46 protein-coding genes and 1 tRNA gene (2 of these 47 cut by a window edge) are annotated in these 57,322 nt (G+C 64.7%); 19 read left to right on the top strand and 28 right to left on the bottom strand.

Annotated elements, in window-relative coordinates:
- Positions 1-21 carry the 5' portion of a DUF6933 domain-containing protein gene (locus tag O9Y01_RS15610; RefSeq protein WP_269632533.1) on the bottom strand. 516 nt of this gene lie to the left of the window's left edge, so the window shows 21 of its 537 coding nt (coding positions 1-21); its start codon is at positions 19-21; its stop codon lies beyond the left edge, outside the window.
- A gap of 844 nt (positions 22-865) precedes the next feature.
- Here O9Y01_RS15610 and O9Y01_RS15605 point away from each other — a divergent pair.
- Together O9Y01_RS15605 and O9Y01_RS15600 are read left to right on the top strand one after the other, a co-directional pair.
- Positions 866-2,638, top strand: a complete 1,773-nt coding sequence (locus O9Y01_RS15605) for an AAA family ATPase (RefSeq protein ID WP_269632532.1) — start codon at positions 866-868, stop codon at positions 2,636-2,638.
- A gap of 18 nt (positions 2,639-2,656) precedes the next feature.
- The gene (locus O9Y01_RS15600) at positions 2,657-3,883 is read left to right on the top strand and encodes a TniQ family protein (protein ID WP_269632531.1); all 1,227 of its coding nucleotides are present in this window, start codon (positions 2,657-2,659) and stop codon (positions 3,881-3,883) included.
- Between the two features lie 546 nt (positions 3,884-4,429).
- Here the strand turns inward: O9Y01_RS15600 and O9Y01_RS15595 are convergent.
- Positions 4,430-4,915, bottom strand: coding sequence for a hypothetical protein (locus O9Y01_RS15595; protein ID WP_269632530.1), 486 nt, complete (start codon positions 4,913-4,915; stop codon positions 4,430-4,432).
- Between the two features lie 38 nt (positions 4,916-4,953).
- Here O9Y01_RS15595 and O9Y01_RS15590 point away from each other — a divergent pair, with 38 nt between their 5' ends.
- The 3 genes from O9Y01_RS15590 (at position 4,954) to O9Y01_RS15580 (ending at position 11,702) form a co-directional block, all read left to right on the top strand.
- Positions 4,954-5,415 (top strand): hypothetical protein, encoded by a 462-nt coding sequence (locus O9Y01_RS15590; protein WP_269632529.1) that lies wholly within the window; start codon positions 4,954-4,956, stop codon positions 5,413-5,415.
- A 1,068-nt stretch (positions 5,416-6,483) separates the two neighbouring features.
- Positions 6,484-11,310, top strand: coding sequence for an RHS repeat-associated core domain-containing protein (locus O9Y01_RS15585; RefSeq protein WP_269632528.1), 4,827 nt, complete (start codon positions 6,484-6,486; stop codon positions 11,308-11,310).
- Complete coding sequence (locus O9Y01_RS15580) at positions 11,310-11,702, top strand: hypothetical protein (protein ID WP_269632527.1); 393 nt, start codon at positions 11,310-11,312, stop codon at positions 11,700-11,702. Before O9Y01_RS15585 ends, O9Y01_RS15580 begins: the two co-directional genes overlap by 1 nt.
- Before the next feature lie 83 nt (positions 11,703-11,785).
- On the opposite strand, the gene O9Y01_RS15575 is transcribed toward O9Y01_RS15580, so the two are convergent.
- Positions 11,786-12,316: a hypothetical protein gene (locus tag O9Y01_RS15575; RefSeq protein ID WP_269632526.1), complete on the bottom strand. Its 531-nt coding sequence runs from the start codon at positions 12,314-12,316 to the stop codon at positions 11,786-11,788.
- A 109-nt stretch (positions 12,317-12,425) separates the two neighbouring features.
- Here O9Y01_RS15575 and O9Y01_RS15570 point away from each other — a divergent pair, with 109 nt between their 5' ends.
- Positions 12,426-12,680 (top strand): hypothetical protein, encoded by a 255-nt coding sequence (locus O9Y01_RS15570; protein ID WP_269632525.1) that lies wholly within the window; start codon positions 12,426-12,428, stop codon positions 12,678-12,680.
- Positions 12,681-12,823: 143 nt separating this feature from the next.
- Here the strand turns inward: O9Y01_RS15570 and O9Y01_RS15565 are convergent, their stop codons facing one another.
- Both O9Y01_RS15565 and O9Y01_RS15560 read right to left on the bottom strand, forming a co-directional pair.
- The gene (locus O9Y01_RS15565) at positions 12,824-13,066 is read right to left on the bottom strand and encodes a hypothetical protein (RefSeq protein ID WP_269632524.1); all 243 of its coding nucleotides are present in this window, start codon (positions 13,064-13,066) and stop codon (positions 12,824-12,826) included.
- 17 nt (positions 13,067-13,083) lie between these two features.
- Complete coding sequence (locus O9Y01_RS15560) at positions 13,084-13,443, bottom strand: hypothetical protein (RefSeq protein WP_269632523.1); 360 nt, start codon at positions 13,441-13,443, stop codon at positions 13,084-13,086.
- A 463-nt stretch (positions 13,444-13,906) separates the two neighbouring features.
- Between O9Y01_RS15560 and O9Y01_RS15555 the strand changes: the two genes are divergently transcribed.
- Positions 13,907-14,125 (top strand): helix-turn-helix domain-containing protein, encoded by a 219-nt coding sequence (locus O9Y01_RS15555; protein WP_269632522.1) that lies wholly within the window; start codon positions 13,907-13,909, stop codon positions 14,123-14,125.
- A 97-nt stretch (positions 14,126-14,222) separates the two neighbouring features.
- On the opposite strand, the gene O9Y01_RS23180 is transcribed toward O9Y01_RS15555, so the two are convergent.
- From O9Y01_RS23180 to O9Y01_RS15540, 4 genes are all read right to left on the bottom strand, one after another.
- The gene (locus O9Y01_RS23180) at positions 14,223-15,854 is read right to left on the bottom strand and encodes a GIY-YIG nuclease family protein (RefSeq protein WP_442952761.1); all 1,632 of its coding nucleotides are present in this window, start codon (positions 15,852-15,854) and stop codon (positions 14,223-14,225) included.
- A gap of 60 nt (positions 15,855-15,914) precedes the next feature.
- Entirely contained in the window at positions 15,915-16,550 is a 636-nt protein-coding gene (locus O9Y01_RS15550; protein WP_269632521.1) for a hypothetical protein, read from the bottom strand.
- 245 nt (positions 16,551-16,795) lie between these two features.
- Positions 16,796-19,582, bottom strand: coding sequence for a P-loop NTPase fold protein (locus O9Y01_RS15545; RefSeq protein ID WP_269632520.1), 2,787 nt, complete (start codon positions 19,580-19,582; stop codon positions 16,796-16,798).
- Between the two features lie 256 nt (positions 19,583-19,838).
- The gene (locus O9Y01_RS15540) at positions 19,839-20,315 is read right to left on the bottom strand and encodes a hypothetical protein (protein ID WP_269632519.1); all 477 of its coding nucleotides are present in this window, start codon (positions 20,313-20,315) and stop codon (positions 19,839-19,841) included.
- 288 nt (positions 20,316-20,603) lie between these two features.
- Here O9Y01_RS15540 and O9Y01_RS15535 point away from each other — a divergent pair, with 288 nt between their 5' ends.
- From O9Y01_RS15535 to O9Y01_RS15510, 6 genes are all read left to right on the top strand, one after another.
- Positions 20,604-20,906, top strand: a complete 303-nt coding sequence (locus tag O9Y01_RS15535; RefSeq protein ID WP_269632518.1) for a hypothetical protein — start codon at positions 20,604-20,606, stop codon at positions 20,904-20,906.
- A gap of 322 nt (positions 20,907-21,228) precedes the next feature.
- Positions 21,229-23,973 carry a Mu transposase C-terminal domain-containing protein gene (locus O9Y01_RS15530; RefSeq protein WP_269632517.1) on the top strand — a complete coding sequence of 915 codons (2,745 nt, stop codon included), beginning with the start codon at positions 21,229-21,231 and terminating at the stop codon, positions 23,971-23,973.
- The gene (locus tag O9Y01_RS15525; protein WP_269632516.1) at positions 23,973-25,124 is read left to right on the top strand and encodes an AAA family ATPase; all 1,152 of its coding nucleotides are present in this window, start codon (positions 23,973-23,975) and stop codon (positions 25,122-25,124) included. Before O9Y01_RS15530 ends, O9Y01_RS15525 begins: the two co-directional genes overlap by 1 nt.
- Positions 25,117-26,052, top strand: coding sequence for a TniQ family protein (locus tag O9Y01_RS15520; RefSeq protein ID WP_269632515.1), 936 nt, complete (start codon positions 25,117-25,119; stop codon positions 26,050-26,052). The genes O9Y01_RS15525 and O9Y01_RS15520 overlap by 8 nt, the downstream gene beginning before the upstream one ends.
- A gap of 403 nt (positions 26,053-26,455) precedes the next feature.
- A complete protein-coding gene (locus O9Y01_RS15515) occupies positions 26,456-28,234 on the top strand; it encodes an ATP-dependent nuclease (protein ID WP_269632514.1) in 1,779 nt (592 codons plus the stop codon).
- A 5-nt stretch (positions 28,235-28,239) separates the two neighbouring features.
- Positions 28,240-29,949: an ATP-dependent helicase gene (locus O9Y01_RS15510; RefSeq protein ID WP_269632513.1), complete on the top strand. Its 1,710-nt coding sequence runs from the start codon at positions 28,240-28,242 to the stop codon at positions 29,947-29,949.
- Positions 29,950-30,001: 52 nt separating this feature from the next.
- Here the strand turns inward: O9Y01_RS15510 and O9Y01_RS15505 are convergent, their stop codons facing one another.
- The 5 genes from O9Y01_RS15505 to O9Y01_RS15485 form a co-directional block, all read right to left on the bottom strand.
- A complete protein-coding gene (locus tag O9Y01_RS15505) occupies positions 30,002-31,420 on the bottom strand; it encodes a hypothetical protein (RefSeq protein WP_269632512.1) in 1,419 nt (472 codons plus the stop codon).
- A gap of 34 nt (positions 31,421-31,454) precedes the next feature.
- Positions 31,455-34,859, bottom strand: coding sequence for a serine/threonine-protein kinase (locus tag O9Y01_RS15500; protein ID WP_269632511.1), 3,405 nt, complete (start codon positions 34,857-34,859; stop codon positions 31,455-31,457).
- A gap of 535 nt (positions 34,860-35,394) precedes the next feature.
- A tRNA-Arg gene (locus O9Y01_RS15495) sits at positions 35,395-35,469 on the bottom strand.
- 56 nt (positions 35,470-35,525) lie between these two features.
- Positions 35,526-36,839 carry a DUF1501 domain-containing protein gene (locus tag O9Y01_RS15490; protein WP_269632510.1) on the bottom strand — a complete coding sequence of 438 codons (1,314 nt, stop codon included), beginning with the start codon at positions 36,837-36,839 and terminating at the stop codon, positions 35,526-35,528.
- A gap of 9 nt (positions 36,840-36,848) precedes the next feature.
- Positions 36,849-38,426, bottom strand: a complete 1,578-nt coding sequence (locus O9Y01_RS15485) for a DUF1800 domain-containing protein (protein ID WP_269632509.1) — start codon at positions 38,424-38,426, stop codon at positions 36,849-36,851.
- Between the two features lie 185 nt (positions 38,427-38,611).
- Here O9Y01_RS15485 and O9Y01_RS15480 point away from each other — a divergent pair, with 185 nt between their 5' ends.
- Complete coding sequence (locus O9Y01_RS15480) at positions 38,612-39,157, top strand: c-type cytochrome (protein ID WP_269632508.1); 546 nt, start codon at positions 38,612-38,614, stop codon at positions 39,155-39,157.
- Positions 39,158-39,206: 49 nt separating this feature from the next.
- Here O9Y01_RS15480 and O9Y01_RS15475 read toward each other — a convergent pair whose 3' ends face one another.
- The 8 genes from O9Y01_RS15475 to O9Y01_RS15440 form a co-directional block, all read right to left on the bottom strand.
- Positions 39,207-39,989 (bottom strand): hypothetical protein, encoded by a 783-nt coding sequence (locus tag O9Y01_RS15475; RefSeq protein WP_269632507.1) that lies wholly within the window; start codon positions 39,987-39,989, stop codon positions 39,207-39,209.
- A 68-nt stretch (positions 39,990-40,057) separates the two neighbouring features.
- Positions 40,058-40,606 (bottom strand): DUF2946 family protein, encoded by a 549-nt coding sequence (locus O9Y01_RS15470; protein ID WP_269632506.1) that lies wholly within the window; start codon positions 40,604-40,606, stop codon positions 40,058-40,060.
- A 790-nt stretch (positions 40,607-41,396) separates the two neighbouring features.
- On the bottom strand, positions 41,397-42,386 hold the full coding sequence (locus O9Y01_RS15465; protein ID WP_269632505.1) for an ATP-binding cassette domain-containing protein: 990 nt from the start codon (positions 42,384-42,386) through the stop codon (positions 41,397-41,399).
- A gap of 140 nt (positions 42,387-42,526) precedes the next feature.
- Positions 42,527-43,540: a YheT family hydrolase gene (locus tag O9Y01_RS15460; RefSeq protein ID WP_269632504.1), complete on the bottom strand. Its 1,014-nt coding sequence runs from the start codon at positions 43,538-43,540 to the stop codon at positions 42,527-42,529.
- The gene (locus O9Y01_RS15455) at positions 43,540-43,989 is read right to left on the bottom strand and encodes a YybH family protein (RefSeq protein ID WP_269632503.1); all 450 of its coding nucleotides are present in this window, start codon (positions 43,987-43,989) and stop codon (positions 43,540-43,542) included. The genes O9Y01_RS15460 and O9Y01_RS15455 overlap by 1 nt, the downstream gene beginning before the upstream one ends.
- A 10-nt stretch (positions 43,990-43,999) precedes the next feature.
- Entirely contained in the window at positions 44,000-44,221 is a 222-nt protein-coding gene (locus O9Y01_RS15450; RefSeq protein ID WP_269632502.1) for a zinc-finger domain-containing protein, read from the bottom strand.
- Positions 44,222-44,263: 42 nt separating this feature from the next.
- Entirely contained in the window at positions 44,264-45,187 is a 924-nt protein-coding gene (locus O9Y01_RS15445; protein WP_269632501.1) for a branched-chain amino acid transaminase, read from the bottom strand.
- Positions 45,188-45,231: 44 nt separating this feature from the next.
- On the bottom strand, positions 45,232-45,648 hold the full coding sequence (locus O9Y01_RS15440; protein WP_269632500.1) for a hypothetical protein: 417 nt from the start codon (positions 45,646-45,648) through the stop codon (positions 45,232-45,234).
- A gap of 153 nt (positions 45,649-45,801) precedes the next feature.
- Between O9Y01_RS15440 and O9Y01_RS15435 the strand changes: the two genes are divergently transcribed.
- Entirely contained in the window at positions 45,802-46,344 is a 543-nt protein-coding gene (locus tag O9Y01_RS15435) for a hypothetical protein (protein ID WP_269632499.1), read from the top strand.
- Complete coding sequence (locus tag O9Y01_RS15430; protein WP_269632498.1) at positions 46,331-46,948, top strand: hypothetical protein; 618 nt, start codon at positions 46,331-46,333, stop codon at positions 46,946-46,948. Before O9Y01_RS15435 ends, O9Y01_RS15430 begins: the two co-directional genes overlap by 14 nt.
- Before the next feature lie 98 nt (positions 46,949-47,046).
- Here O9Y01_RS15430 and O9Y01_RS15425 read toward each other — a convergent pair whose 3' ends face one another.
- Entirely contained in the window at positions 47,047-47,451 is a 405-nt protein-coding gene (locus O9Y01_RS15425) for an antibiotic biosynthesis monooxygenase family protein (RefSeq protein ID WP_269632497.1), read from the bottom strand.
- Positions 47,452-47,661: 210 nt separating this feature from the next.
- Between O9Y01_RS15425 and O9Y01_RS15420 the strand changes: the two genes are divergently transcribed.
- A complete protein-coding gene (locus tag O9Y01_RS15420) occupies positions 47,662-49,563 on the top strand; it encodes a diguanylate cyclase domain-containing protein (RefSeq protein WP_269632496.1) in 1,902 nt (633 codons plus the stop codon).
- 12 nt (positions 49,564-49,575) lie between these two features.
- On the opposite strand, the gene O9Y01_RS15415 is transcribed toward O9Y01_RS15420, so the two are convergent.
- Together O9Y01_RS15415 and radA are read right to left on the bottom strand one after the other, a co-directional pair.
- Positions 49,576-50,016, bottom strand: coding sequence for a hypothetical protein (locus O9Y01_RS15415; protein ID WP_269632495.1), 441 nt, complete (start codon positions 50,014-50,016; stop codon positions 49,576-49,578).
- 73 nt (positions 50,017-50,089) lie between these two features.
- Positions 50,090-51,451, bottom strand: a complete 1,362-nt coding sequence (gene radA, locus O9Y01_RS15410) for a DNA repair protein RadA (RefSeq protein WP_269632494.1) — start codon at positions 51,449-51,451, stop codon at positions 50,090-50,092.
- A gap of 164 nt (positions 51,452-51,615) precedes the next feature.
- On the opposite strand from radA, the gene O9Y01_RS15405 reads away from it, so the two are divergent.
- Together O9Y01_RS15405 and O9Y01_RS15400 are read left to right on the top strand one after the other, a co-directional pair.
- Positions 51,616-52,251 carry a LysE family transporter gene (locus tag O9Y01_RS15405; protein ID WP_183102612.1) on the top strand — a complete coding sequence of 212 codons (636 nt, stop codon included), beginning with the start codon at positions 51,616-51,618 and terminating at the stop codon, positions 52,249-52,251.
- 102 nt (positions 52,252-52,353) lie between these two features.
- Complete coding sequence (locus tag O9Y01_RS15400) at positions 52,354-53,265, top strand: DMT family transporter (protein WP_269632493.1); 912 nt, start codon at positions 52,354-52,356, stop codon at positions 53,263-53,265.
- Between the two features lie 46 nt (positions 53,266-53,311).
- Here O9Y01_RS15400 and O9Y01_RS15395 read toward each other — a convergent pair whose 3' ends face one another.
- The 3 genes from O9Y01_RS15395 to alr all read right to left on the bottom strand — a co-directional run.
- Complete coding sequence (locus tag O9Y01_RS15395) at positions 53,312-53,698, bottom strand: PspC domain-containing protein (RefSeq protein WP_269632492.1); 387 nt, start codon at positions 53,696-53,698, stop codon at positions 53,312-53,314.
- 208 nt (positions 53,699-53,906) lie between these two features.
- Complete coding sequence (locus tag O9Y01_RS15390; protein ID WP_269632491.1) at positions 53,907-56,957, bottom strand: TonB-dependent receptor; 3,051 nt, start codon at positions 56,955-56,957, stop codon at positions 53,907-53,909.
- A 326-nt stretch (positions 56,958-57,283) separates the two neighbouring features.
- Positions 57,284-57,322: the 3' end of an alanine racemase gene (alr, locus tag O9Y01_RS15385; protein WP_269632490.1), read on the bottom strand. The gene runs 1,080 nt beyond the window's last position; the window shows 39 of its 1,119 coding nt (coding positions 1,081-1,119); its start codon lies beyond the right edge, outside the window; its stop codon occupies positions 57,284-57,286.

The raw sequence follows: 57,322 nt of genomic DNA, 5'->3' as shown, positions 1-57,322 counted from the left end.
AATGCTGGGAGAGGCAAGCAAATGCCAAGTATCTAGCCTGGCCAATGCTCCCTATCAGCAGCAATGCGGTCGCACGTCTCCCTGAGCATCGACTGTTCTGTGACGGCCACTGCCGCCGTTCAGGACATCAACATCGAGTGACTCAGTTCAGCCTGAAGCCAACAGCGCTGTAGCGATTGGCACGGCCGCGCCGCGATTGCTGTCGGGCTACCCACTTTGACCGATCGCGTCTTGGCCAAGACCTGACGCTGGCCAGCATTGGCTTTGGCGTGCAGGCATAGCCTTGCCAGGCCGGCAGCCATGCTTGCGGACACTCAGGGTGACAACTAGCGATCCGTCAGCGCCCGCAACAGAGGCCTGACCGCTCCAGCTCCGCAGTTAAGCAAAGCCTGGCCCAGAGTGGAATCAACTTAACCTTGGCCATCCCGGCCAACCTATGGGTTAAGTCACAACAACAGCTGTTCCTTAACCCATAAGTTGGCCAAGGGTGTAACCCATAGGTTGGCCGATTTCGGCATGGGCGCAACGGGTCAGAATTTTTGCTGAGCTGAGAACGGCTGAGCTGTCGCGAGACGGGCGATCTCCGATGTTTGGCCGAGAGTCGGCAATGCGCCTTAACCGTGGCCGGGAGTTCGTCAACCCCATCAAGGGCTTGCTGCGGCACCTCTTGGATGACCCCCAAAGCTTGGCCGAGAGTTTCCCAAAGTCAGCAGCTCACCTGGCATCAAAACACCCCTCAAATCGCGGCCCGGCGAGCGCGTTGACGCGGCAACTCCCAGCTTCCTATCCTGACCTTCCGGTAACTGCCCGCTGCTGATGGCGGATCCAGCGCTGACCGGCACGAGAGCCATCAGAAAGGGCAGGCATGGATACGGAAGTCTTGGGCGAGGCTGCGCCGACAGTGAGGTCCCCGCGGCCTCCCCGTAGTTCAACGGGAAGAACGGACCGTGGCCGGCTGGAGAAGCTGCTCAAGGAGCTTCGCGGTCGCCACTGGGGCTTCGGGTCGGCAGCAGCCGGTCTCGCGTTCCTTGAACTTGTCGCGACGCACAGCAGCCCACCGGCGCCGCTCAATCACTCTCGTGACGCCTTGATGATGGCGCTGGCGCCGCGGCTGACTGCCAGGCACCGTGCCGATCAATTCCGACGGGCAGCCACCTTGCTCGCGCGAGGGGCCAGCCGCGACTCCTGGGCCCAGGCAGCCGCACTGATCCTGCGCGCGCATGCTGTGAGCCTGGACGCCCGGCCTGAAGCACGCCTGGAGCTCATTCAGTTCTGCGAGCGGGCCATGGGTCTGGAGCCGACTTCCGTCGACACAGCGATCCCACGGGTGGCGCTTCTTCTCAAGCCATCTGGGCTGACAGTGGCGGGGTTCAAAGATCTGGCCGTCGTCCAGATCCACGCCTTGTGCATGGCCGCTCTGCAGGAAGTCTGTGCACGCCGGCCCTATGCCGGGTGGTCGATGCTCGACATTGACGCCGCGCTCTTTGCATTGCGCCATCACTACGCCAACGCCGAGACGACGCTCTGCGGGGAGGCCGCGACGGTCTCGCAGCGGCAGGAGGACTTTCGAACGTTGGGGCTGCCGCTGTGGGAAGCCCTTCGCCAGGCCGCCATCCGCTTGGCGGCGAAGCCGGGTTGTGCCCCCTGCCGGGACGACGCCTGGCATCAGCGAACCCAGGCGGCAGTGTTCCTGGCGATCGGTACCGCCAAGTCCGCGACCAAGGCAGACGCTATGGCGGTACCGGTCCAGACAGAAGGTCCGACACGCATCATCTGCCGCAGGCCCATCGCGCCATGCGCTGAACGAATCGACAGAGAAGAGCTCGAGCGACACCGCGTACTTGAATGCCCGCTGCCGGTGGCCACCATGCCGCGGCGTGCGGCGCTTGAGGCTGCTCATCGTCGATTGCTGCTGGAGTTCCCGTGGGCTGAGGATGTCCTGGACGCCGTGTTCGATGATTTGCTCGGACGAGCGGCCGTCGGATCCGCCTTCTTGGCCATGCCACCGACCTTGCTGGTCGGCCGTCCTGGTTGTGGCAAATCACGCCTGGCGCGCCGCCTTGCCGATGAGCTGGGGCTGCCGCGCCTGGATCTGTGCCTGGGCGGCAGCGCGGACGCCAAGATGCTGTGCGGAACCAGCCGTGGATGGAGCAGTGGCAGGCCTGGTGACTTGGCGACCTTGCTGGCCACGCAGCTGTCGGCCTCGGCGATCGTCATCCTGGATGAGCTCGACAAGGCGCAGGGGCCCTTGCGCAACGACCCGGGCATCCAGGCCTACTTGCTTGGTCTGGTGGAGCCGGAGACAGCGGCGCGGCATCACGACGTCTTCCTGAAGACGGAATGCGATTTCACGGGAGTGCTGTGGCTGGCGACGGCGAATGCCTTGAGCGGCATCGCGCCGGCACTGCTGACCCGATTCAGGGTGCTGATGGTGCGGCAGCCCAGGCCACAAGACCTGGTCGTGGTCGCCCGCAACGTCATCGAAGACATGGCGGAGCGCTGGGGTGTTGATCGGCAGGTGCTCCCCGGCGTGGAGGAGCTGGACCTGCCGCTGGACCGTTTGACCAGTACCAGGCAAGTGCGTCAGGCCACCGAGGGGGCCATCGCCCACTGGGCGCGAGAGCTGCAGCGACATTGATGACTCCCTGACACGATCATGACAACGAACCTGCGCCGGCCAAGGCTGTGGCACTTGCCGCCCATTGGGGTGGGCACGCCTGACGTGGAATCGGCAGACAGCTACCTCGGGCGCCTGGCGCAGGCGCATGGCGTGCCCAGGCAGACATTGCACAAGTTCATCAACGGGCATGGCCCGGCGATCTACCAGAACCTACGTGGGCAGCCACCGAGGCTTGACGTGCCCTCGCAGCAAGCGGCTGCGTACATGCGCCGTGTGGCAGACCTGGTCGGACACCCCGAGGTCGAAACGTTGGGGCTGAGCTGGCTGGCTGACCGGCTGCGGGCTCAGCATGTGTTCCGTTCAGATCGCGCGTGGTGCCCTGCATGCCTGGCTGAGATGCCGGCGGGCCCAGGGCTGCATATGCCGCTGATCTGGGGCCTGGCCAGCGTCACGCACTGTGCGCGCCATGGCGTGCGATTGAGAACCGCCTGCCCGGCTTGCGGTGCCAAGGGATCCATACGGAGGGTTGGGGCTATCGACGGGGCCAGTTGCGCTTCATGCGGCGGCACGTTGGTGGCCGGGGACGGTGAAGCTGCAGAGCCGATGTCAGAGGTAGAGGCGGCGGTGCTTGCGCAGATGGGCTTGCTGGTCTCAGTCGTCGCCAGCCAGGCCGTCGGCAGCGAGTCCCCCAGCTTCGGGGAAATCGTCACCACGCTGCACAGGCGAGGGCATCACGTCAAAGCGTGCGAGATGGCCCGGCGCATGGGGATCTCAAAGGGGACGGTCAGCACCTTGATGAGCGGGCGCACACAGCCTGGCATTGATCTGCTTTTGCGGCTGAGCACAGCGTATGCAGTTCAGCTGCCCGACCTGCTCTTGAGGCGCCCTGGCGACCGGGAATGGCTGAAGCGGGCGGCTCGGCACCATCCCGTCGTCTGGCCTGCGCGAGCCAGGCCCAGGGTCGATTGGGCGGCATCGCAGCGGGTGTTGGAACTGGAGATGGTGTCTGAAGCCGCTCTACCGGTGGCGCAGGTCGCGAAGCGGCTGCAGATCGATCCGAGGCATTTGATGACGCAACGGCCTGAGTGCGCGGCTGTGTTGAGTGAGCGGTATCAGATGCGCATCAAGCAGGAGCGCAAGCGGGAAGGCGAGCGCGTGCTGGCTATGGTCCAGGCGCTGGACGAGTGGCCTTCGCAACGGGCGGTTGCGCGTGACATTGGGGTCGCGCGGACTTCGAGGGGGTTTAGGGGAGCCTGGCAATAGCGGGGAAGGTGCTTGAGCCGGTGCAGCGGGCCCGGAGTCGCTTCAAGCCAAGCAAGGGGGCTGCGCGCAGTGTCCCAAGCTTGGATTGGTGTTCGCGAGCCTGAGTGCCGTCCAGGCTGTGGGTGGCCGCAAAGCGCGGGCGCCCTCTGAGCGTAGGTGCTTGTCGCATCAAGGTAGATGCTTTGCAGGCGTCCTACTTCTTCTTCGGGTCGTGCTTGTGAATGGGCAGCGTCGGATGCTTCGGGGCATTGGGAAGATCCACGTGACGGCGGCGGTCGTCGGTCCCGTCTTCCTTCTTGGGCTTAGGGCCCGGCTTGATGTGATACGTCATCTAACAGCTCTCGCTTCATATGCAGCCACAGCGGCTGCAGAGACGATTTAACGCTCACATGTATCCGCCAGCAACGCCCGGTTTCAAGGACTTGAAGAAGCAGGCCTGGCCCATATTTCAGGGCGTCAGCTGTTCTTGGAATTGACCTTTGTCAAGGTGGGGCGGGTGCGTAATACGGCGCCTAGGTGCGTTGGCAGACATACCAAAGTTGAGCGTCACTTGGTCTTGTCTCGCGGCCGGGCGGCAAGCCTTGCTGCTCTCTTTGCCTCCCGCTCGGCCTTTGCACTTTCGGCTGCTTTCTGCTTCGCGAACTGACGAACGCCCTCGGCGATAGCCGTGGGGACATATGCGTACTTCTTGCCATCCGGCATGAACTCCGTGACCGTGATACCCAGGGCCAGCCTGCCGTAGAGCCGCGCATTGGCCGGCACGAGTCCTTCGGCCAAGCTGAGCGCCGACAGCTCCCGCACGATCTGCTCGATACCGCTGGGCGATAGCGGGTACCACTGGCTTTTGTACTCGTAACGTCGGGTCAGCAGCACCTCGACCAGGCGGGACCGCAGGATGACCTCTCGCGTGCTACCGCGCAGCGTCGATGCCTGGGCCGTGATCAGAAAGTTCCAGCCCAGGTTGCGCCGCAGGTGCAAGGCCGGCAGGTGCGTGGCGTACTGCTCCTTCGAGTTGGGCGCTACGGGGGTCAAGCGCAGCGACTGAATCGCGTCTGCGGCATGCGCAACGCATGCATGAGCGAGGCTTCAGCGACCTGGGCCTGCTCTTCTTCGCCGCCCTGACAGCCGCGGCCCCGGCGGCGCTGGGCCGATGCCGGAGCATGGCCGCGCAAAGAGCGCGCTGGCGCGAACGGCTTTGTCGGGACCAAGTCATCGTGCGCGCCATCGAGAGTAATGCCGCGGCGACTCAAGGTCGCCCGTCCTGTCTGCAGTGCTTGGAAGACCTGGTCGAGGACCGGCGCGACCTGCTGCCTCGCCCTCATCTGCGTCAGCTCTATGCCGATCCCTTCACGGGGCAGGCGGACTGGGTGCAGATCGCTGCGCCGCCACCCGCTACGGGCATCTTGGGCGTGCAGAGCCGTTCGGAGCGGCCGTTGCTGACGAGCAAGGGGCCAGACAGTCGACCGATGAAGAGCGCCAAGGCACTGCAATTCAGGGCCCTGGTCTTGCTGACGGGCGGAGGGAGTCTGTGATCCAGCAGGGAATCTGGACGCTGCGGCAGGTCGCGCATTCGGGCGATGCACGTGTTGCTTCGCAATCGCGCGAGACTTCCCGTCGCTGCGCATAATAACCACCCAAAGGTGGGTGATGATCTTCCTGGTTTGGCCCCGTAGCCTCCGCCTGCTTGATGTTGATTTGAAGACGACGGCGTGCCAGATGAACCTTTGCCGCAGTTGTTCGAATGCCGCCCCTTGCTGCGAAGACGCTGTCAGAGCTGACAGGGTTGAAGTAGGGGGCGACCAAGGAGAATCGCCGCGCCCGGACCTTTTCAAAGCATCACCGATCCGTGTCTGGGCACATCTATCGGTCAATGGCACCCGGTTGAGACATCGGGGGGAATTGATAAAGCGCTTGCGTGTGGCCCCGGGCGATACGACGTGGGTCAATCAACAAAATGGCTGCACTAGAGATGGCGGCTTCAACGGGAGGGAAGACCGTGAACAGGACGGACAGCTGGCATCGCTGGCGGCAGGAGGCCGCGTGCGCCCTCATCGGCGCTTCGCCGCTGGGCATGGTGCAGGGACCCGCATAGGCGGTGCAACAGCATTTCGAGAACGGTGGCCTGGTGCGCGGCGCTCACAGCCCGACAGTGCTGGGCCCCAGCCTGTCCGGCCATTGCGAATGGGAGCTCATTCAGCATTAGCTGATCACGGCTGCCGAAGGCGGGCAAGTGGCGCTGTCCTCAGGTGAGCCGGGATCCATGAGTCGCCGCAGTCGCAGCGGCGAGGAACTGCTGGCCGCCCATCGATGGGAAGGCTGGGCAGCACTGCCTTCAATGCCAGTGGCCCGGGTGTGCGAGAGGCAGTTTCCGCGCACTGCTGTGGACCACGTATCGAGCCATCCCGCGGAACGATGCTCCAGACGGCAGCCAACTCCAGCGGGGCCTTGCGTTGCATGACTGTGCGGGGCATCTCGATCGGGAAGGGTGAGGGCTTTGAGGGTACGGCATTGACGGCGGCCATCGCTTTGATTGGCTGGCCAGCCGACAGATGGTGGGCTGAAGTTGCAAGAGTCAAGCCGCTCCGATGAGCGGACAGGCATTGATCAAGATTCAGGGAATTGAGATGAATAAAGCATTTGGGTGGACACGTTCCTTGCTGCGAAGCGTCAGCGTTATTCCTATGGCCCTGCTACTGGTGAGTGGGGCCGCAAACGTGCTGGCCGAAGAAGGCTATCAGGAGAACGGCAAACTGGTTCGAGGACAGCTGACGCAACTGGGCACCGACCTGTTCGGAGAGCGCGTCAGCGCCTATACCGGCGCATTGAGCTTTTCGCAAACAGACGTGTCACTACCCGGCAACTTTGCGTTGCCGGTTGCGATCGGGCGCCGGTTGACGACGGGGTCGGCTGGATCCTATCAGCACCATTTTGGTGAATGGGAACTTGAGATTCCCCATCTCAAAGGTGTATTTGACGAGCGTTCCGGTTGGCAGACATCTGGCGTAGAGCCGCTGAAAAGATGCTCAATATTTCTCGACGCTGCGACAGGATGGAATCAAACGCATACCATGACCATACCGTCACGCGAGTTTTGGCATGGCTATCAAATCTACGTTCCTGGAATCGGCGAGCAGGATATGCTGTCCCGGGCACCAGAAAACAAAAGCGCCCCGACCGATGGAAATGTCTATGGAGTAGTAACGAAGCAAGGGTGGCAATTTCGATGCACAAACAGCCTGCACGCCGATAGTGCGTTCGATGGCGAGGGATTTATAGCGCTGTCGCCGGATGGTGTGGAGTACACATTCAATTGGATGGTGGCGCGCTCCTACCCGGCCTACCTTGGATCGAAAAAGACGGGCGCCATTCAATCTTTGCGCCAAGGGATGGATCCCGCAGCGAACGTAAATGTTCTATTCATGCCCCGTAGCGAGGTATTGATTCTTCCGACGAAAATAAAGGATCGCCACGGAAATACGGTGACGTATTCGTATGACAAAAACGCCCCATGGAGGCTGTTGTCGATTGATGCCAGTGACCAGCGTAGTCTACGCATAAGCTATCACCCCAATACGAACCTCATCTCTACTGTCTCCGATGGCATGCGGACATGGAGCTATGAATACAGTGGGATATCCGGTGCCGCGCCGCTGCTGTCAAGAGTTGTACTGCCTGACGCCACGGCCTGGACATTTGGAGGCGACAACCTTCAGGTCGGTGTGGTCTCATTGTCGGCCCCGTCGGATTGTTCGAGTCATTTCTACGGGATCGGGGGGGCGTATAAGAAGACGATGACGCACCCCTCTGGCGCTGTAGCCGAGTTCACACTCACCGACACCGAACACGCGCGCACGGACGTGACCCAGTGCAAGCCATTTTTGAATACGTCGATGTTCACATCGATCTATCCATCCGTCTATATTGGCGTAAAATCACTAACACAAAAGAAAATTACGGCCGCAGGCCTTTTGAAGCCATTGATTTGGCAATATGAATACCCCGCAGCCGTAGGGTCAAATGAATTATGTCCCGCCTGTGCAGGAAGCAAGACGGTGATTCAGACGTTCCCGTCTGGAGCAAAAACACGCCTGACCTTTGGCACACGCTGGTCGGTTAACGAAGGTCTGCTGCTGAAATCGGAGGAAGGTTGGGACGGTAGTGCAGCGCTGCGCGTCACTGACTATCGATACCGCAGCCCGGACGCCGGCCCCTATCCAAGCAAGGTGGCCAACGGGCCCTACAACATTCGTGGGGACGGTGCTATGTCGCTGCGGCATTTCCCACTGGACAAAAAAGTAGTAACCCAGCAAGGGAGAACGTTCACTTGGGAAGCCACGGCGTTTGACGAATGGGCTAGGCCGACGACTGTCGTGAAGACAGGGCCGGCTGGGAGCCAGACAGAAACGATCAGCTATGAAGACAAACGTTCCCTTTGGGTATTGGGGCAGCTGAGCAAGTTGCAGATAGGCAGCTGGCTTGCTGTCGGGAACGAGTTCAATGAATTTGGGCAGCTCAAGACGGTCAGCAGGTATGGGGTCCTTCAGAGGCAGCAGGGCTACAACGCTGACGGCACGCTGGCCTGGCACGAGGACGGCGCCGGCCATCGCACCTCTTACGATAGCTACAAGCGCGGCGTGCCCCGAACCGTCCGCTATGCCGATGGCAGCAGCGAGTCAGCGTCGGTCAATGATCTGGGTCTGATCACCCGGCACACCGACCCCACCGGAGCCAGCACGGACTACGGCTACGACGCGGCCGGCCGCCTGTCCAGCATCACACCGCCCAGCGGCTGGACGGCAACGAGCCTGGTCTTCGAGCCGGTCGGCAGCCCGGAGTACGGCCTGGCGGCCGGTCATTGGCGCCAGACTATCAGCCAGGGCGATGCCCGCACGGTCACCTACTACGACGGTTTCTGGCGCCCGGTGATGGTCAGGACCTTCGACGCAAGCCAGGAGGCGAGCACGCGCAAGGTGTTGGTCAAGAGCTATGACGCGGCAGGGCAGCTGGCGTTTGAGAGCTATGCGCAGCGCGACGCCACCAGCGTCAGCATCACCAGCCCGGGCAAGCGCATGAGTTACGACGCGCTGGGCCGACTCAAGCGCACGGAGGCGGACAGCGAGCTGGGCGTGCTGGTCTCCAGCTGGGACTACCAGGATGGCTTCAAGACGGTGCTGAGCAATCCACGGGGCAAGAGTACGACGCAAACCTTCTGGGCGCTGGACAAGCCGGAAGAGGCGCAGCTGGCTGGCTTGGATGCGCCGGAGGGGGTGAGCGTGCGCATCGAACGGGATGCCCTTGGCAAGCCCACGGCCATCAGCCGGGGCGGGGTGACGCGCCGCTATGTGTACGACGCCGGCCAGCGCCTGTGCAAGACCGTGGAGCCCGAGATCAATGCGACGGTCCAGGACTACGACGCCGCGGGCAACGTCTTGTGGCGCGCACCCGGTCAGCCCCTGACGGGCACGGGCAGCTGCGACACGGCGGCCGTCGCCAGCACAGCCAAGATCAGCTACGGCTACGACCCCATGAACCGGCTCAAGAGCACGAGCTACGGGGACACCAGCCCGGGCATCACGCGCGAATACTGGCCTGACGGCAAGCTCAAGACCGTGAGCAGCAACGGCAGCACCTGGAGCTATGTCTACAACAGCCTGCGCCTGATCAGCACTGAGACACTCAGCTACGGCGGCCAGAGCTGGATCTTCAGCTGGGGCTACAGCCCCAACGGCCACCTGGCCAGCCTGAGCTACCCCACCGGCGGCCCAGGTGTCAGCTATGTGCCTAATGCCCTGGGCGAGCCCAGCCAGGTGGGCAGCTTCGCCACGGGCCTGAGCTTCCATCCCAACGGGGCGGTCAACAGCTTCCGCTTCGGCAACGGCATCCAGCACACGCAGGGGCTGAACCTGCGCGGTCTGCCGGAAAGCAAGCAAGATGCGGGCGTGCTCAATGACGTCTATGTCTACGACGCCAACGGCAACGTCAACAGCATCAGTGACCGGCAGGAGAACGTCTTCAGCCGCAGCATGGTCTATGACGACCTGGACCGCCTCAAGACCGTCAGCGCCCCTGGCGTCTGGGGCACTGCGGCCTACACCTACGACGCGGCGGACAACCTCAAGACCGCCAATGTGGGCAGCCGCAACGTCACGCTGAACTACCTGGACGGCACGAACCGGCTGAACCGGGTGGACGTCAACGGCACGCAGCAGCTCTACGACTACGACCCGTACGGGAACATCAAGCGCAAGGGCGCCCAGCAGTACTTCTTCGACCAGGGCAACCGCCTGCAGTCCGCGGTGCCTGGCGGGAGCTATGTGTACGACGGCCTGGGCCGGCGCATCCAGGTCAGCGGCGGGGGCGACGGCAGCACGCGCCTCTCGCTCTACAGCCAGGCCGGCCAGCTGCTGTGGAGCACCAGCAGCGGCGGCTCACGCCCGGCCAGCACCACGGCCTACATCTACCTGGCCGGCAAGGCGATTGCCGAGGTCAACAGCGCCAGTGGCACGCAATACGTGCACACCGACGTCCTGGGCAGCCCGGTGGCCCATACCGGGCCCACGGGCACGTTGCTGAACCGCACGCGCTACGAGCCCTACGGCTATGTGGCGGCCGGCACCAAGCCCGGGCCGGCGACCAGCCTGATGGGCTACACGGGGCATGTGCAGGATGCGGAGACTGAGCTCGTGTACATGCAGCAGCGGTATTACGATCCCATCGTCGGCAGATTCCTCAGCGTCGATCCCATCGTTACCGACGCCAATACGGGCAAGGGCTTCGGGCTCTATACCTACGTCGACAACAACCCGTACGCCAAGATTGATCCGGACGGGCGTGAGCCCGCTGAATGTTCCGAAGCTTGTGTCAGGATGCGGGGGACTTCTGATGCCCGCGCATTGGGGACATCGACAACTGGAGCCTCTAGGTCGGTGTTCCGTGCTGCGGCCAGTGAAGGCCGAGCTTTGGCCGCCGATTTCCCGAGTTTCCCTGATACTGCGAAGTTGTTCCTGCCTGCCCTGATGCTGCCCTCAATGGCTTGGGAGGGAACAATGGGCACCTTTGACTCCTTGGCCAACGTTTTAGAGGGACATGCGAGTAAAGGCGATGGGTTCGTGCTTGCTATGGCTTTCTTGCCTGCCGCAAAGGGGGCAGCGGAGACAGTCAGGGTTGGAGAACTGATCGCCACGCACGGCAAGACGATGAGCAACAAGCAGCTCGATAGGCTCGTCAAAAACATCCGCGCAGAAGGGATCAAAGAGCCGCTCACCGTGACTGAGCATCAGGGCAAGTTGTACATCCTCGATGGTCACCATCGGGCACTCGCGGCACCACGTGCAGGTGTTGCGGAGGTTCCGATCAAGAGGGTTGAACTGCCCTTCGGTGCTTACAAGACGCCTGATGACTTGACCTTTACACCCGGGGGGTACTGATGACCACAAGACAGCCGATTGCCGAAGGCTTGATCTCCTGCAGGAACATCCTGCTGGGTGGGCGCACAAACGAGCACGTTCTGCCATGCCTCCAGAAGGTCCTGGTGGATCTCGATTCGATAGCGGTCTCAAGCACAAGGAAGATCGTTGAGCGTTGTGCTGCGGAGGCGATCGATCAGATCAAGGACGGCGACTTCGTTAGCGCGGGACGGATCTTGAACTTGGTCCACAACCTGCCGTTGGACGAAGCGAGTGAACAGCGTTGGGATATCGACTACTTCCTGTCAATGGAGCTGCCGACCTTCTTGGAGCACTTCGAGGAGATCAAATCCGCCAGGCTGATCGCGCTCTACGTCTGCAAACAACTCGCGTATCAGTACGTTCCGGACTAGTGACTTGATGCCATGTGAAGACGCTCGCCATACGCGGGCGCCTTCACATTGAGCGCTGAAGACACACATCAGGTTCATATGGGCTAGTTCCGGAGCGGGACCGTTTTCCAAGCGAGCCAGTCGGAAAGAAGGCCAGCCTCACAGAAGCCATCGACTAGCAAGCGGCCGCGTACCGAACCGAGGTGCTCCCAGAACTCCTCGCGATACTCAGAGGGAACATCTGCAAGAGCAACGTATTCGGTACCCATGGAAGTGCGTTGCACCCGCAGTTCCACGTGGTGGTCTTCGAATGCCTGGACCACTTCCTCTGGCAGCGGATCATCAAAGTTCTCCGGCACCTGGCGACCTGGCAGAAGTCCGAACTCGCGACGGGAAGCCTGAAACTCTGACTCCAGCAGGACCGGCTTCACAAGGGCCTCTCGCATACGATCCAGGATCGCCAGGCCTGCCCCGTCAGGCTCTTCAATTGACCAGAGCACTACGGCCGGGGTTTCAGAGTAGGCCACCGGCATGCCGTCTTGGTAGTGAACCTCGTGGATGGCAATGTGAGAGTCCTCCCCGTGCTCGAAGCGGATCGCACGGTAGTTCCAGTGGCGGTGGCTTGGCTTTGACATCAGGGCACCTCAATTCAGGTCACCAACGAGCGATCTTGCACGCTGTTCAGGTAATGTGAAAGCAGGCCCCAGCTCGAATCGCTGTTGGGCGCTGCGAACGGAGTGAACCATGCGCATCAAAGACGTCCGGCCACAGAGCTTCGTGAAGCAGATCAGGTGTGACCGTTGCGAACGCCTGTCGGAGCTCGGCGAGACAGAGTTCGAAGAGTTCGTCAGCGTTGATCACAAGGCGGGCTACGCGTCAGTCTTCGGCGATGGCAATCAAGTGCAGATCGATCTCTGCCAGCACTGCGTCAAGGAACTGCTTGGGCAGTGGTTGCGCGTCGTCGCCGACGAGAAGGCAGCTGCTCTCCCTAATGATTGATTTACGTTCCTGTCGAGCAACGTGAGGGCCGGCGACGTCTTCTTGTCCGGTGGGCTGATCGACCGCCTCGACCTGGAATGCCACGATGGCGGAATGCCCGCATCTGCGGAAGTCTCGCCACGGAAGCCGGACGACATGCCGGTTTAGGAGCTCATGGCACTCAATGTGCCGTCGGCGCTTGCACTCCGCAGCAGCTGGGCCTCGCTCCGAGCTTTCTCCGGCCACAGCGTGCGGCTCTTCAGCCACTGCCGTGCAGCACCGATGCGCCAGCACTTCCTCGATCCGCTCGCTGAATTACGTGGGAAGCCGTCGTGAACGAGCAGCTTGCTGCGCGCCTTTGCGAGGGGGTTCAAAGAGGCGTGAATTCCGAGCTTGAAGGCATACATGAGCCAAGCCTTTTGCTCTACCCCTCGGAAAGCAGCTGCAGCCGCTGCTGCCACGCCTGGGCTTGCGTAAGGCTTGTCATCTCGATGGCGATCAGCGGCGTGCTGAAGTCATTCGTTCTAAGCTGAAGCACCACTTCCCTCGTCGACCCATCACTCATGGCGACGTAGCTGATGTCCGTCGCGCTGACGAACGAAGCCGGCTCGATGCGAAACCACTTCTCCGCGACGAATGCGAGGGTCTTCGCGGCTGGGTCGACATAGAGCTGAGGCAGCAAGCCTTGGCAACCGCAGCCTATGGTGAAGTGGCCTCGTCCGACGGCATTCGCGAGCGCGAGCTGCTTTGCATAGCCTGCGCGCCCGCCGGCGTTGGCGTACACGAAGATTCCATGTGTCAGGCCGAGGTGCACGACCATCCAAACGGCCCCCCAAGTCCATTCTGGCAGTGGCCCTGATTGCACAGACCGGCTGCTGGTGAAGGCTGCGAGCAGGACGCACGCGGAGAGCGTCCAAAGGGCAGCCAGAGGCAGCCCAAGCAACAGCCGGCCGATACGCCGCTCCCTTAGGAGGCGCATTGCAAGCATCCAACCAATGAGAGCGCCGAAGAGCAGATTGAGGATCGGAATGCAGAGCAGCGCGTAGCACAAGAGGACGATGGGCAACGATGCGGTCAAAGTGAACTCCCTGGCGGGGTCGATCTGGCAAAGACAGGGAGGTTCCCCACCACTTCTGACGCCGACCCTTGCTGTTTAGATTGAGACTTAAACGCGGGTGACTCTAAAGCGGACGACATAAACACTGCTAGGCGTGTCGTCAGCAAAAGCCAACAGCGAAAAGAAGTTCATGAGCGCCCGGGAGATCCTGGCCGTGAACATGATTCGCCTGAGAGCGGCACGAGGCTATAGCCAGGAGGCCCTGGCCCTTGAATGCGGGCTACACCGGACCTTCATCGGGCATGTCGAGCGGCAAGCTCGGAACATTTCTATCGACAACGTGGAGCGCATTGCGCTGACGCTTGGGGTGTCTGTTGGCGAGCTATTGACGTCGCCGAAGCGCGCTTAGTTCACGCCGCTGCTTGTTGCTGTTGCGCTGCAGGGGCGTGCTGGCTAGGTGCCAGCGGGCGCTGCTGCTTGGCCACCGCAAGAATCCATCTTTCGCACTAGGGTGTGCCCTCAAGCTGGCTGACCTGCTTGGCAATGCAGCGGTTGTATTCAGCAGGGCCCAGCATGAGCATCGCCTGCGTGCATGCTGACTCGATTGCCGTACGCATTTCCCGAGGGAACCTGCGTAGGTCAATCGCAGCTGGAGCCTCGCTAAGCAACTGCATCTGCTTTGCAAGGCACTTTCTGAGTGCTGCAGGTCCTAGGCTGAGTCTCGCTTGCGAACAGGTCGAATATATGGAAACGCGCTCCGCTTGATTCAATCTGGACAGGTTTATCGGTCCCGGGGCACTACTCATTTGCGCCAGTTGACTAGCGCGGCACTGGTTGTAGGCCGCAGGGCCGAGAGTAAGCTTGGCGCTACTGCAGGCAAGGTCAAGCGATGACCGTTCCTCATGATTCAGTCCGGACAGGTCAGGCGCGCGGGGAGCGTCGCGAAGCATCTGTAGCTGGCGCTCAATGCAGAGGTGGTACGCAGCGGGACCTTGGTTGAATTGAGCCGTGGTGCAGGCAGAACTCAGCGATTGGCGCTCGCTCATGTCCATTCCAGACAAGTCATGCTTCCGTGAGACCTGAGCGAGCTCCAATAGTTGTCGATCTGCGCACTGTTGATAGGCCAGGGCTCCGTGGTTGAACTTGGCTGACGAGCAAATGGACTCCAAAGATACGCGCTCGTCGACGGTGAGGTCGGCACGAGTCAGTCCAGTCGATGGAGACGATGAATCCGCCTCAATCCGACGCTTCGAGCGCTCTCCTTTGACGTTCGGCGACGTTGAGTCTTCAAAGTAATTTGGCATCGACGTACCGGCTGTGGGAGCTGGCTCGCCAGCCGAGGTGGGAGCCTGATCGCGGCCGCTCTCAATGGAACCGGATGGCGAACTTGCGAGTACGGGATCGGCGAATCCACGGGGCGCAGCGTGGGCCTCGTCGATTGCGGTGTGAGCAGGCGCCAACGTGGTAGAACGCTTCTGGGTGGCCTTGGGTGGTCGAGGCGCCGGTGACGGGTTGGCAGGGTGTATGGCGGGTGGGGGAGCCGCCGTCCGCTTCGCTTCGGGCTTCAACTTGACCCAAACGAATATGCCGAAGAAAAGCAGCGCAAACACCCATCGAAGCTTGATTGGGCTCTGTGGAATCGGTGCCGGCACTGGTGCTGGCGTCGCGGCTGCAAGCGAAGGGCTGGCTTGTCGGAAGACCGGCGGGGCAAGCTGTGGTCGAGGAGACGGCGCCGACTGACGCGGCTTTTGAGGCGTCAGTGGAGGCGGTGCCCTGGTCCCATCGATTTCCGAGCAAACACGTCGAATGACTGTCCGGGCGTGACTAAGGTCAACTTCAAAGAATTCCTGTCCCCATTTACCCCGACGATGGCCAGACAGTTCCTTGAAGACTACTCGCTCAGCGAGACCGCAGTCGACGGTATGGACCTCGAAGACGCACCTAAACGCCGCAGGCGTGCCGGTGTTCGCATCCATATTGAGCTCGGTTGCGCGAATCGCTCCCGAGCGACTGCTACAGCCGATCTTCAGCCAGCCTGACCGAAGGCCATCGTTCTCGAGGATGTAGATGACCCCCGCCTTGCCAACGTTTTGGTCGTAGCCGCCGGATGACCTCCCCCGGTGTGCAAACCTCCGCATGAGCGGACCTTTCTAATTGACTTTCCCTTACCTGTAGAGGAGCTTATACATTCGAAATGCTCATCGCCCACTGGGGTCACGCTTCACGCTTGGATGACAATGACCAACGATGCATTCAGGTGGCAGTCGTTGACGGATGCAAAAGCCGGCTCCACGGTATCGATTCCGAATGAACGACTCGCCGTCCAAAAGCTCTTGAAATAGAGTCTCAAGTGCTTCTCCAGCGAATTCGAGAAGCGTGCCGGGGCTAAGCATCGAGAGAGGAACATCGCAGACAAAGAGAGTTGGTGCCCCGTGCTGCTTGAGTACTCTCTGATACTTCCTCGCATATCCCAAGTGGCCGGCAAGTCCTGACAGATACTCGCTTCCATACAGCATGTAATGGCCGGCGAGGTCGATCAGAAGATCCTCATTTGCCTCGAAGTAAACACGCCCCTCCCGCTGATGGTCGCCAAAGGAAGCTATGGCGGTCCGCAAATTTTCCTCGGATAGCTCAGGAAACGCACCACTCAGAAAAATCTCGCGAGCGCGTTTTTGTTGCTGATTTAGATCCAGTGGTATCAGGCCGTTCTCATAAAAGGAATTAATATCGATTGTTCTAGTTCCATGCACCGCTCTGATAGCGACGTACTTCTGGCAAAGCCGCTCAGCAACCAATGCCTTGGAATCAAGCACATGCCCGTGCACCTCACGCACGAGGTTATCCAGCCACCCTAAGTCGTCACCTACTACATACTTCGGAGGCGCGCGCAAAAATGCGTCGCGTATGTGGCTGTCAGCGAAGTCCTCGACTAACGCCCAGACAGTACCGCGCCATGTCTTGTGGTCGCGGAAATTCCAAACTTCTGGACGCGTAGGATCTCGCTCCCTCCGATCCGCGGGCAATAGCTTTGACATGTTCCTCCCATGGGAATTTATTCGTCATATCGAATCGAAACGAGTCACATAGTGTCTTGACGTGGCACTGAGAAGGAAAGACGACTCGCCCATTGGGCCCCGATATTGAAGTCTAGTCCTGGTCCCTTGGAGATACCAAGATCGTCACAGGCTTTCAGCATTGCCTGGATTTTTGGCATTTGGGCACGCTGTTCGTCGGTCAATAATTCCCCCCAGAATGCCCCTTGATGGACACTCATAAGTGTCAATACAGACTGCAGCGCACTGTACTGGTGAGGCGCTCCGGTGGCCAAAGCAAGTCTTATCAGTAGTGCTCGATTGGATTCTTCATCACGGCCAAGTTGGCCACGTGCCTTCAGGAAGCGCGCAAGGTTCATGAAGCGAATGACCTTTCTTGGACTATCAAGTATCCCAGCAAGTTGTTGGAGCAGCTCCTGCTCTTCTGTGCTAAAGACTGCAGGCACAAACTTAAGCGGCCTAACGGTAGTTTCGGGATTGGTTGATGGCCTTTCAGCCTTCACCTCACCTAGTCTTGCATGATCGATATGAGATCGGTCAGAAGGCGCGTGTAAACGCGCAACTATCAATGCCCTGCTGGATTCTGGCGTTATCGACGGAACCCAATATGGGATCTGAAATATCTTTTCCAGATAGTCCGATGCCGATGTCAGCGGAGATGTGGCTCGACTTGCCGTCAGCATCCCGCTGTACTGCTGCTCCAACGAGCTCTCGACCCATCGCACATCCACGGCAACGAAGACGACAAAGAGTCGGAAGGCCAACAGCATATGGACCGCCTGCAAGACCTCAACAACTTTGGCGGGTGGGCACCGATCCACATCGTCGATGTACAAGACGATGCGCTCAAAGGGCATCTTGGTGGCCTTGCGCCCGTGCACAAGGGCCTCCAATGACTTCCTCTCTTCGTCATTGAGCAGCCCTCCATCGTTGGCATCAATAAGAATCCTGTCGACCTGGTGGCGGAACGTCTCGCGTTCTTGCCTGTCTTCCTGCGTGGAGTCGACTGCCAGACCGCTTACTAGGTCAGAGAGTTGTTCAAAGTCCCGTCGAATTGTCGATACGATCCCCAAGTGCTTTGCATAGTCGCCGTCAGCCGCGCGAGCGCGCACAAAGGCGATGAGTCGGTTGGCCGCAGATTGACCGTTCAGCTCCTCGTGCATATCGGCCAGGCGAGATGAGCTTGCCTTCAGCATGTCACTTGCGGACTCAACATCTGCGTAGGCCTTGGCGACGTTGGCCTCGTTTGTCACTATCGCCGCCTCATACCTTTGCAAGTTCTTTGCGATGTGGGCATCAATGCTTTTCTTGGCTGACTTGAGTTTGTTAATGGCAATCAGGACGGGGCCGGCTGTCTGCCTTACCCAAAAGGCGAAAACACCAGAGAGCGCAGCACCCGAAGCCAGCATCTCAAGCAACCATTGGGGCGGGGCGGCAAAGTACTTCCCAAGCAGTCGCACGAGGCCAACCGCAATGAACGGAACGAAGATGGTGGCCGCCACATAGACAGCTGCAGTGCGAGGGGTGCCAATGTTCCGCACAATGGCAGGGATCAAATCCCTTGCTTGAATACCATTCCGCAACAGAGATGCGCCTTCGGCCGTAAGCGCCTTGGTCGACGCAATAGCCTTTCCAATTCCAAGCTCTTCGGCGGCCTCGTCCAGCTGAACTCGAGCCCCGGCAAGGTCAGCGCTATCGGCATCGCTGAACGCACTTGCCACCAGATCTGCGTATAGATTCAAGGTCCGTACAGGTTTGGATTTAGCAAGAGCTAGAGCCTCCGTGGCCTTCAGCAGCCCCTTTTTCGTACGCTCGTGCTCCTTCCGCGCTTGCACAAGCGACTCAGCTGCTTCAAGGGTCAGGTGTCGCGCAGTATTCAGCCTGCCGAAGATCTCGGAACGCTCCTCAGGACCAGTTGCGTCAGACATCTCTTGGAAGATGTGCCCAACCAAACTGGCCCAGAGATTTGTCTCGGCGTAATGCCAAGCGTTGAAGCGGATCTGGATCACTTTGTCATGAAACTCACGCCGGCTACCGGAGTCTGGCGCTTCTGAACGCGCCTGTTTGGCGATCTCAGTGACCTGGCTATGCACAAGGTCCATGAAAAAGGACTTTCCGGAACCCCAGTGGCCAAAGATTCCCACTGCGAGGGGAGGCGCTGAACTCTTCGATATGGCAATCTGTGCAAACGCAGTTGCGTCAGCGGTCATGTCCAGGCTATCCACGCGATTGACGGAAGAAGGCTCATCGTTGCTATAGCCGGGAACGATGCTCGCCCCTGTCGCTTCCAATGCCTCTATTGGCGTCTTAGCACCGGCAGTCGTCTGGTTATCGCGAGATCGATCGTCCTCCGCTCCTAGCCCGGAGTCGAGGCGATGATCGTCGAGGACTTCAAATATCCCTCGACTTGGCGGCCTCAACACCGATGTTGGATCCTCATCAGGTTTCGGCCCAGCAGTGCCGTAGGCAGACATCGTGTCCTGCCCCACTTCTTTGGCATTAAGAACCCCTGTGATCGGCTGGAACGTTGCCTGCATGGCAACCGGAGCTATGCTGGAAGCAGATCCAGCATTCAACCCATGGACGGCGTGTTGAATCTCTAGATCGCTTGTCACCGGTGCTGTCTGGGGTTTAGTAGAAGCGACATCCTGATCCAAGTCGGACCCGCCCTGCACTGTCGGCACACCGACGGCCGACTGACTTTCAATAGCCGCTGGAAATATCTTGTGGGGCGAACTCTCGATAAATGACTCGACCCCCTTCGTCGTGTCTTTGGCAGGAGTCACAGGCTCCTGACCTTCGCTTTCAACCATGGCATTGCCCAATCCGGGTGAAGTGGCCTAGACAGTAGCGAGTCTATTGCTCACCCGTCGCCCGAGCCGAGCTGCTTGAGACACCTGTCCTGACGCAGCGTTCCACTGAGATTGATCTGATGCTCAATGCGCTGTGCTAACAGTGCTTATGGTTGCAAACTTCGTCGCTGGCTCGGCGTGTCGAAGCGCCCCAGATTCCCTAGACATCATTGAGCCATTGGTGGACTGCCCATGTCGTGCCGGCACGGACGGCGGCTTAAGCCTCCAAGCAAATCTCTGAGAGCACACGCCACGCCCACGACAGCTCCTTGTCCCTGAGCGCCCCTCTCAAATTGCTGTCGCATCGTCCGATTGCGATGATCGCCCCTATGGCGACCTGGTGCCCTGCCTCGGTAAGGGCATAGCCCACCAGACGCTTGTCTGAAGCGTCAGGGAACTGCTCCACCAAGCCTGCCTTGATCAGCGGCGCCAAGCACGCCTGTACGGTCGTGCGCAGCCCGCCACCGCCAAGCGGAAGGGCGAGCTCCGTGGCCCTCATGGGGTGGGGCTCCGGGCCTCCCCTGCTCCTTGAGTGCTCGAGCATTTGCGCGAGCGTCAGAGCTTGAATCGGCGTGAGTGCCTTCCGCTTCACCTCGGACCCATCTCTGAACGAGTACCGCACGTGCGCGAGCCCTGCGCTGAGTTCGCGCTCGATGAGGTTCGCCAGCCGCAAGTGCGCGAGGAGCAGGTTCATGGTGACGTGTTTCGACCAGTGCCGATGTGTGGCCCCGCAGCAACGCGATGGGAGGGACCTTTAAGTTCGCCGGAAAGAGGCCTGAGAGGCAATATTTGACGTTTAGTTTCTGCCATTTTTGGCAGACCGGAAGCTCAGCTTAACCGACAGAAGGGGTTTAGTTTCGTACGTTGAAACTGCACGCAATGAAACTCTGCACCGTGCAACTACGGGGTGCGCATTGCCTCAGCTAGATTGCGCTGTCGAATTCTTCTTGCTCGTCTGCGCGCCGGTCAGCAGACTGCTGGAATGGACGAAAAGACGCAGCCAGAAGCGAGCCCAGCAGTGGTGGAAATTGAATCCGCCCGCGACGTGGTGTGCCGTCAGCTCGTCAAGGTCTACGGCCCACTGTTGAACCGCGACCAGCTCGTGCAGTTCCTTGGCTTCCGCACAGCGGAAGCGCTGGAGCGCAGCGTGGAGCGCGGCCAGTTGGGGCTGAAGGTCATCCGCCTGCCGCACCGGCAGGGTCTCTTCGCTCGCACCAGTGACTTGGTCGACTACCTGGATTCCCTGGATCAGCACGTGATCCAGAGAAAGGAGCGCAAGGTGTAGTAGCAGCGCCGCTGACAGACCCCAGAAAGGCAGAGAGCCCAAACACGATCGTTACTCGTGCAAGGGCCCCTGAGTCTGCCGCCGATTGCTGAACCGGTAACCCAGACTCTAGCCCCCCACCTCGCTTCACGCAAGCGGGGCCTGTATCCATGGGCCCCGCGGGGATGCCTTTCCTACCGCTGTCCTTTCCAGTTGCCATCAGTTGGCCTTACGCCGTTGCCCTTGGGCAACGCACGGCGGCCAAGCTGAGGGCGCGGTGCTGCCGCCCGCTTTGCGCAATCACGCCCGACAACGGGCATAGCAACGCGGAAGAAAGGCAATCATGAATATCGTTCACTCCAGCGCCGAGGGCAGCGAGGGTCAGAGCTTCAGGCCAGGCCTGGTGGCAGAGATCTGGGCTCACCTGGACCATCTCAACGTCTCGCCCGAGTGTCGGGCCTACATCAAGGCGGCCCTCGAGGCTCCATCACGGCAGGTACGGAGCACGCCGCGGAGCATGTGCGGCCGGTACCCAAGCAAGAAGGTAGGGGTCACCATCGGCTTCGAAAGCGCAACGCTTGAGTTGCCCATCATCCTCGCGTTGGAGCGGGACCCTGATGTTTTGCTGTATGTCGATCAGCCCCCGCCAATCAAACTGACCTACCGAATCGGCGGTCGGATGCGGAGCTATTTGCAAACTCCGGACTTCCTCTCGATCAACAAGAGCGGGATCGAGTTGATCGAAGGGAAGCGACTCGCGGCCGTCGAGAAGCGGGCAATCGATGACCCCGAACTATTCGTGCTCCAGGAGGGGCGCTGGACCTGCCCGCCAGCGGTGCGGGCGGCTCAAGAGTTGGACATGTCACACGTGGTTTGGACGGAGGCCAACTTTGACGCCCTTGTGCTGAGCAACCAACTGTTCCTGGGCGAGTACCTGCGCGCAGATCTGAACCTGCCTGGGTACGACGTCGCATTGGTGGCGATCACCAACATTCTCGGCTGCTTGGCGCGCGCCACCATCCGATCAGTCCTCGACAAATGTGGAGCGACGGTCACGCTGGACCACATCTACCGGGCCATCGGCTGCGGGGACGTGGCGATCGATTGGCAGGCTTGCCGAATTGTTGACGCCGAAGCCTGCTGGCTCTACAGGGACATGGCAACGCTGCACGCCTACCTGGCTTGTGCGCTGTCGAAGGACCGGCGGCAAGGGCCGCCGGTGAACCTGGTCCGACTCGCCGCGCAAGAGCAGCTGCGGTGGGACGGTCAGACGTGGAAGATCCTCACCGTCGGCGCTAGCCAGGCGGTGATTGAGTGTGAGGGGCGTACCCAGACGATGCCCTTGGCTACGCTGCAGGGGCTGGCCCATGCTGGCCAGCTCGAGGCTCTCGGTACGGCAGAGGCGGACAAAGGTGTCGAGAGCCCTATCGACGCCATCCTGCGCAGAGCACGCCGAACGGAGCTGGAAGAGGCTAACCGCCGGATGGAACAGATTCGGCCTTACCTGCAGGCCCGCCGCGTCAATCCGAAACACCGCACCCTGCGTCGGTATCTGTCGGACTACAGGACTGCACAGCGGAAGCACGGGAACGGCTTCATCGGCCTGCTGCCTAAGACTTCGCAAGCAGGGAATCGTCAGAAGCGCTTGTTGAAGGCGGTGCTCCAGCTGGCCCTTGACGTCGCGAACGAGCACCTACTGAACCCGGACAACGTCCGGGTCAAGATTGGGTGGGGCTTTCTGCGCGACCGGTGTGAAGAGCGAGGCCTGCCCACGCCAAGCTACCCCTGGTTCAACAAGTTTGTGAAGAGGATGCCGGCCTACCAGGTCGCCAGGGCGCGCGGCGGTGACAAACTTGCCTATGCCTTGGAGCCGCGCGTTGAGTCGACAGATCTGGCCCTGGCTATGGCGCCGGACAGGGCATGGCAGCGCGCGCACATAGACCACACGCTCATCGATCTGGAGACCATCTTCTCCAACAGCCCAGAGAAGGCAGGGAGGGTCTGGGCGACGCTGGCTATAGATCACTTCAGCCGAAGGACCCTTGCAGTGACGCTAAGCTACGAGGCGCCGAGCTATCGCTCGGTCATGGCGGTGATTCGGGACTGTGTGCGACGGTGGGGGCGCCTGCCTGAGAGCCTGGTGCTCGATGGGGGCAAGGAATTCCAGTGTGTTTGGACCCAGACCCTGTGCGCCCGGTACCACGTCACCCTCATTTACAGGCCAGCTGCCAAGCCCCGCTATGGGTCACAGATGGAGCGCATCTTCGGCACGCTGAACACGAACCTTATTCACGTACTGAAGGGCAACACGCAGCTGCGCAAGAACGTGCGCCAGATGACCAATGCAGTCGATCCCGACAATTTCGCAGTCTGGACGTTCCCTGAGTTGTGCGACTTGCTCGAAAAGTACCTCTTTCAGGTCTACGACAACCTTCAGCATCGCGAGCTGTTGATGAGCCCGCGTGCGTGCTTCGAGACGTCCGTGGCCCAGTCTGGTCACCGTCCGATGCACGTCATCCCCTACGACCGGCACTTCATCCTCGCCACCTGCCCGTCGCCGAGGAAGGGCACAGCTCGGGTGCAGGCAGACGGCGTCAAGGTGCACTACCTGTACTACAACGCTGCGCAGCTGCAGGCTCACTTTGGCAAAGATGTCGAGGTCCGCTATGACCCCGGCAACATGGGTGTGGCCTTCGCCTACATCGACCGTGAATGGGTTCGACTGACCTGCACCCGTCACGCCAAAACCGTATGGGGTCTCACCGAAAAGGAGCTGCTGGAGGCGAGCACGGAGTGGCGCCGCCGCCGTTCTGCTGTCGAGAAGACCCGCCTGACCGATGCTGCGCTCATCAAGTTCCTCAAGGAGGTCAACGCTGAGCAACTCATGCTGCTTCGACGCCGCCAGGCCGCAGAGGAGCGCAAGCGTTTGATGGAGGCCAATGTCTACCCGGCCGACTGGGAGGACTGGGACGAACCTGCAGGCACGGTCCTTCTGGGCAGCTCCGACGTGACCGCCGCTGACGCCTATGCGCCCACCGTCGAGGCCGCCAAGCCGTCCATGAAGATCCAAACGCTGGAGGCCTACTGATGAGCCACCGCCTCAACTTGACTGGGGCGGCTACGGCCGCCGATTCCGCAAGCAGCTTCGCCTCGCTCGTGATCAAGCATGACCAGCAGCACGAAGCCCTGGAGCAGCTGAAGTTCCTCCTCAACCATGGTGTGGGCTACGAGCTTATCTGCCTGGTCGGACCCACCGGTGTGGGCAAGTCGACGCTGGCTGCTCGGCTGATGAAGGACCTCCTGCAGGCTGAGCAGTCACGGATGATGAGCGACCGCGAGTTCGTTCCTTTCATATCGACCACGGCCGTAGCCAGCGGCTTTCGTGCTTTCGACTGGAAGGTGCTCTACCACGACGCCCTGCTCGCGCTCGGCGATCCCTTCGTGGACGACCGGCGGCCCACGCCCGAGGCGCGGGAGCAGCAGCACAAGCGTGTCGGCGAGTCGCTCACCGCGGCCACGCTGCGCCTGCGGCTGAGCCGGGAAATGAAGCGGCGTCGGTTGAAGTACTGGTTCATCGATGAGGCGCAGCACATCCTCATGGGCGCGCGCGCTGGCGGCATTGGGGACCAGTACGACGTGCTCAAGTCCGTGGCCCAGAGCTGTGGGGTCAAGCTCGTGCTTGTTGGCACCTACCAGCTGCTTGTGCACCTGCAGGTCTCCGCTCAACTGGCCCGCCGCACGGAGGTGGTTCACTTCGGGCGCTACAGGCATGGTGAAGTCGACGACAGGAATGCGTTTGCCAGCTGTGTGCAGACCTTTCTCTCGCGCAGCGGCGCCGAGGTCTTTCCGAATGTCGAGGCCGAGTTCGACTTCTTCTATGCCGGCTCGGTGGGATGCATCGGCATCTTGAAGGATTGGTGTGCACGCGCCATGTCGCGTGCACGCATGGAGGTGCGGTCCCACCTGACGATCGAGGACTTCCGGCGAACGCGCCTGTCGGGCCGAGCCATTACGCGCATCGTCAAGGACATCCATGATGGCGAAGATCTGGCCTCACCGGACACGGATCGCCGCATCGAAGTCATGGTGCTGGGCGCTCCGGCCTCTGGCAGCTCATCGACGACGCCGAAGGAAGGGTCCGGCAAGGGAGGAAGGCCTGGCAAGGTCGGTGTTCGAAGCCCGACGCGCGATTCCGTTCCTCCTGTGGCTGGTGGCCTGAGCGGAGGTGCACATGCGTGAGTCGCTGCATCCCCCGATTCCTTCGCGGGTCATCCTGTCCAGCCTCGAGCCGATTGGCGTGGGCACGTCCGACTGCGAGTCGCTCAACGGCTATATCAACCGCTTGGCCGCTGTCCACGGGGTCACCGAGCGGGAGTTGTCGGACTACGTGCGGTCGCTGCCCCGCATGGAAGGGGAACGCTATAAGAGTGACGGCAGCCTGCAACCGTACTGGGGCACCGCCCCAGGGCTGACGGGCCTTCGCCTGGCCCGGCTGACGGGGGTTCCTTCGGTCGCGGTGCTGGGGATGCCGTGGGGTGACCACACGATTGCTCTGCGGCGGTACGTCAGGAAGTCCCCTGTCTGGTGCTCGGCGTGTTGGCAGGAGGACATTGAGGCCGGGCGCCCGACCTATCACCGATTGGTCTGGAATTTCTGCTTTCATGAGCGTTGCCACAGGCACGGCACCTTGCTTGAAGGCGCGTGCCCACGATGCGGCAGTACAGAGCAGCGTGGACCCGACGGCTGGGCTCCCCCAGTGGGGTGCCGGCAGTGTGGGAGCCCTCTCATGCGCGCAACGACTCCCGCGGACGAGCACCAAGAGGGGCAGACCCCTTCAGCTGCCTGGGATGCCCATCACGCTGAGCTGTTTGCCGACCTGGTGCGCGACATGCCGGCGCTTGGCAATGAACCGCGCTGGCCGGATCTTGAGTGGGCCTATGAGCTGGCCAAGTTGCGGACGGGCCTTGAGTTCCAGATGGATGTGGTCCGCCAACTGCGGACCAACTCCGTCTACCTCAGTCGATCTAGGCGGCCAGAGTGGGAGCGCCAAGTCATCAGCCTTGGAGCCGTGATCAAGTTCGCCGCGGCGGCGGGGGTGCCGATCTTGGAAGTGCTGAAGGCGGGGAAATGTCGGAGCCGGTTCATGGGTGAGCCGGAGCTGTACTAGCCCCAGGAGCAGGCCGTGCGTCGCGCGGCATGTTGGCAAGCCCAGCCAAGACCTAGGGGGCGGCTGGGTTTGCGCTTGCTGGCGTTGCACTGCCTGTGCGGGGGCTCGGCTTATGGGGCGCGGACGGGGTCGTTCCATTCCTTTTCTGGGTAGCCCGAACGAACCTGCAGCACTTTTGAAGGAGGTGTCGGATCCACATCAAATGGGGATCACATGACAGAAATGCGCCGGAAGCGGCCAACCGGCGCGTTCCCGTGGCAGGCCAGCTCTCGCTGGCAAGGCAGCCATTCCGGTGCAGCGCCGACGCCGGAAGCGACCTACCTTTGACTCCATTGCCGCAGAGTGCGTATGCATAATCGAATGTAAGTGGTCGCGCTAACGAGCCACCAAGAGGGAGGCTTCCATGAAGATTGTTCAGGTCAGGGTCGCGAACTTCCGAGGGATCGCGCAGGGCACCGTTCACTTCGATGGACACAGCGTGCTCGTTGGCGACAACAACGCAGGCAAGTCCACGCTGCTTGAGGCGATTGACCTCGTACTGGGCCCAGAGCGGCTCTCCCGTCGCCCGGTCGTCGACGAGCATGACTTCTACGCGGGCCAGTACCTCAGCGCTGAAGGGCAGCCGATCCTTCTGGGAGTCGAGGTCATCGTCGCCGACCTCAACGAGGAGCAACTCCGGCACTTCCGCGAGCACCTGGAATGGTGGGACACGAATGCGAAGACGCTGCTAGCCGGCCCGCCGGTCGAGGGCACCGACGCCGCCGGGGTTCGGCCAGCGCTGCGCGTCTTCTTCCGTGGCGCCTACGACGCGGAGGAAGACGATTTCCTGGGCAATACGTTCTTCGCGCTGCCCGTCCCAATCGGAGCAGGCGAGTACCAAACGTTCCGTGCCTCCGATAAGCGCAAGTGCGGCTTCCTGTACCTGCGAACGGTGCGCACCGGTTCGCGCGCGCTCAGCCTGGAGCGCGGGTCGCTGCTGGACGTGATCCTGCGCCTTCAGGACTCGCGCCTCAAGATGTGGGAGGAACTGCTGGCTTCGCTGCGCGTCCTGCCGGTCGCCGACAAACCTGAACTCGGCGTCACCACGCTGCTAGCCGCAGTGCATGCCTCGATCAAGAAGTTTGTCCCGTCTGACTGGGCGGAGGATCCGCACATGCGCGTCTCGGATCTCACCCGTGAGACCCTGCGTCGAACTCTGACGGTCTTCATGGGAACGGGCGCCAGGCGTGCGGACGGCAGCACCTACGCGGCGCCGTACCAGCACCAAGGAACGGGCACCATCAATACGCTGGTGCTCGCGTTGCTGTCCATCATTGCCGAGCTCAAGCAGAACGTCATCTTCGCCATGGAGGAGCCCGAGACGGCGCTGCCTCCGCACACGCAGAAGCGCATCGTCAACAGCGTGCGCGAGAAGTCAGCCCAGGCCCTCTTCACGTCGCACTCGCCGTACGTGCTCGAGGAGTTCGAGCCAGCCCAGATCAAGGTGCTCAAGCGCGCGAGCGGCGTGCTGACTTCCGTCTCCACCAGCCTGCCGCCAACGATCAAGCCGAAGGCTTACAAGGCGGAGTTCCGGGCGCGCTTCTGCGAGGCATTGCTCGCCAAGTATGTCCTTATCGTCGAAGGGCGGACGGAGTTCGACGCGCTGCCGGCGGCCGCACGCACGCTCAGCAAGACCGATCCACAGTATTTCAAATCGCTGGAGGCGCTCGGCGTGGCGGTCATCGATGCCAAGACGGACTCCCAAGTTGCACCGCTCGGTCACTTCTTCAGGGCCCTAGGCAAGATCGTCTTTGCGGTGTTCGACAAGCAGGACGAAGCACAACTCGCCCTCATTCGTGCCGCCGTCGACCATCCGTACGAATCAAAGATGAAAGGATTTGAGTCGCTGGTGCTGCAGGGGACCAACGAGACCGCGATCCGGCGTTACGCGCTGGGTGTGGTGGCGGAGGGCGACTGGCCGCAGCACCTGTTGCCTGTGGTACCGCGGGCAGAGTCCGATCTGGCCACCCTGAGGAACGCGCTCTCGCAATACTTCGCCTGGGGCAAAGGCAGTGGGCAAGCGGCCGACCTGCTGGCGTCTTGCCAGGGCTGGCAGGAGATGCCTGAATACATTGCCCAATGCCTGCACGGCATATTCCAGGTCATCGAGCCTGCGCCTCCAGTCGAACCCACCGCGGCCTGAAGCCCATGGCCTGGAGTTCGCAGAAGCTTGCCTTCCTGGCCTGCCCCGGACACGCGTTGGCCCTCGCCGGCCCGGGGGCTGGCAAGACCCACGTGGCGCTCGTGAAGGCCCAGCAGCAGGTTGCCGGCGGAGCGCTGAAGCCGGGCCAGAAGGTGCTGTTCCTGAGCTTTGCGAGGCCGACGGTCGCGCGCATCCTCGAGAAGGCGGCGGAGCTCATCTCTCCGGAGGAGCTCAAGCACCTTGAGATCAACACGTATCACGGGTTCGCATGGAGCATCCTGCGCAGCCACGGCTATCTGTTGAACGCTGTGAAGGCGATTACCCTCCTGCCTCCGCCGGAGGCCGCGGCCCACTTTGCTGACGTGGACGCAAGCGCCCGAGACCAGGAGATGCTTCGCCTGTTCGAAGAGGAAGGGCGGCTGCATTTCGACCTGTTCGCCCGGTTGGTTGCGCAACTCTTCCGGCGCAGCGTCCGGTTGGCGAACATCTACTGCGATGCCTATCCCATGGTGATCCTCGACGAATTCCAGGACACCAATGCCGACGAGTGGGCCCTGATCCGCGAGTTGGGTCGACATAGCCGCCTAATCGCACTCGGCGACCCCGAGCAACGTATCTACGAGTTCCGGGGTGCCGATCCCCGCCGCCTGGGTGAATTCGTCGAGGCGTTCCAGCCTGGGAGTTTCGATTTCTCTGGCGAGAACCATCGAAGCAACGGGACGGACATCACCGCCTTCGGCAACGATTTGTTGACGGATCGGAACCGCGGCAAGGAGTACACGCACGTGAAGATCGTGCGCTACGGCTTCCGCAGAAACCAGAGCCCGCATTTCCGGGCGAAGACGGAGGTGCTGGCCGCTCTCCGGCGTGTGCGCGACCAGCCAAACACTTCGGTGGTCGTCCTCGTGCCGTCAAGGGCATTCATGCTGCAGTTCTCGCAGTACCTGTCCTCGGACCTGGATGGCCTGCCCGCACTTCGGCACGACGTGGCGATGGACGCGGAATCGCCGTCTTTGGCTGCAAATGTCATTGCTGTGCTGCTGGCAGGCGGCCCTGCCGCGGCGCTGGCGTCACGGTTGGTCGCCACGCTGCACACTCATATCCGTGGCCGCGGTGGCAATAAGGCTCCTGCGCAGGCCGAGATGGACCTCGCAGGCGCGATCGGCAATTACATGTCGACGGGAAAGATCCGCGGCAAGAACAGGGAGCTTGTCGTCAATGAGTGCCAGAGGATCGCGGCCGAACGCGCAGATCTGAGGCTCACAGGAAACCCCGAGGAAGACTGGGCTGCGATGCGAGGGCTGATCTCCTCGTCCATCGCGCCCCAGGTAGCCCGGGTGGCTGACGATGCTCGTTTCCTCCGGCTGTTGCACAGGGGTTCCGCGTTGCGCACGGCGCTCAGCGAGATGTGGAGGGCGCAGGGCGACTATGCCGGTGCAGAGGCAGCGCTTGGCGACGCCCTGCTTCAAGAGCACTTCGTCGCCGCGCAGAAGGAATGGCGTGGGCTGCACTTGATGACCATCCACAAGGCCAAGGGGAAGGAGTTCGACGAGGTCGTCATCTATGAGGGCATCTTCTCTGGGCGCATCGTGGCGGCGAACGCCGATGCCAGGCGCATCGCGCAATCGCGGCTGGCACTGCGGGTCGCGGTCACGCGCGCTATCCGTCGCACGACGATCGTGACACCCCAGCGCGATGGCTGCCAGTTCCTCTAGTCGCTATCCGCGCACCGCCAAGCTAATGAGCTCGAGCTCAAACTCGCAGAACCTACTTGGCTCTTCCGGATGCCTTGCGAACTGGCGCAGGCAACCTAATCTTTCCGACCACGGCGAGGTGCTGCGCAGACATATGGCTTTCTACGTAGGCTCGCACGGGCTTTGTGCCGGATAGCTGATACCCAGAAAAGACTCGCGCAAGAGGGTCCCGAGACCGGGCGCCAAGGGGAGGCTCGTTCGAGACGCCGACAAGGGTGTCGTCTATCCGTACCTCAAACACAACCCGGTCCGTGTCCCGTAGGAATGACACGTCGAGGTTGGTGTGCACCGTCATCATGTCGTTGAGTGTCCGAAGAAGGGGACCCGGCCCTTCGTTCACTGCAAACTCGTCCTCGGTCGGGCGGTCAGAGATGAGGATTCGCACCTTGACGCCTTTACGCAGCACCTGGTCAAGGAGCAGAAGCCGCAGCGACGTGAGCCGCTCACCGATAGGCAGCGTCGTTGTGATGACGATGTCGTTCTTGGCTTTTTGAAGCGCCACGTCGACAAGCTGGGGAACCTCGAAGGGCAGCAGTGCGCGCACAGGAATCTGCGTAAGCTTTAGCTGCACTGTCGCCAGTTCAGCCTTCTTCGCATCAAGCTTAACGGCCGCGTCGGGGGAATCTTTGCGTTCCAGCCCGGAGATACCAACCTGTAGCGTGCTTTTGAGCCTCAGAAGGTCGGCGAGAGATTCGTTCCCAGGCAGTACGCCGAGCGGCTTGACACGGGGTTCGACAGCCGTCGCGCCCATGCGCCTCGCAAACAGCCCGTCGACGCCCAGGCGTGGCAGGATTTCATGCCGAGCAATTGCGACGCTGCTGTTTGAGTCTATGACCCCGTCAATTGCGACGCGTGCGAGAGGCTCGCCCTTGCCCCGACCGTAGATGAGCAGCACTGCGGGTACGTAAAGAAGCGACCGGCGTTGAACCTCCAAGAACCGGATTACCTGCTCACCCTTTTCGAGCTGCCACGTGGGAAGGCGCTCCAGCGGTAGCTCTATAAGGGGGGGAAGTTTTGTGCTTGGCGGAACGACCCGCACCACTCTGGCAAGCTTCAGCTCACCGGACTTCTTCAACAGGTGCTTGTCGCGCATGACCTGCTGCGTCACCGGATTCCAAGCTACGGTAAGCACCTTCTCATAAATCCTGCGCTCGCCGGCTTCGGACAGTACGTTGACCCCTTTGGGACGAATCACCAACTCCGGCTTCTGAGCGATGTACTCGTCATCAGCTAGGGACTGAAGAACCTTCTCGCCGTATCCGGAGCCAAGCCCCAAGGTCCCCAGAACGTCTGGGCCTGAGCGAACGCCCATGCTGATGGCTTTAAGAACGAACTCCTCCACCGGCATGAGTTCGCGTTTCTCCGCGACTAGCGCCTCAATCTGCAACAGGTAGATGGGCAGGGCGATAGGGAGGTAGTCGACCAGCGACATCCCATCCATCGTCTGGTGATGCTCGGCTACCGCATCAAATTCGGTCATAGCGAACGAACCCGCATTCGTCAGGGTGGTTATCAATGTGCGCGAGCACCTTGAGGAAAGGATTCTTTGAGGTGACGCCTCGGCAGAACATGTCGTCGCCGACGATGATGAGCGAGTCCCGTCCTCGCGATAGCGCGACGTTTAGCCGCTGAACTTCTCGCTGGAATCCGAGCCTGTGCTCACCGTTGGACCTCGTCACGCTGTAGATGCAGATGTCGGCGTCCTTGCCTTGAAACGCATCAACGGTGTTAATGACAATCTCCAAGTTCTGAAGAGGCTTCGCTGCACCTTGAATGCGCTGCCCGAGTTCGTTGACTTGGGCCGAGTAGCCCGCAATCACCGCGACATTCAGAGGCTTGCGCCCGCGATTGCCTGCATTGAGCCGCTCCAAAACCTGGTGGACTATGACGGCCTCGCAGGCGTTCCGATACGTCCGGCCGGTCATTTCCTGCTCTCTCCGCTTGGCAATGGCCGATGTGGTGTGCCACTCGACCGCCAGTGGATGCAGCTTCGCCGTGACCGTGTCTCGGTCTTCGGCCTTTCGGATGGTGACGAGCTTGCTGTCGTAGAAGACGTCGCTTACCAGATTGCCGATGCCTGTGACCATGCGGCGTTGCTCTGTGAGCTGTGCTTTGCATGCGTCAGGCAGCCGTGGTGTCAGGATATCGAGGAGCGTCGCCTCCGCCTGCTCAATTGGATAGCGCTGGTCGAGCACCTTCTTCCTGTCCAGCTCGGAATAGGGCGGAAGCTGCTGTGGATCGCCCACTAGCACCCAGCGTTTGCTTCTGCTCATCGGTATGAGCGTCTCAGTGGGGGTGGCTTTTGAAACTTCGTCAACGATGCAGAGATCGAACTCCAGTTCGCTGAAAGCCGGCACGCTCGCGAGTCCCACGCAGGTCCCCGCAACCACGCGAGCCTCGCCAAGTACCGCACCATGGAAGTCGCGCGACACGCCTAAGCGCGCGAACCATTCAAGCTGGAGTCCGACCTGGCTCTTCAAGAACTCGGCCCCGTCGACGTGCGACTTGCTCAAGGCATCCATCCACTCCCTGCTCATTTCGTCGGACGATGAGGCAATCGCTTCGCCGAAGTCCCCTAACGCTCTCAGTTTGCCTTCGACCTTGGTCAGGCGTCGCTTGATGGCCTTGATTTGGTCGCCCAGATGCTCGCGCTCGTCTATCAGCGTGGATGTCTTGTTGACGGCCTCTTCGTCGCTGGCCTCGCCTTCAGCGACAGATACGGCCGGGCCGTCACTGAGGACTGCGGCAAGTTCTCTCTCATAGGACCGCAGCTCCTCTAGGAGGATGTGTCGCTGCTCTCCAAGAACGACCACTTCGACTTCCGTGGTGTCGAGTCCGAGCTGCTCGGCCCTGTCCTTGACGTACTTGCGAGCGCGCTCCTCGACCCGCTCGATCCATGACCTAGTCTTCAGGTCGAGGATGAGGGGACGTGCGAGGCTGTCAATCTTCTCAATTCGTTCCCCATGGATGCGAACAACGTCATGGCCGAGGTCCTTTTCGATGAGCTTGATAAGCACATGGTCAAGGGCCGTATGGGTCTGCGATGAAAGCAACACCCGAGCAGTAGGAAACACGTATAGGTACAGGGCGATGAGCTCCGCAATGAACGTGGTCTTTCCAGTGCCCGGCGGCCCCTCAACCATCAGGATGCTATTTAGTCCCAACGCACGCTCGATGAGTTCTCGCTTCTCCCCATTTAGGTCCTTGGCGTAGCCCGGCGGTATACCGCCTGGTTCTGGGAGCCGTGCGTTCTCGGGCGCGCAAACCAGCGACTTCAGGGCGGGGGAGGCGGCCCGTTCTCGTCGGACTGTCTCCAGAGCAATCCGTTGCCTTGCCACGGGCTGGCTTTGGCCATATTCATTTGATTCGAGGACCCCTGAGCCCGTTGGAAGCTCGGCGACATCCAGATTCAGCGGCTTCAGCGTTATCTCGTCGCCAAAAACGTCCAGCACTTCAAACAGGAAGGGCCTGCCGGACGCTGGTCGGAATACTAGGCGGTCAGGGAGTCGGTCCTCAGAGAGCTCGCCTTCGCAAACCGCCACAGCCTTCTCGTTTCTGGCGCGCATGGTCACAAAGGGAATGTTGAGCTTGCGCGTACGCTGGATGCGGTCCTTCTCGCGCAACACCGCTGCCCAGCAGTCGAACCACCGCTCTCGTTCAGCTTTGTCGATTTCTCGCTGACGATGTGCCTCTTCGGTCTCTAGGCGAAGCCAGAAGGCGCGCTGATTCGCTGCTCCGCGCGCTGGCGCCAAGGGGGCCAAAACATTCAATGTGATTGCGTGCAGCTCCGATGCTTGTCTGCGTTCGTTCTCCGCACGCTCGAGCTCTAGTACGCGCGCACTCATCACCCGGAAGAGCTCACTGTTGTCGACTGCCTTGCAGGTAATGTCCAAGGTCGCGCCAATAAAGCGGACGGACCGGTCCTGCTCGTTGACGATGTAGCCGTGAAGCGACGTGCTGAGGTCGGCCTGCAGAAAACTGACGCAATCCTCGGGACGGCGGTCACCGAGCTTCTGCGCAAGCTCGGACAGAGCCTGAGTGCTGAGTTGGACCGTGATTTGGAGTGGTCTGCGGTCTACGTATTTCCGATGAAATGCTTCGACTTGAACCTGTAAGTCGGTGCCGTTCGCAGGTCTGTCCCTGGGGGATAGCGAGAGGCAGCTTTCCAACAGTGAGATAGGCGCCGCGTCTTGCGGTAGCGCGGCAAGGCTGTCCTTGACCTCTCCAAGATTCGCGAAGGTTCTGCCGGACAGGCAGGCAAGTGCCACCGTTGCCCACGAGAAGGTGTCGCGAGCGTATGAATTGGTTCCGTCATCCTCCTCCGGCGGTGTGTACGGAGGCGTGCCGGAAGATTTGAATGTCTGCCCGAGTTGAATGCCCGACCGTGCCTTCGCGATTCCAAAGTCAGTTACCTTGAGGCGTCCGAAATCATCGAACCGCAGGTTCTCCGGCTTGATGTCACGATGCGCTATGTCACGTCTGTGCGCAGCGGCTAGCGCGGAGACGAGTGGCGCTCCCACGTCCGCGTAGAAGTCTTCCCAGGTCCAACGACTCCCTGCCGTCAGCTGCTCGTTGAGGCAGCCCGGGAGCCATTCGAGGGCTAGATAGCGATCCTGCTGCTCAGTCTCGCCAACCTCGACAAGCTCAACAATGCTTGGATGCCGAAGGTTCTCCAGGGCCTCTCGTTCTCGGTCGAATGCCAAGACCGCCAACGCTTCATTTGAGGATGAGGTGGGAACTTTGAGCGCAAGGGTCCGATTGGACGTGTTGTCGACAACCTTGTAGACCCGTGCCATGCCGCCAGGTTTCAGGGTCTCCAGGACCCTATAGCGCCCGCACAGGACTTGTCCTCCCAGACTATCGCTGTTCATTCAGCCTCACTCCTTGCACAGCATGTTAGCCCTAAGTGCCGCATTCCCCAGTTCTGCAGAAGGAAACGAGGCTTGCCTTTGGGCTGGCGTCCGCCTTGCTGGCATGCCGCAGGTTCCTGGGGTGATGCCGTCTGGGCGGGGAACGTTCAACGGTCGGTGCGCACGATTGCTTACGTTCGGGCAGTAGCCTCCGAATGACTCAAAGCAGCTTGAAGCCAACAGCGCTGTAGCGATTGGCGCAGCCGTGCAGCGATTGCGGTCGGGCGACTCACCTTGGCCGATCGCTTCTAGGCTAAGACTAATAGTCGGCCGGCGCCTGCTTTGGCGCTCACGCATAGCCTTATCAGGCCAGCAGCCTTGCTTGCGGATATCCAGGGGTGATGACCAGCGATCCGTCAGCGCCCGCAACAGAGGCCTGACCGCTCCAGCTCCGCAGTTAAGCAAAGCTTGGCCCAGAGTGAAATTAACTTAACCTTGGCCATCCCGGCCAACTTATGGGCTAAGTCACAACAGCAAAACAGACCCACTATCGAAGTGGCGCGACCGGCAAGAATCGAACTTGCGACGAAGCCTTCGGAGGGCTCCATGATATCCACTTCACCACGGTCGCACGCCAGCCGCGGATTCTAACCCGGCTTGCGGGTCTGCCCGATGACTGTGGCCGATTCAGCTGCGCAAGAGCTTCAGGGCCGGTGCGCTGCGTGCCGGCAGCGCGGGGAATACGCGGGCCAGGGACTCGTCGTCCAGTCCCAGATGGCCCTGCAGCAGCGGGGCCAGGACGTGGCGGAAATCGGTGCTGATGGCGAGGTCGCGACCATCGGCCAGGGCGCGGTCCTCCAGGCCCGGCCATTCGCCCAGCACGCGGCCGCCGGCAACGCCCTGGAGGGGGCCGCCCAGCAACCACATGGCATTGCCGCGGCCGTGGTCGGTGCCGCCGGTGCCGTTCTCGTGCACGGTGCGGCCGAATTCGCTCATCACCACGATCACGGTGTCCTGCAGGCTGTCGCCCAGGCCCTGGGCCAGGGCGTCCAGGCCTTCACAGAGAGCGCCCAGGCGGCTGGCCAGCTGGCCGCTGGCGCCGCCCTGGTTGACGTGGGTGTCCCAGCCGCCCACGGAGGTGAAAGCCAGCTGGGTCTGGGCGTCCGCGCGGATCAGCTCGCCCAGGCGGCGGGCATCGGCCGCGAAGCTGCGCGCGGACGGGGCGCCGGCGTCGGCGCTGGGGTCGCGGCTGGGGGCGTCGTCCTGCATGCCGCCCGGGCGCTGCCGGGCCTGTGCGAGGCTGCGGCGCATGTCCTGGCGGGACTGGGTGGCGTCGCGGTAGTCCTGCGAGAGCGCATCCTGCCCGGCGTAGAGCTTGGCCAGGCCGCGCTGCAGCCGGGCTTGGTCGATGGCCTTGGGATCCAGGGCCTTGGGCCCGGTGCCCAGGAAGGCGACGGGCGCGCTGCCGGCGAAGATGCGCGGCGGCGTGTTGCCCAGGCTCAGGGCGCGGCTGGCGCTGTGCGGCCCGGGCAGGCCGGCCAGCAGGCGGTTCATCCAGCCGTCTGGCGTGCCCTTGCGGCCGGGGGTGCCGGATTCCAGATAGTCCTGCGCATCGAAGTGCGAGCGCGTGGGGTCGGGCGAGCCGCTGGCATGGACGAAGCCCAGCAGGCCGCGCTGCCAGTAGGCCATCAGCGGGCTGGCGGCCGGATGCAGGCCGAAGAGGCGGTCCAGGGCAAGGGCGCCGCCGTCCTCGCCAGGGCGGGCGATGGCCAGGCGCGGCCGGGCGCGCGCATAGGCTGGGTCGCCATGGGGCACGACGACGTTGAGGCCGTCGATGGCGCCGCGCAGCATCACCACCACCAGACGGGGGCGGCGGCCGTCGGCCGCGTTCTGCGCTCGCGCGGGCAGGGCCAGGCCGCCCAGGCCGCCCAGAGCGGCCGCGCTGCGCAGCAGCCAATCGCGTCGATGCAGGCCGGTCGGGAAAGAAGGGGGCAGAGTCATGTCATCACCTCAGCACTGCATGAAATCGGGGCTGGCCAGCAGCAGGGCGGCCTGGGCGCTCGGGGACTCGCCCTGCAAGGCGGCGCGGGTCGGTGCCTGCAGGCTGGGGCCCAGGGTGGCCAGCAGGGCTTGCGGGCGGGTGTCCGCACCCCAGCGCCGGCCCAGGCGGCCCTCGGCCAGGCTGCTGGCGAACTGCACGCGCTGGGTCAGAGTCTCGGGACCGCGCCAGGCGGCAGCGGTGGGCTTGTAGCCGTCGGGCGTCTGCCAGCCATAGAGCGGCTGGCCGGCCTGGGCCAGCAGGGGCAGCAGCAGCGCGGGCTCGTCCACCTGCGCATTCACGGCGCGCAGGGCGGACAGCAGGTAGCGGTAGGGCGTCTTGAACTGGGCCTGCCACTGCGCGGGGCTCCAGAACTCGGGGGCCTGGACCAGGGCCTCGGTCCACTGGCGGAGGTCGCCGTCGGTGCGCAGAAAGACCTGGGCGAGGCGCTCGACCAGCGCCGCGGGCGGCTCGTCGGCCACGAAGAACTGGGCCAGTTTGCGGCTCAGGTGGCGGGCGGTGGACGGGTGGCGGGCGAGGATGTCCAGCGCCTGCTCACCCTCGGCCTGCCCCTCGCGCGGGCTGCTGGCGCGGATGCGCCGGCCCAGCCACTGCTTCTCGCCATGGTCATGGCGGCGGGGGTCGAAGGCGAAGAGATCGCGGCTGCGGCCCAGGCCGCGGGGGTCCAGGGTCCAGCCGGTGAGCATGCGCGCCAGCTCGGTGACATCCGCCTGGGTGTAGCCGCCGTCCACGCCCAGGGTGTGCAGCTCCATCAGCTCGCGGGCGTAGTTCTCGTTGAGGCCCTGGCTGCGCGCGTTGGCGCGCCGGGGCTGGAAGCCGGGGGCCACGCTGAGGTGGTTGTCCAGGTAGATCAGCATGGCCGGGTGCTTGGCCGTGGCCCCCAGCATGTCGCGGAAGCGGCCGAGCAGGTGCGGGCGTATGGCCTCGCGCTCATAGGCGCCGGCATAGACGCTCACGGCATTCTTGCCGGCATAGACGTTGAAATGGTTGAACCAGAACTCGACCAGGCGCTCCTGCAGCTGGGCCGGGCTCTCCAGGGCCCGCCACAGGCGCTGGGATTGGGCTTCCAGCAGCACGGGGCGGACCAGTTCGCGGCGGGCGCCAGGGCCGGAGTCCGCGGCAGAGGCGGCAGGCCCGGCGGCCTTGGCCTCGCGCTGCAGCTGCTGCGCCCGGCGGAAGCGCTCGCCCAGCTCGCCCTGGCTTTCCTGCCAGGTGGCCAGGCCGGCCAGGCGCTGCTCCAGCGCGGGCGGCAGCGGCTGGGGCTGCAGCTGGGCCTGGAGGAAGCCCTCCAGCCAGCGCGCGGCGCCCAGGCGCTGGATGTCCTGCACGTCCTGCGGGCGCGGCCCATAGGCGAGGCGCTTGAGGGCGTGGTGGGCGCGTTCTTCGTCGCCGAGGGGCTCCTGGCGCGCAGCAGGGGTGCCCGGGAGGGCCTGGGCGCGAGCGGGGCGGGGCAGGGCGGCCATCAGGGGCAGGGCGCCGCAGCCCAGCAGCAGATGGCGGCGGCGTGGATCCGACAGGCGGGACTTCATGGGTGGAGACACAAAGTGTGGAAGCTGACCATACGGGTTCTCATCATGGGCTTGTGGCGTTCGCGGCATTTGTCGCGCCGGTAAAGCTCTGTGCCGGAAGGGTGCGGCCTATAATCCCGCGGCTTTGCGCCTGATAAGGCCTTGCCCCAAGCACTTTCCAAATTGCCGACGTCAACGAGGATTTCATGAGCGGACACCAGGATCAAGACCACGGCCACGCCGACAGCCACGAAGGTCCGATCAAGACCCCCAAGCAACTGGCCTGGGCCGTGTTCTTTGCCTTCGTCGTGCCCATCTTCGTGATCGTGCTGCTGGCCAACTACGTCACGACGGACACCAAGCCGGCCGCAGGCAGCGTCGGCCTGGAAGAGCAGGCCATCGCCGCTCGCATCCAGCCCGTCGGCAGCATCGAGCTCAAGGACGCCTCCAGCGCCGGCGCGCTGAAGACGGGTGAGCAGGTCTTCCAGGCCCAGTGCGCGGCCTGCCATGGCACCGGTGCCATGGGCGCTCCCAAGTTCGGCGATGCCGCCGCCTGGGCCCCGCGCATCAAGACCGGCTTCGAAGCCCTGCTGAACTCCGCCCTGAAGGGCAAGAACGCCATGAGCCCCCAAGGCGGTGGCGAGCACAGCGATGTCGAGATCGCCCGCGCCGTGGTCTACATGGCCAACAGCGCCGGCGCCAAGTTCGAGGAGCCCAAGGCTCCGGCGCCCGCCGCCTCGGCCGCGAACTGAAGCCCCGCGCTTTCCGAGAAGCCGCCCGTCGCGAGACCGGCGGCTTTTTTCATGGGCTGGCGGAGGGGGCCCGGTAGGCGGGCAGCTCCCGCCACTGGGCCATCAGCTCCCACCAGCGCTGCACCTGCTGGCGTTGCGACTCGGGCAGCTGGCGGATGGTCATGACGTAGAAGTCGCTGACCAGCAGGGGTGGGTCCATCTGGACCAGGCTGCGGAACTCGGGCCGGGCCAGCAGGATGTCGGCCTCGTCCTGCACCAGGACGGCCAGATCCAGGCGCCCCAGCTGCAGCATGCGCAGGACCTGCAGGGTCTGGTTGGGCCCGGGGCTCGGCTCCAGGCCCAGCCGGCGGATGGCTTCGACCGCTGCACGGAAGCCCGCCCGGGCGCCGACACGCAAGGGGCCGCTGGCGGGCCGCTCCAGAAGCCTGCCGTCCCAGCCGATGGCCTGGTCCTGGCGTCTGACCAGCACGATCGCGGCCCGGGCGATGCGCATCTGCGGATCGACGGAGGTGCCGCCCGGGAAATCGAACTCCTGCTGATTGGCGGGGATGGCGGCGCCCACGCCTGCTTCCACGGTGCCCAGGCGCATCTGCTCGAAGCAGCGCCGGGCAGGCCAGCGCAGCAGTTCCACCTGCATGCCCAGTTGGCGGCCGGCGTCCATCATGAGCCGCTCGGTGATGCCGGGATTCCTGGCGTCGCCGCTGAGGAAGGGCGGCACGGCGACATCGCCCACGCAGACCTGCAGCGCCGCGGCGCTCTGGGCGCAGGCCAGGCCGGCCAGGGCCTGCCAATGCCATCCGGGTCTTGTCCTGGAGCCTGGTGAGGCGGCCATTGATGCTGCGGCAGGTGGGGGTGCGGCGGAGTCTAGCGCGAGGAGCGCGTGGCGGAGGGCGCGGCCGCTCAGGGCTGCGGGTGCCGCACCACGCCGTGCTCCCGGCACAGGGCTTCGAAGGACGCGCTGGCCGGTGCCCACGCCGATTGCTCCACCGCCTCGGCCGCCAGGCCCATGTCCAGGCTGTGCACCAGGCCCAGCACCGGCGCCTCCAGCCCGGGCAGGCGTGCGCTCAGCAGCAGGCGGTCCTGCTCATCCAGCCAACTGTGCAGCAGCGTGGCCTCCGGGCCCGTGTGGCTGTAGATGCGGGGGCCGCCGCCGTCTGCCTGCCCGTGCAGGCGCCAGATGTGCGGCGTCAGCTCCAGGGTGACGTAGACCCGCTGCGGCCCGTTCTGGAAGAACCAGGCGCCGCGCTCGTCGGGCAGGTAGTTGCGGTGGATGAACTCGCGCAGCTTGTCATGGGTGATGCGGCTGCCCTTGACCTGGGGGAAGGGGCCGGCGGCCTGGATGCGCTCGTCGCGCATGTACCAGTCGCCGCGGGCGTCCAGGGCCAGCCAGTCGTAGCAGTGAGGCACGTTGGGCCACTTCTTGAGGGCCGCCTTGACGATGTCATCCATGGCGGCAGTGTAGGACCCCCGCCCGCGGCCGGCGGCGATGCCCCCTTCCTCAGAGGTGTCCCAGCACGCCCAGGCGCCGGGCACGGGCCAGGCAGGCCCAGGGCCAGCCAGGCGGCACTGTTGAGCGCCACCCAGGGCCACACATCGGCGGACAGCGCGGTGCCGGTGCTCGCCGCCCGGGCCGCCGCCGCCGCCAGGGCATAGGGCAGCCAGGCCAGCTCTGAGACCGGGTAGGCCGGCAGGGACACCAGGGCGATCACCACGGGGTAGGCGGCCACCATCAGCAGCTCGCCCCGTTTGACCAGCAGGCTCAAGCCCCCGATGGCGTAGCCGATGCCAGCCAGCGAGGGGCAGCCCAGCACGGCCAGGCCCAGCAGCGCGGGCGACACCTGCACGCGCCCGTCCGTGAGCACGCCGATGAGCATCAGCGTCAGCACCAGCAGGACCAGGCCCGTGGCCAGACCCAGCGCCAGGCGAAGACCCAGCAGGCCTGCGAGGCTCAGCGGCGCCAGGTTCAGCTGCTCCAGGGTGCGCTGGCGTGTTTCCTCGACGATCTCCTTGGACGCCGCATGGGCCGCGCCGCTGGCGAACAGCCACAGCGCGAAGCCGGCGATCAGGCCGTCCGCCTGGCCCGAGGCCAGGCTCTGCCCGCTGGCCTTGAGCACCGCATAGACCAGTCCGCCGAAGAGGCTGACCACGAAGCCCAGACCCAGCACGGTCTCGACCCAGTAGCGCCGCGCCAGCCAAAGGTCGCGGCGGGCCTCGTTGAGGAGGTGTCTCCACAGTCGTGTCATGGCCGGGCCTCCGGGGCCACGACGTTCTCGCGGCCCTGTTCCAGGTAGTCGAGGTAGTGCTCGCGCAGGTCGATGCGGCGCAGCTGCAGCTGTTCGCTGGCGGCCAGCCAGTCGGGCCACAGCGCTGCCAGGCGCATGACTTCGGCCGGATCCTTCAAGGGCAGGGTCCAGTCCTCGTCCTGGCGCTCCCAGCGGCGCCCGGCCAGCCAGTCGGGCAGGGCGGGGCAGGGCGCCGGGTGGCGGACCTGCAGCCGGTAGGGGTGGGGCAGGTGGGTGAAGGCCTCGCGCGGGCCGTCAAAGCGCTTGCGGCCCTGGTGAATGCAGACGATGCGCGGGCACAGTCGCTCGATGAAGTGCAGGTCATGCGAGCTGATCAGGAAGGTCTGACCCTCGCGTGTGCCCTGGCGCACCAGCGCCTGCAGGCGCTCCACGCCTTCGAGGTCCAGGCCCAGGGTGGGCTCGTCCAGCAGAGCCAGGGCGGGGCGGTGGATCAGCGCGCCGATCAGCGCGGCCCGCAGCCTGTTGCCGGTGGAGAGCTGGCGGATGGGGGCGCGCACATCGTCCAGGCCCAGGGCCTCGGCCATGCGGCGGAAGTGGCCGGGGTCGAAGCGGGTCTCGCGCAGCTCGCAGAAGTAGCGCGCGTTCTCCAGGGTGCTGAGCCGCTCGTAGGCCGCGCCGCGCCCCTCCAGCAGCACGCCGATCTCGCGCAGCTGCGGGCCGCCCTGCCCTGCTGGCCGGGGCGGGCCGCCGCGCCAGCGCAGGGTGCCGTGGTCGGCGCCGCACAGGCCGGTCAGCAGCTTGACCAGGGTGGTCTTGCCCGAACCATTGGGGCCCAGCAGGCCCAGCACCTCGCCGGGCTGCAGGTGCAGTTCGAAGTCCTCCAGGGCCTGCACCGTGGTGTCGCCGCGGCGATAGCGCTTGCTGGCCTGCGCCAGTTGCAGCAGGGGCGTGGCCCTGCCGTCCTGTGGGATCGCTGTCCCGCTCATGTCTGCCCTCCTCGTTCCAAGGCGGGGCCATGCTAGCCGCGCCAGGTGATGGGCGCATGCGCAAGCGGGTGGACGGCGGTCATCGCGGCATGAACGGCCGATCCGTCCGTCGGATGGGCGGCAAGGCCGGGCGCCTGCTCTCAGGCCAGGCGTTGGCCCAGCCAGTGGCAGACCATCTCCGGCATGGCCAGCACATGGCCCGGGAAGCGGCCGCCGGGGAAGCCGACATGGCCGCCGTGCGCGGGCTGCCAGAGCGTCACGAAGGGGCCGGCGTCCTGCACGGCGGGCAGGGAGGCCGCCGGCACGAAGGGGTCGTTGCGGGCATTGAGCACCAGGGCCGGCAGGCGGATGCGCGGCAGCTGGGGCTTGGCCGAGGCGCGCGCCCAGTAGTCCTCGGTGTTGCGGAAGCCGTGCAGGGGCGCGGTGAAGAGGTTGTCGAACTCGTAGAGGTCGCGCACCTCGCGCAGGGCCTGGCCGTTGAAGAGTCCGGGATGCTGCTGCAGCTTGCGCAGGGCCTTGGGCACCATGGTGCGCAGGAACATGCGGGTGTAGACGTGCCGGTTGAAGCCGCAGCCGATGGCGCGGCCCGAGGCGGCCAGGTCGATGGGCGAGCAGATGGCGGCCACCGCGCTGGCGGTCTGGCGGGCCGTCTCGCCGGCTTCCTGCGCCCAGCGCAGCAGGGCATTGCCGCCCAGGGACACGCCCGCGGCGATCAGTGGCCCGTGGTGCTGGCGGCGCACCTGCTCCAGCATCCAGCCGACCTCGGCGTAGTCACCGGAGTGGTAGGCCCGCGGCGCCAGGTTCAGCTCGCCCGAGCAGCCACGGAAATGCGGGATCACGAAGCGCCAGCCGCGGCGCCGCGCGGCGTCGGCGAAGGCCTGGGCGTAGTGGCTCTGCGAGCTGCCCTCCAGGCCATGGAAGAGCACCAGCATGGTCCCTTCGTCGCGGGGCGGGGCGGGCGGCTCGGCGCGGGGATGGCGGCTCGGCGGAGGCGGCTCCAGCAGGAAGTCGGCGTCGATGAAGTCGCCGTCGGGCGTGGTCCAGCGCTGACGCTGGAAGGCCAGGGGCTTGCCGAAATGCCGGCGCGAGAACAGGGCCGGCCAGATGGTCTGGACCTGTCCGCCGGGCTGCCACCAGGGCGCGCGGAAGTCCATCAGTGAAGGATGGTCGGCTCCTGCACGACTTCCTGGATGTCGTGGCCGGTGCCGGGGCTGGCATGGTGCAGCACCATGCGCCAGCCTTGGGAGGTCTTGAGGTAGACGTTGGTGGCGATCACCCAGGCGCTCTGCACGCCGTCGGCCCCTTCCACCTGCACGCGCTCCAGCACCTGATGGATGGCGGTGTCGCCCGTGTGCAGGCGCCGCACGCGCTCTGGCGTGACGGCGATGGGGCCCTGCTGGAACACCGTCTCGAAGGCCGTGCGGATGGCCGCAAGGCCCACCACGCGCGGGCCGCCGGGATGGACGCAGGAGACTTCGTCCTCGTCCGCCCAGATGTCCATCAGCCGGTCGAGCTCGCCGTGCTGCAGGGCTTCGTAGAACTGCTGCTCGATGTCCTCGGGAGAGGCCATCAGCGCGGCGGTCTGCGCCTTGGGGCGTTGCATCGCGCGGCCTTCAGTGGGCGGCGTGCAGGTGCTCGCCGTCCTTGAGGCGATAGACGGTGCCGCAGTAGGGGCACTTGCCGCCTTCGTCATGGCTCACGTCGATGAAGACGCGCGGGTGGTTGCTCCACAGCGGCATCTTGGGATTGGGGCAGGCGACCACGCCGGGGCCCTGCACGTCCTTGGCCAGGACTTCGACGATGGACTTGGCTTCGCTGGATTTGACGTCGCTCATGGGAACTTCTCTTCTTTGCTTGTGACGCGATGGGGCCTGGACTCAGACCAGGCTCAGCCAATGCGCGTACTTGGGGTTGCGGCCGTTGACGATGTCGAAGAAGGCCGACTGGATCTTCTCGGTGATGGGCCCGCGGGAGCCAGCGCCCAGCTCGATGCGGTCCAGCTCGCGGATGGGCGTCACTTCCGCGGCGGTGCCCGTGAAGAAGGCCTCGTCGCAGATGTAGACCTCGTCGCGGGTGATGCGCTTCTCCACCAGCTTCAGGCCCAGGTCCTGGCAGATGTGGAAGATGGTGTTGCGGGTGATGCCGTTGAGCGCGCCGGCCGAGAGGTCGGGGGTGTAGACCACGCCGTTCTTGATCACGAAGAGGTTCTCGCCCGCGCCCTCGGAGACGAAGCCCGAGGCGTCCAGCAGCAGGGCCTCGTCGTAGCCGTCGTCCGTGGCTTCCATATTGGCCAGGATGCTGTTGGTGTAGTTGGACACCGCCTTGGCCTGCGTCATCGTGATGTTGACGTGGTGGCGGGTGTAGGAGCTGGTCTTGACGCGGATGCCGCGCTTCAGGCCATCCTCGCCCAGGTAGGCACCCCAGGACCAGGCGGCGACCATCAGGTGGATGCGGTTGCCCTTGGGGCTGACACCCAGCTTCTCGGAGCCGATCCAGGTGAGCGGGCGCAGGTAGCAGCTCTCGAGCGCGTTCTCGCGCACCACCGCCTTCTGGGCGTCCTCGACCTGCTCCAGCGTGAAGGGGATCTTCATGCGCAGGATCTTGGCGCTGTTGAACAGCCGCTCGGTGTGCTCGCGCAGGCGGAAGATGGCCGTGCCCTGGGGCGTCTTGTAGGCGCGCACGCCCTCGAAGGCGCCGCAGCCGTAGTGCAGGGTGTGGCTCAGCACATGGATCTTGGCATCGCGCCAGTCGACCAGCTGGCCATCCATCCAGATCTTGCCGTCGCGATCGTCCATGGACATGGGGGCTCCTTGCTCGGGGGGACTTGAGGGTTGACCCGGGGATTCTATGTCGCCCCCGCCCCCGCATCACCGGCCGGCGTGCCCTGTTCAGGCGGCCGCAGCAGTTCCCATTGCTGCAGCGCGCCCTGGCTGAACTGCAGCACCAGGCGGATGCCGCCGGCGTCCGTCCAGGCCCAGGCCTCCTCGCGGCCTTCGACCTTGGTGCCCAGGCTGCGGGTCAGCGGCAGCACATCCACCAGCTTCATGCCCTCGTGCAGGCGGGACTGCACCATGACGGCGCTGTCGATGCGGCCCAGCGGCGCGCCGTTGGCCGCCTGCATCACCCGCATCAGGCGGCTGAACTGCAGCAGCAGCCAGAACACGATCACCGTCAGGGCCAGGATCACGCCCTGCCAGCCCATCAGCACCCCACCCATGACCAGGGCCGCCAGGGCCAGGGCCGATCCAATCCATGCATTCATGCCGCGATGCTAGCGCCTGGCGCCAGGGTGGGTTTACCTCTGCTCACAAAATGGACGGCTGCCATCCGTACTTACCCGCTAGAGTGCGCGGCAGGCCTTGAAGGCCACCACGGTGTGGCGGACAGGGATTCTCACAAGACGGGGAGGAGAGTCATGAGCACGGTCAGTGGCCCGACATGGGTGCAGCAGTTCCCGACCAGCACCAGCGTGGGTGACCTGAGCGCCGATTTCAGCGCAGCGGTCAGCCGTTTCATCGCCGCACTTCGGGATGCCGGCGCCCAGGTGAGCATCGCGGCCACGCTGCGGCCGCCCGAGCGGGCTTATCTGATGCACTATGCCTGGCGCATCGCCCAGGAGCAGCTCGACCCGGCCACCGTGCCGGCCATGGACGGCGTGGACATCGACTGGACCCACCGCAATTCCCAGGGCCAGACGCAGCTGCAGCAGGCGCGGCAGGCAGCGGCCCAGATGGTGACAGGCTATGGCATCGTCTACCGGCCTGCGCTGAGCTCCCGCCACACGGAGGGGCGCGCCATCGACATGAACATCACCCAGTACCTGAACAAGAGCGTCAACAATGCCAGCGGCCAGGCGCAGACGCTCACCACGGCCGCCCAGCTCCACGCCCTGGGGGCCGGCTACGGCGTGCACAAGCTGGCCTCCGACCCGCCGCACTGGTCCGATGATGGTCATTGATCACGGCCGCAAGGCGGCCCACGCCATCGCCCGCGGGGCCCTGGCACTGGGCCTTTCCCTGGGGCTGGCCCTGCCGGCCTGGAGTGCCGAATGGGGCCTGCTGGACGGGCGCGTGGGCGGCGGATGGCTGCGCTATTCGCAGTCGGCGCAGCCCGGCACGGCGCCCCAGCGCGGCCACGCCCTGCGCCTGCTGCCGCAGCTGGACGGCCCGCAGGCCGCCTGCTGCTGGCAGGCCCGGGCCGCAAGGCCGTCGCAAGCGCAGGGCGAGCTTTCGGTGCCGCTGCTGGCGTCCGGGGATGAGGAACCCGCCGAGCTGACCGTGCCGGGCCAGGCGGTTCAGCCTCTGGCCCAGCTGGATGTCGCCGCGCTGAAGACCCCCTTCATCGGCCTGTGGACCGACGCTCCGGTGCGCGTGCAGGCCCTCGGGCCGCAGCAGCTGGTGATGCTCTGGCCCGCCGACGGCCCGGTGCTGCGCCTGCGCTACTGCCTGGCCACCGAAGGCCTGCGCATCGACACCCTGGACCTGCACAGCCTGGCCCGCACCCGCTGGTACCTGCCGCTGGACTACGCCATCGAGGCGGGTCCGCTCAGCTGCCAGGACTGAGCAAGCGCCCGAGCCGACGGGCCTGCTCCGGGGGGGCACGACCTGACCCCAGGGCGCCGCGCCGGGCCCGAGCCGCCTTTCGGCGCTTCGCGGCCTGCTCAGCCCAGCAGCGGGTCTGCCGGCCCTTCGTCGGCATCCCAGCCGTAGGCGCGCTCCACGCGGGCCACACGCAGCTCGTAATGACGGTACCAGCGCAGGCGTCCGGTGTCGCGGGCGGCCTGGTGGCGGAGCTCGGCACGCCAGGCGGCGATGGCGGCTTCGTCCGTCCAGTACGAGACGGTGATGCCCAGACCGTCGGCGCCTCGCGCGCTCTCGGCGCCCAGATAGCCCGGCTGGCGGGCGGCGAGTTCCACCATGGCCGTGGCCATGGCGTCATAGGCTGCGTCCGGCGCGCTGCGCTGGCTGGTGAAGATCACCGCGACGTAAGGCGTTGGAAACCGTCCGGCAAAGCCTGCGGGCGGGGGCTCGGAGGGGCGGGCATCGGGCTGCGCGGGCTTGATCATCGTCAGCTTGGGTTGTGTCGGAGACAGGCGTATTCTGTGCGACCGTGCCTGCTCCACGCGGCTGTCAGGGCTTCAGGCTCGGGGCGTGGTGGTCAGGGCGTGATTCCGAGAGCCCGGGCGCCGGCCCGCGGCACGACGTCGGAGGTGAGGCATGGCTGAGCAGTGCGGGCGGGATCAGGACGCGCAGTCGCGGCGCCGGCGGGGTGCCGCATGAGCCTGCGGCGGCGTCTGCTGCGCTGGCGTGCGCGCTGGCGCCGGGGGCCGCACCTGGCGCAGGGCCTGCCCTGGGCCATCCTGCTGCTGGGCCTGATGCTGAGCCTGGGCCTGTGGTCCCACGAGCGCCAGGAAGCGGAGCAGGCCTTGCAGCGCGACCTCGACGCCGCCCTGCACGCCGCCGGCCAGCGCCTGTCCCACCGCCTCGATGCCCTGCAGCAGGTCCTGTCCGCCGTCCATGCCCTGGCCCAGACGCAGGAGCCGGTCCTCAACGGGCGGAGCCTGGATGAAGCACGGCTGGGGCGATTCATGGAGGCCATGCCCCTGGGGGCGGAGCACGCGGGCCTGGAGGGTCTGGCCCTGGTGCGCTGGATGCCGGGCCGCGCGGTGGACGACAAGGCCAGCCCGCGCGCCCTGCTGGGACCGCTGCTGCCGGGGCCCGGCCAGCTGGGGCAGCCGCCCGACCTCTGGCGCGAGACCCTGCTGCGGCCGACCCTGCAGCGAGCCTGGGAGAGCGGCCAGGTCGCGCTGAGCCCCGCCCTGGACCTGCGCAGCTGGCGCCTCGGGCGCAGCCTGGGCTTCGTGCTGGCCCAGCCCTTGTTCCGCCCGTTCCCGGATGGCGGTCGTCGCCTCGAATCCTGGGTGCTGGCGCCGGTGGCGCTGGCCGCCCTGATGGATCCCCTGCAGGCCCAGATGCCGCGCGGCCTGAGCCTGCGGCTCTTCGACGGTGAGGGCCTCCAGGACCCGCCGCAGCTCTATCCGGCGGCAATGGTGCCGGCCAGGGGCCAGCGCCATCGCGAGGAGCGCCTGCATCGCGGCGGCCAGGCCTGGACCCTGCAGCTGCTGGTCCAGCCCGACTACGCACCCCTGACCCGCCTGGGCGAGCCCCTCATCCTGGGCCTGCTGGGCGGCCTGGGCAGCCTGCTGCTGGCCCTCCTGGCCTGGGCCCTGGCGGGCTCCCGCGAGCGTGCCCAGGCCCTGGCGCAGCGCATGACGCGGGCCCTGCGCGAGAGCGAGCAGCGCTGGGCCTTTGCCCTGGAGGGGGCGGGCGATGGTGTCTGGGACTGGGACATGCGGGCCGACGCCCTGGTCACGACCGCACGCTGGAAGGCGCTGATGGGCTGGTCCCTGGCCGCCGGCGAACCCCGTCTGGTGCAGATGCTGCCCCTGGTCCATCCGGACGACCACGTCCAGCTGCGGCAGCGCCTGCGCGACTGCATCCAGGGCGGCCCCGGCACCTTTGAGGTCGAGTACCGCGTGCGGGCCGAGGGCGGTGGCTGGCGCTGGCTGCTGGCGCGCGGCCGCATCGTCGAGCGCGACGAGGGCGGCGATCCCCTGCGGATGATCGGCACCCTGTCCGACATCGATGCCCGCCGCCAGTCCGAGGCCCAGATCCATTTCCTGGCGCGGCACGATCCCCTGACCGAGCTGGCCAACCGCGCGCATTTCTCCGAGCGCCTGCAGCAGGCCCTGGCCCATGCCCGGCGCTACCGCGAGAGCCTGGGCCTGATCCTGGTCGACCTGGACCGTTTCAAGCCCGTCAATGACATCCACGGCCATGCGGTGGGCGACGAGCTGCTGCAGGCCATGGCCCGCCGCCTGAAGGCTGCGGTGCGCGAGACCGATGTGGTCGGGCGCATCGGCGGAGACGAGTTCCTGGTGCTGCTGTGCGGCCCGGTCAGCCGCGAGAGTGCCCGGCATGTGGCCGAGAAGATCTACAACCTCGTTGCCCAGCCCCTGCAGCTGGGCGATCTGAGCCTGGAGCTGACCTGCTCCGTGGGCCTGGCCATGTACCCCGAGGATGGCGAGGACGAGCACAGCCTCAAGAAGGCCGCTGACGACGCCATGTATGCCAGCAAGCGCGCGGGCCGCCTGCTGCTGGGCACCACCGGCGGCTGAGCCGCCTTGTGCCTAGCCCGCCTTGGCCTGCAGCAGCACGCAGCGCACCCAGTGCCCGGCGGCCAGATCCTCGCGGTGCCCGGCCAGGAATTTCTCGGCGGTGGAGTTGGCCGAGAGGAAGCGCATGCCGTGCAGATGGCCCATGCCAGGCAGGGGCCGGGTCCAGGCGCGCTCCAGCACGCCGTTGAACCAGGACACCTGCTCGTCCTCGCCCGCATTGGCATCGGGCTGGCCCAGCAGCAGCACGACCTCGTAGGGGCCGTGGTCCAGCATCTCGGTGGCACTGGTGAGCACCTGCAGGCCGCCATTGCTGATGTTGAGCACCAGGCCGGCCGGGCCGCGGGTGAATTGCACGGGCTTGAAGATCCAGCCCGGCAGCGTGGCGACGTCCTGCTGGGCGGCGGGCAGGTCGAAGCGCGTGTGCTGGCGCTGCTCGGAGGCAGAGTCGGTCATGAGGGGCTCCTTGCTGGCCGGCTTGGCCGTGCGGTGCATCGTAAGCAGACTTGGGCTGGAGGACCAGCGGGTTTCAATCCAGGCCGCGCAGCACGGCGATGGCGTCCTCGATGCGGTCCACCGCGTGCACCGTCAGGCCCTCGATGTCCTTCTTGGGCGCATTGGCCTTGGGTACCACGGCGACGCTGAAGCCCAGCTTGGCCGCCTCCTTGAGACGCTCCTGCCCGCGCGGCGCCGGACGCACCTCGCCGGCCAGCCCCACCTCGCCAAAGGCGATGAAGCCGCGCGGCAGCGCCCGGCCGCGCAGGCTGCTCTGGATGGCCAGCAGCACGGCCAGGTCAGCCGCGGGTTCGCTGATGCGCACGCCGCCCACCGCGTTCACGAAGACGTCCTGGTCGCCCGTGGAGACGCCGGCATGCCGGTGCAGCACGGCCAGCAGCATGGCCAGGCGGTCGCGGTCCAGGCCCACCGAGAGCCGGCGCGGGCTGGGGCCGCCGCTGTCGACCAGGGCCTGCAGCTCCACCAGCAGCGGCCGCGTGCCCTCCAGCGTGACCAGCACGCAGGAGCCCGGCACCGGCTCGCCATGGGTGGAGAGGAAGATGGCGCTGGGATTGGCCACGCCCTTGAGGCCCTTGTCGGTCATCGCGAAGACGCCGATCTCGTTGACCGCGCCGAAGCGGTTCTTGATGGCCCGCACCAGGCGGAAGCTGCTGTGGGTGTCGCCCTCGAAATAGAGCACCGTGTCCACGATGTGCTCCAGCACCCGCGGGCCGGCCAGCGCGCCTTCCTTGGTGACGTGGCCCACCAGCACCATGGCACAGCCTCCGGCCTTGGCGGTGCGGGTCAGCTGCGCGGCGCACTCGCGCACCTGGGCCACCGAGCCGGGGGCGGAGGAGAGCTGGTCGGAGTAGAGCGTCTGGATGGAGTCGATCACGCAGAAGGCCGGCGCCTCGGTCTCGAGGGTGGCCAGGATCTTCTCCAGGTTGATCTCGGCCAGCACCCGCACCTGGGCGCCCGAGAGGCCCAGGCGCCTTGCCCGCATCGCGACCTGGGCGCCGGATTCCTCGCCGGTCACGTAGAGCACCTTGCATTGCTGGCTCAGGGCATCCACCGCCTGCAGCAGCAGGGTGGACTTGCCGATGCCGGGGTCCCCGCCGATCAGCACCACGCCGCCGGCCACGATGCCGCCGCCCAGCACCCGGTCCAGTTCCTCCTGGCCGGTGGGGGTGCGTTCGTAGTCGCTGGCCTCGATCTCGGACAGCGTGGCCACAGGCTGGCTGCGCGCCAGGGCCTGGAAGCGGTTCTTGCCGCCCGTGGGCTCCGCGACGGTCTCGATCAGGGTGTTCCAGGCGCCGCAGTGCGGGCACTTGCCCAGCCACTTGGGGCTGCTGCCGCCGCATTCGCTGCAGCTGTAGACGGTTTTTTCCTTGGCCATGGCCGGGATTGTGGCGTGGCTGGGGCCCGCTTCCCGGCGCTTTGCGGGCTTCTTGCCGCCGTGCGTCCCTCGCCCTCAGCAAAAACCCGGACAAAGTGCTACAACCACGGTTCGCCGCTGCCCACCGCTGTTTCAAGGGCGCGGCTCAAGCCGGAGCTTTTGACATGGAATTCTCGACCTGGCTGGCCTTCTTCGCCGCTTCCTGGGCCATCAGCCTTTCGCCGGGCGCCGGCGCCATCGCCGCCATGAGCTCCGGCCTCAATCATGGCTTCCGCCGCGGCTACTTCACCACTTTCGGCCTGGTGCTGGGCATCCTGACCCAGATCGTGCTGGTGGGCGCAGGCCTGGGCGCGCTGATCGCGGCCTCGTCCTTCGGCTTTGCCCTCGTCAAGTGGCTGGGCGTGGCCTACCTGGTCTACCTGGGTGTCCAGCAGTGGCGCGCGCCGGCCAAGCCCCTGGTGGCGGCCACCGAGCCCTCCGAGGCCCGCGCCGTGAGCCTGCGCCAGCTGGTGCTGCGCGGATGGGCCATCAATGCGGTCAACCCCAAGGGCACGGTCTTCCTGCTGGCCGTGGTGCCGCAGTTCCTGGACATGCACCAGAGCCTGAGCTCCCAGTACACCGTGATCGGTGCCACCCTGTGCTTCACCGACCTGGTGGTGATGGCGGGCTACACGGCCCTGGCGGCCAAGGTGCTGTCCGCCCTGCGCAGCGCCGAGCACATCAAGACGCTGAACCGTGTCTTCGGCAGCCTCTTCATTGCGGCCGGCACCCTGCTGGCCACCTTCAAGCGCGCCGCCTGAGCCCGGGCGACGCAAGAAGCGGGTCGCCCCTGCGGGCGCACCCGGCGTGAAATCCGGAAGACGCGCCATGCCCGGCGCGTTCTTTTTTTTCCTGGAACCTCGATGAGCACCACCGCCGCCCTGGCCCCGGCCTCCCCGGGCCTGTCCTCCCGCTGGCTCTTCTGGGGCCCCACGCTGATCTGGGCCAGCACCTGGCATGTGATCCTCTACCAGCTGGACAGTGGCGTGCCGGTGCTCAACTCCGTGGCCTGGCGCTTCGCGCTGGCCGCGCTGATGCTGGCCGGCCTGGCCCGCTGGCGTGGCGAGAGCCTGCGCCTGCCCCTGGGGGCTCACGGCCTGATGCTGGCCACGGGCATCGTGCAGTACAGCGGCAACTATGTATCCGTCTACGAGGCCGAGCGCCACATTCCCAGTGGCCTGGTGGCCGTGCTCTTCTGCCTGATGGTCTTCGGCAATGCCTTCTCCGGGCGCCTCTTCTTCGCGCAGACCGTCAGCCGCCGCTTCCTGCTGGCGGCCAGCGGCGGCGTGGCCGGCGTGGTGATGATCTTCTGGCCCGAGATCGCGGCGACGGGCGCCCGGCCCACCGCCGCCCTGGGCCTGGGCCTGGGCCTGCTGGCCGTACTGTGCGCCTGCGTGGGCAATGTGCTGACGCTCACCCTCACGCGGCGCGGCCTCGCCCTGGTGCCGGTGCTGGCGTGGAGCATGGGCTATGGCGCAGCCTTCCTGGCCAGTCTTTCCCTGATCAATGGCAGCGGCTGGCATTTCAGCTGGCAGCCCAGCTACCTGCTGAGCCTGCTGTACCTGGCCGTGGCCGGCTCGGTGGCGGCCTTCGTGATGTATTTCAAGCTGGCGCAGCGGCAGGGGGCCGCGCGGGCGGCGCTGACGGGCGTGGTCATCCCGGTGATCGCCCTGGCCATCTCCGCCCTGCTGGAGGGCTGGGTGCCCACGGCCCTGTCCCTGGCCGGCATGGGCCTGTGCCTGGGCAGCATCTACGTGGCCACGCGGCCGCAGTGAGGGAGCGCAGGGGAGGCCGCCTGGCCTCGCCCGCGCTCCTGGCGCCTCATTCCTCCGGCACGAAGATCCACAGCAGCAGGTAGACCACCAGGCCGCCGCCGACGCACAGGCTGGTCAGCACGAAGAGCAGGCGCCAGATCCAGGACTCCACATTCGTCATGCGGCCCAGGCCCCCGCAGACGCCGCCCAGCCAGCGGTCGTTGAGGCTGCGCCGCAGGACCTGGCCGGAGGCCGGGGCGGCAAAGGGGGGGGCGCCGGTGCCAGGCGCTCCGCCTTGTGCGCCGCCATAGGCGCTACCGGGCGCGCCACCGTGTGAGGTGGCGTCCTCGCCCTGCAGGATGCGGGCCTTGGCGCGGGCGAATTCCTCGTCGCTCAAATGACCCTGGCGATGCAGCTCCGCCAGGCGTTCCAGCTCACTGCTCATGCTGCTCATGTGTGCTCCTTGTGATCGAGAACCCGGTGTTCTCAGGCGCTAGCCTAAACCCTCCGCGAGCCAGGCCAAGCGTTCTTGGATGGTCTGCAGCCCGCCGGCCCTGGACTGCAGGGGCAGCCGACAGGGGCCAGGACCGGGGCAAAAAAAGACCCCGGGCAGCGGGGCTGCGCGGGGTCGCATGGGGCGGGGCGCAGGCCCCGCGCCGGACTTACTTGAAGTCGTAGGACAGCGTGAACTTCACCGAACGGGGGGCGGTGTAGCTCAGCGTGCGGCCAAAGGTGGGCGACACGGCATCGCCATCCAGGTAGGTCTCGTCCACGTTCTGGGCGACCTGGCGGTTCAGGAGGTTGAACACGTCCATGCGCAGGGTCAGGCCCTTGACGGTCGCCGGGCGGTAGACCACGTTCATGTCGAAGCGGGTGTCCCAGGACAGGCGGCCGAAGGTGCCGCGCGGCGAGGGCTTGCCGTCGCAGTAGTGGTAGGACGAGCCGTAGCCCTGGTCACCCGTCGGGTTGCTGCCGGCATAGGCGCCCAGGCAGTTGGTCGGACGACCGGCCGCCAGCAGCACGTTGCCGCCCACCTGCCACTGGTCATTCAGCTCCACGAAGCCGAAGGCCTTGATCTGGTGGCGACGGTCGTTGGGCAGGTAGCCGTAGGCGTGCTCCATGATGCCGGAGTGGTCCCAGGTCTGGGTGGCGGACACATCGGTCTGGCCCACGTCGGACAGGGTCTGGCCTTCGGTATTGCCCTTGTTGTAGGACAGGGTGTAGTTGATCTTGCCGTACCAGCCGTCACGGAAGGGATGCTCGGCGAAGAAGTCCAGGGCGAGGTAGCTGCGGCTGGGCGCCTTGCGCTGGCCGGGGTTGTCGGCGAAGCCCATGTCGGCGGCCGAGAGGGTCACCGGCACGAAGGTCTTGCCGTCGCCCGAGTAGTTCACCAGGAAGGTGTTGCTGCGGCCCGGGTTGATGGACGCGCAGGTGAAGCCGCCCCAGTGGCTGGCGTCGATGCCGTGGTCCTCGGCGTACTTGTTGAAGGGCGTCTGGTCGCAGTAATCGTCGATGGTCGAGATCATCTTGCGATAGGTCAGCTTCGCCCCGACGTTCAGGCGCTCGGTCAGCGTGCGCTCGATGCCCAGGGTGATCTCGTCCTGTGCGGCGGCCTTCAGGTCCTGGGCCGCGACGGTCTGGTAGAGCTTGGCCTGGCCGAACTCGTTGTCCGGCGAGCCGGTGGCCAGCAGCACCGGGTTGATGGGCGCGCCCTTGGCATCGACGCCGGAGTAGGTGGAGTAGGTGTCGATGTAGGTGGAGCGGCTGGCACCGCGCACGGCGATGTGCGTCGGGATCTGGATGGCGTAGCGGCCCACGCTGCCGAACACGTGCGTGGTCTTGTCGCTCAGCGGATCCAGCGAGAAGGCCAGGCGCGGGTTCAGGTTCTTGTTCTTCAGGAAGGTCTGGCCGTCGCCGTTCTTGTTCTCGTAGGTCTCGTTGCGCAGGCCGGCGGTCACCAGCAGGTCCTTGGTGACCTGGTACTTGTCCTCGATGTACTGCGCGGCCTGGGTGGACTCGGCGTTGGTGATGTCGTCGAACTGCGTGGCGCGCACGTAGTAGCCCTGCGTGCCCAGCTGGCCGCCGGCGGCCGGGATGATGGAGCCCACGCTGCGCAGGTTGGTGACCGGCACCGTGCCGTCCGGCGAGGCGGCCGACTTGAAGTAGGTGTAGGTGATGCCACCCGCGGTGCTCTCACCGGCGTTGATGGAGCGCAGGGTGTTGTTGTCGATGCCGGCGCGCACCGTGTGCTTGCCGTGCTGCCATTCGATGTCCAGGCGGGTGGACTTGACCTTGTCCTTGGCACCTGCGGCCAGCAGCCGCTCGCCCGCGAAGGGCTGGCCGTCAGTGTTGTAGACCACGCCAGGCGCGCGATTCTCGGCACTGGCGATCACGCCAGGCATGCTGACGTCATAGTCGGCCAGGGACTGGGTATGCGGCGAGCTGCTCTGCCCATGTAGCACGGTCAGGGTCAGGTCTTGCGTCAGGCTACCCGTGTACTTCAGGATCTGGGATTTGGCGCCGACGCCGTCGTTCTTGCCGGCGACATCGTTGAAGACTGAGACACCGGAGGCCGCTACACCGCGCGAGTCGGTGGTGTAGTCAAAGGCGCTCAGGCGCTCTTCGCGGCGATAGCTGTCGCCCAGCAGCGTGAGCTCCAGGTGATGATCGTCCGTCACATTCCAGTCGAATTTGGTCATGTAGCGGTTGTTGACGTTGTGCGCCTCGGTACCGCCGGAGGCCGACGAAGGCGACTCCGGGTTGAAGGCCAACGTCACAAAGCGTTCGTTGTGCGTCAGGCGCTCCACCGCTGCAAACATGAACAGCTTGTCCTTGATCAGCGGGCCGCCGATGTAGGCGCCGATGGAGGTCTCGCTCTCGGTGTCGTGGCGACGCGAGGTGTGGATCTTGCCGTCCGTGCCGGGATTCTTCCCCGTGTTGGGATAGAAGATGTCCTTGCGCGTGCCACGCAGGCTGTTGGGCGTGAAGCTCATGCTCACGCCACCTTCCCAGGTGTTGCCGCCGCTCTTGGTGGTGATGTTGACCACGCCGCCGGTGGAACGGCCGAACTCGGCGCCGAAGCCGCCGGTCAGGATCTGCGCGTTGGCGATGGCGCCGAAGGGCAGCTCGGAGGAGCCCAGCTGGGTCAGCGGGTTGGTGACCGGGAAGCCGTTGATGTAGTACGCGTTCTCGGAGGCCGCACCGCCGCCGAAGCTGGCGCCGCCGGCATAGCGGCTGTCGGCCTTGGTGGTGTTGGGGGCCAGCTGGATGATGCCGTCGATGGACTTGGCCACGGGCAGGCGGTCCAGCTGCGCGGCGCTGAAGGTGGCGCCATTGTTGGAGTTGGCCATGTCCAGGCGGGCGACCTTGCCCGTCACCTCGACGGTGCTGAGGGTCTGGGTCGAGCCGAACAGCAGCTCGGAACCCTGGCCGATGCGGACTTCCACGCCGTCGCGGGTCGAGACCACGGCGCCGTCCTTCATCAGGGTGACCTTGTAGGTGCCGGCGGGCAGGGCGGTCACGTTGAAGCGGCCGCTTTCATCCAGGGTGATGGTGCGCTTGGCACCGGTGGCGGCGTTCTCCACCACCAGGGTGCTGCCCTTGGCGTTGGCGGCCTGGCCGTAGATGGTGCCGACGGTGTTGGATTGCGCGTAGACGGCGGAACTGGCCAGCATCAGGCTGATGGCGGCGGCCAGCGACGACTGGCGGAGCATGGAAAGCTTCATGGGCGGGAATCCCTCGTGTTGGTTGAGCCACGTTGGCCCGCCCCGGTTAGCGCTCAACGGTAGCGGGCGCGGCCTTTGTGGCGAGCCCGTGCATTGCAAGCCTTTCTGGCGCCGTCGGCCTTGGGGTAAGGCCTAGGCGCGCAGCGGCGCCACACCGTGAGAAATGCCCGGAATTCGGAAGAAACAAGGACTTGCGCGCGTCCAGACTCTTGCAAGAGCCGGGCCACTTCACCTTCTTTTACAAGCTGCAGCCGGGCAATCGTCGCCGTCAGGCAACAGTCAGCATCCTGCCAAAGGGCGATCGGACCGGGTGCTCAGGCCTGCAGCGATTCCACCTGCACCGGCACGCGCCG

Source organism: Pelomonas sp. BJYL3, assembly GCF_027257975.1.
Lineage (GTDB): Bacteria > Pseudomonadota > Gammaproteobacteria > Burkholderiales > Burkholderiaceae_C > Roseateles_B > Roseateles_B flavus.
Note: the sequence above shows the minus strand (reverse complement) of the source record. Positions and strands in the feature narration are given on the sequence as shown.

Bases quoted from the DNA above. Each gene is read 5' to 3' on its own strand.
- O9Y01_RS15605 (WP_269632532.1), top strand. From the start codon at position 866: ATGGATACGGAAGTCTTGGGCGAGGCTGCGCCGACAGTGAGGTCCCCG.
- O9Y01_RS15600 (WP_269632531.1), top strand. From the start codon at position 2,657: ATGACAACGAACCTGCGCCGGCCAAGGCTGTGGCACTTGCCGCCCATT.
- O9Y01_RS15590 (WP_269632529.1), top strand. From the start codon at position 4,954: ATGCATGAGCGAGGCTTCAGCGACCTGGGCCTGCTCTTCTTCGCCGCC.
- O9Y01_RS15580 (WP_269632527.1), top strand. From the start codon at position 11,310: ATGACCACAAGACAGCCGATTGCCGAAGGCTTGATCTCCTGCAGGAAC.
- O9Y01_RS15575 (WP_269632526.1), bottom strand. From the start codon at position 12,316: ATGTCAAAGCCAAGCCACCGCCACTGGAACTACCGTGCGATCCGCTTC.
- O9Y01_RS15570 (WP_269632525.1), top strand. From the start codon at position 12,426: ATGCGCATCAAAGACGTCCGGCCACAGAGCTTCGTGAAGCAGATCAGG.
- O9Y01_RS15565 (WP_269632524.1), bottom strand. From the start codon at position 13,066: ATGTATGCCTTCAAGCTCGGAATTCACGCCTCTTTGAACCCCCTCGCA.
- O9Y01_RS15555 (WP_269632522.1), top strand. From the start codon at position 13,907: ATGAGCGCCCGGGAGATCCTGGCCGTGAACATGATTCGCCTGAGAGCG.
- O9Y01_RS23180 (WP_442952761.1), bottom strand. From the start codon at position 15,854: ATGCGGAGGTTTGCACACCGGGGGAGGTCATCCGGCGGCTACGACCAA.
- O9Y01_RS15545 (WP_269632520.1), bottom strand. From the start codon at position 19,582: ATGGTTGAAAGCGAAGGTCAGGAGCCTGTGACTCCTGCCAAAGACACG.
- O9Y01_RS15540 (WP_269632519.1), bottom strand. From the start codon at position 20,315: ATGAACCTGCTCCTCGCGCACTTGCGGCTGGCGAACCTCATCGAGCGC.
- O9Y01_RS15535 (WP_269632518.1), top strand. From the start codon at position 20,604: ATGGACGAAAAGACGCAGCCAGAAGCGAGCCCAGCAGTGGTGGAAATT.
- O9Y01_RS15530 (WP_269632517.1), top strand. From the start codon at position 21,229: ATGAATATCGTTCACTCCAGCGCCGAGGGCAGCGAGGGTCAGAGCTTC.
- O9Y01_RS15525 (WP_269632516.1), top strand. From the start codon at position 23,973: ATGAGCCACCGCCTCAACTTGACTGGGGCGGCTACGGCCGCCGATTCC.
- O9Y01_RS15520 (WP_269632515.1), top strand. From the start codon at position 25,117: ATGCGTGAGTCGCTGCATCCCCCGATTCCTTCGCGGGTCATCCTGTCC.
- O9Y01_RS15515 (WP_269632514.1), top strand. From the start codon at position 26,456: ATGAAGATTGTTCAGGTCAGGGTCGCGAACTTCCGAGGGATCGCGCAG.
- O9Y01_RS15510 (WP_269632513.1), top strand. From the start codon at position 28,240: ATGGCCTGGAGTTCGCAGAAGCTTGCCTTCCTGGCCTGCCCCGGACAC.
- O9Y01_RS15505 (WP_269632512.1), bottom strand. From the start codon at position 31,420: ATGTCGCTGGTCGACTACCTCCCTATCGCCCTGCCCATCTACCTGTTG.
- O9Y01_RS15500 (WP_269632511.1), bottom strand. From the start codon at position 34,859: ATGAACAGCGATAGTCTGGGAGGACAAGTCCTGTGCGGGCGCTATAGG.
- O9Y01_RS15490 (WP_269632510.1), bottom strand. From the start codon at position 36,839: ATGACTCTGCCCCCTTCTTTCCCGACCGGCCTGCATCGACGCGATTGG.
- O9Y01_RS15485 (WP_269632509.1), bottom strand. From the start codon at position 38,426: ATGAAGTCCCGCCTGTCGGATCCACGCCGCCGCCATCTGCTGCTGGGC.
- O9Y01_RS15480 (WP_269632508.1), top strand. From the start codon at position 38,612: ATGAGCGGACACCAGGATCAAGACCACGGCCACGCCGACAGCCACGAA.
- O9Y01_RS15475 (WP_269632507.1), bottom strand. From the start codon at position 39,989: ATGGCCGCCTCACCAGGCTCCAGGACAAGACCCGGATGGCATTGGCAG.
- O9Y01_RS15470 (WP_269632506.1), bottom strand. From the start codon at position 40,606: ATGGATGACATCGTCAAGGCGGCCCTCAAGAAGTGGCCCAACGTGCCT.
- O9Y01_RS15465 (WP_269632505.1), bottom strand. From the start codon at position 42,386: ATGAGCGGGACAGCGATCCCACAGGACGGCAGGGCCACGCCCCTGCTG.
- O9Y01_RS15460 (WP_269632504.1), bottom strand. From the start codon at position 43,540: ATGGACTTCCGCGCGCCCTGGTGGCAGCCCGGCGGACAGGTCCAGACC.
- O9Y01_RS15455 (WP_269632503.1), bottom strand. From the start codon at position 43,989: ATGCAACGCCCCAAGGCGCAGACCGCCGCGCTGATGGCCTCTCCCGAG.
- O9Y01_RS15450 (WP_269632502.1), bottom strand. From the start codon at position 44,221: ATGAGCGACGTCAAATCCAGCGAAGCCAAGTCCATCGTCGAAGTCCTG.
- O9Y01_RS15445 (WP_269632501.1), bottom strand. From the start codon at position 45,187: ATGTCCATGGACGATCGCGACGGCAAGATCTGGATGGATGGCCAGCTG.
- O9Y01_RS15440 (WP_269632500.1), bottom strand. From the start codon at position 45,648: ATGAATGCATGGATTGGATCGGCCCTGGCCCTGGCGGCCCTGGTCATG.
- O9Y01_RS15435 (WP_269632499.1), top strand. From the start codon at position 45,802: ATGAGCACGGTCAGTGGCCCGACATGGGTGCAGCAGTTCCCGACCAGC.
- O9Y01_RS15430 (WP_269632498.1), top strand. From the start codon at position 46,331: ATGATGGTCATTGATCACGGCCGCAAGGCGGCCCACGCCATCGCCCGC.
- O9Y01_RS15425 (WP_269632497.1), bottom strand. From the start codon at position 47,451: ATGATCAAGCCCGCGCAGCCCGATGCCCGCCCCTCCGAGCCCCCGCCC.
- O9Y01_RS15420 (WP_269632496.1), top strand. From the start codon at position 47,662: ATGAGCCTGCGGCGGCGTCTGCTGCGCTGGCGTGCGCGCTGGCGCCGG.
- O9Y01_RS15415 (WP_269632495.1), bottom strand. From the start codon at position 50,016: ATGACCGACTCTGCCTCCGAGCAGCGCCAGCACACGCGCTTCGACCTG.
- radA (WP_269632494.1), bottom strand. From the start codon at position 51,451: ATGGCCAAGGAAAAAACCGTCTACAGCTGCAGCGAATGCGGCGGCAGC.
- O9Y01_RS15405 (WP_183102612.1), top strand. From the start codon at position 51,616: ATGGAATTCTCGACCTGGCTGGCCTTCTTCGCCGCTTCCTGGGCCATC.
- O9Y01_RS15400 (WP_269632493.1), top strand. From the start codon at position 52,354: ATGAGCACCACCGCCGCCCTGGCCCCGGCCTCCCCGGGCCTGTCCTCC.
- O9Y01_RS15395 (WP_269632492.1), bottom strand. From the start codon at position 53,698: ATGAGCAGCATGAGCAGTGAGCTGGAACGCCTGGCGGAGCTGCATCGC.
- O9Y01_RS15390 (WP_269632491.1), bottom strand. From the start codon at position 56,957: ATGCTCCGCCAGTCGTCGCTGGCCGCCGCCATCAGCCTGATGCTGGCC.